This window comes from Curvibacter sp. CHRR-16 (assembly GCF_018474005.1).
Taxonomy (GTDB): Bacteria; Pseudomonadota; Gammaproteobacteria; order Burkholderiales; family Burkholderiaceae_C; genus Allorhodoferax.
On the sequence record NZ_JAHCSH010000003.1, the window covers coordinates 228,763 to 286,433 of the forward strand.

Here is a 57,671-nt window from a genome sequence, read left to right on the forward strand (position 1 = left end):
GGATGCCGGATCGAACACCACACCGGGCACGCCGTAGCTGGGGGCTTCGGCTAAACGCACGTTGCGCGGGATGATGGTGTCAAACACCTTGTCAGCAAAATGCGCCTTGAGCTGGTCACTCACCTGCATTTGCAGTGTGATGCGAGGATCAAACATCACACGCAACAAGCCGATTAGCTGCAAATCAGGATTGAGGTTGGCTTTGACCTGCTTGATGGTGTTGACCAAATCCGTCAACCCTTCCAGCGCAAAATATTCACACTGCATGGGCACCACCACGCCATGGGCTGAGCACAGGCCATTGAGGGTGAGCATCGAGAGGCTGGGAGGGCAATCGATCAACACAAAGTCGTATTGGTCATCCACCTTGGCGATAGCATTCTTGAGGCGGCGTTCACGGCGCTCCAAATCCACCAGCTCCACTTCCGCACCAGCCAAGTCGCGATTGGCACCGAGTACATCGTAGCCACAACCGGCTTCCACCAACTTGGGACCTTGAACGCGGGCCTCCTCAATGCTGGCCGACTCCAACAGCACGTCGTACACACTGAGCTCGAGCTTGCGCTTATCCACACCAGAACCCATGGTGGCATTGCCTTGTGGATCCAAGTCCACCATCAGCACGCGTTGGCCGATTTTTGCCAAGCCCGCGGCCAGATTGACTGTGGTGGTGGTTTTGCCGACTCCGCCCTTTTGGTTGGCCACGCAGAAAATTTTTGCCATGTTGATCCGTAGTTCTTATTGCCGTGCTGATGGGATATGGGGTGCTATTGTCGCCGCATCCAGACGATGCAACGCTCCGCTTGCAAAGCCGGCACCTGCAACTGTTCCACGTGAAACACATTCGCCCATGCGGGCAAGGACGCCATCTCATCTGCCGGGTGTCGCCCTTTCATGGCCATCCACACTCCTTCAGGGGCCAGCAACTCATGGGTCAAGGTCACAAAATCCTTCAGTGAAGCAAATGCGCGGGAGGTGATAAGCCCCCACTGCCGCCCCACCAAAGTTTCCACGCGGGCATGCAAGCCCGTCAAATTGGCCAAGCCCAACTGAGCGGCCACCTGTTGCACAAAGGCCGCTTTCTTGGCCACAGCATCGACACAGCTGACCTTGACGTGCGGCAACACAATGGCGAGCACCACGCCAGGCAAGCCTCCGCCAGAACCGACATCAAGCACGCCATCGGCCATATCTGGCTGTTGTCCCAAGTGACGCATAAGAGGCGGCACAGCCGCCAAACTATCCAGGACATGGTGGGTGAGCATGTCTTGTGCATCGCGTAAAGCGGTGAGGTTATAGACCTTGTTCCACTTTTGCAGCAACTGCAGGTATTGCTCTAGCAAGGCCAATTGGGCGGTGGTCAGATCCAAACCCAGCGTTTTAGCACCTTGTGCCAACGCGCTTTGCACGGTCTCAATGGGCATCAGCAGCCACCTTCACTTCTTCAAAACCCTTAAAACCACCGCGGCGCAAGTGGATGAGTAGCAGCGAAATCGCTGCAGGCGTAATGCCCGATAGGCGCGAGGCCAAGCCCAAAGTTTCGGGGCGGTATTTATTCAAACGCTGGCGCACCTCTATGCTCAATGCCTCCACCTGCATATAGTCCAACCCCTCAGGCAAGCGCAGGTTTTCGTAGTGGGCGGCACGCTCCACCTCCATTTTTTGACGGTCTATATACCCCGCGTACTTGATGCCAATCTCTACCTGCTCTAGCACGGTAGCCACAAACTCATCCTCCACCCCACCCTCACCAGACTCGCGGCGCTGCAAGGCTGCCACCGGCAAATCGGCACTCACAAAGCGATCACCATCCAAAGTCATCAGCTTGGTGTAATCCACCGTGGGGCGACGCAACAAATCAGCCAGCGCGTATTCGTGTTCAATGCTCTTGCCCAGCACCCGCACGGCCTCGCTTTCGGGCAGGTTGCGTGGATTCACCCAAGTCGACTTGAGGCGCTCTGTTTCACGTGAAACAGCATCGCGTTTGCGGCAGTACGCATCCCAACGGGCGTTGTCCACCAGACCCAAGGCACGGCCTGCGTCGGTTAATCGGGCATCGGCATTGTCTTCGCGCAACTGCAGGCGGAACTCGGCGCGGCTGGTGAACATGCGGTAGGGCTCGGTCACGCCCTTGGTGATAAGGTCGTCCACCAACACGCCCAAGTAGGCTTGATCACGACTGGGCAGCCAAGTGGCATCGGTGTAGCTGGCTGCACCCGCCGCACTGCGGCTGGCATCGCCCCCACCCATGGCACGCACTTGCAAGGCGGCATTGATGCCTGCAAACAGGCCTTGGGCAGCCGCCTCTTCGTAGCCCGTGGTGCCATTGATTTGCCCAGCGAAAAACAGCCCTCGAATCTGGCGCGTCTCGAAGTTGCTCTTGAGACCGCGAGGGTCAAAGTAGTCGTATTCGATGGCGTAGCCAGGGCGCAAGATATGGGCATTCTCCAAACCCGGCATGCTGCGCACTAAGGCGTACTGGATATCAAAGGGCAAGCTGGTGGAAATACCGTTGGGGTAGTACTCGTGCGTGGTCAGCCCTTCGGGCTCCAGAAAAATCTGGTGGCTGTCTTTGTCAGCAAAGCGGTTGATCTTGTCCTCCACGCTGGGGCAATAGCGGGGCCCCACGCCTTCGATCTTGCCGGTGAACATTGGGCTGCGGTCAAAACCGCTGCGGATGATGTCGTGCGTTTGGGCATTGGTATGGGTGATCCAGCACGAAATTTGACGAGGGTGCATGCTGCGCGAGCCCACAAAGCTGAAAACGGGCATGTGGGGCGACATACCACCGGGGACGCCATCACCGGGTTGTTCTTCCAACGGGGAAAAATCGATGCTTCGGCCATCGATACGTGGCGGTGTACCAGTTTTGAGGCGCCCTTGGGGCAACTGCAACTCCTTGAGGCGGCTGCTCAAACCCACAGCGGGCGGGTCACCCGCACGGCCTGCCGCGTAGTGGTTCAGCCCCACATGGATTTTTCCGTCCAAGAAAGTGCCCGCTGTCAGCACCACGGTGCGCGCGAGGAAACGAATGCCCACTTGCGTCACTGCGCCGACCACACGCTCACCTGTGCCGGTAGACTCGACCATCAAGTCCTCCACGGCTTGCTGGAACAACCACAGGTTGGGTTGGTTTTCCAGCATGTGGCGAATGGCGGCCTTGTACAAAATGCGATCCGCTTGAGCGCGCGTGGCACGCACTGCCGGGCCTTTGCTGGAGTTCAAGGTACGGAACTGGATACCTGCTTGGTCTGTGGCCAAGGCCATGGCCCCGCCCAATGCATCCACTTCTTTGACCAAATGGCCTTTGCCGATACCGCCAATGGAGGGGTTGCAGCTCATCTGGCCCAGGGTTTCAATATTGTGGGTCAGCAGCAAAGTGGCGCAGCCCATGCGGGCAGCGGCTAACGCAGCCTCGGTACCAGCATGACCGCCACCAACGACGATGACATCAAAAACTTGTGGATACAGCATGTGAGAGTAGGCCAAGTCAACGCGCTCGTCACAGAGCCTTGGCCGTTTGAAGAAGGTGGGAAAGACCCGCATTTTACTGAGGGGGCATGTTTGGAGTAAGCCCTCCAATTAATGGGCGTGCATTCCCGAGCATGAGCAGGGGATAAATGGCATTAGGCTTACGTCCATGCAAGAGTTTGATTTCATCGTAATTGGCGGGGGATCGGCTGGCTGCACATTGGCCAGCCGCTTATCAGAAGACCCCCATGTGTCTGTGTGCCTCCTCGAAGCTGGCGGAGCAGACAACAGCGCGCTCATCCATGCGCCACTGGGTTTTGCTTTCACGGCACCATTTGGTTTTTTCAATTGGAGCCATCAAACCATACCGCAAGCAGGTTTGGCTGGTCGGCGTGGCTATGTTCCACGTGGAAAGGTCATGGGGGGAAGCAGTTCGGTCAATGCCATGGTGTACACGCGTGGCAACCGCTACGACTACGACCAATGGGCTGCCGCAGGCAACAGCGACTGGGGTTACCAAGACGTACTGCCCTATTTCGTGCGCAGCGAAAACTCTCACTGCCTGCCCAACAGCCCCTTGCACGGTCATGATGGCCCCTTGCATGTGAGCTATTTGCGCAACCCCAGCCCACTCAATGAGGCCTTTTTGCAAGCCTGTGAAAACCAAGGCCTACCCCGCACTCCCGATTACAACGGGGAACAACAGTGGGGCTGTGCACCTGCACAAGTCACCCAGTGGCAAGGTGACCGTTGGAGCGCCGCCAAAGCCTACATTACCCCCCACTTGCAGCGCCCCAACTTGCACGTCATACGGCATGCACACGTGACCGAATTGGAATGGGAAACCTTGCCCACAGGGCAACTGCGCGCACGCGGCGTGCACTTTGTGCAAAAAGGCCTGCAACGCACTGTGAGGGCCCACCGCGAGGTGGCATTGTGTGCGGGAGCTATTCATTCGCCCAGCATTTTGTTGCGATCTGGCATTGGCCCTGCTGCCCATTTGCAGACCCTACAGATTCCGCTGCGCTTAGCCAGCAATGGTGTGGGTATGAATTTGCAAGACCACCTGAGCACGGTGCTCATCCACCGCACCCGCGTTTGGCAGGACACCTTGGGCTTCTCGCTGCGTGGTGGGCTATCACTGTTGCGTGCAGCGTGGCAGTGGAAACAAACCCGCCGTGGTTGGCTCACGTCCAACGTGGCAGAAACTCAAGCATTCATGTCCACGCGCCCAGATTTACCCGCACCCGATATCCAACTGGCACTGTGCATGGGCATCGTGGATGACCACACGCGCAAACCCCATTGGGGCCATGGCTACACCTTGCACGTAACACTGATGCGCCCACACAGTCGCGGCAAGCTGGAGTTGGCCAATCGCGACCCCATGCAACCACCATTGATCGATCCCAACTATCTGAGCGCAAACACCGATAGAGAAACATTGGTGCAAGCCACCTGCATGGCCTACGACATACTGCACAACCCTGCGCTGGACGCGTACCGAGGCCCGCTGCTCTACCCCTTCCCACGGCACGACAAGCACGGCGTTGAAGACTTTATCGCCCACAACTCCGACACCGAATACCACCCCGTAGGCACATGCAAAATGGGGCCTGATAGCGACCCTACGGCCGTGGTAGATGACAGACTGCGCGTCAAAGGGGTGCTCGGTTTGCGAGTGGTCGATGCGTCCATCATGCCCACCATCGTGACCGGCAACACCAACGCCCCCACCATCATGATTGCGGAAAAAGCGGCTGACTGGATAAAAAAAGCCCACGCATAAACGTGGGCCTGGCATTAGCGCAGATGCTGTGCTTAGGCCAAACGGAACTGGTGCACCACTTGGGACAAGACTACAGCCTGCTCGCGCAGTGATTCCGCTGCCGCAGCCGACTCTTCGACCAAGGCGGCATTTTGCTGCGTAGCTTGGTCAATATGGGCAACCACCGCATTCACATGCGCAATGCCGTTGGACTGCACCGCAGAAGCTTGGCTGATCTCTTCAATGATTTGACCCAACTGCTGGACGCCACCCACCATTTCTTGCATAGCCGCGCCCGCCTCTTCCACCAACTTAACGCCCCCATGCACGGTCTGCACACTGGTTTCGATCAAACCTTTGATCTCGCGCGCCGCATCGGCAGAGCGCTTGGCCAGGGCTCGCACCTCGGCAGCCACCACAGCAAAACCACGCCCTTGCTCGCCGGCGCGCGCTGCTTCCACAGCGGCATTGAGGGCCAAGATATTGGTTTGGAAAGCGATGGAGTCAATCAAACCCGTGATATCAGCAATCTTGGTGCTACTGGAAGCAATCGCATGCATACTGCCCACAGCCTCTGTCACCACTTGTCCACTGCGCCGAGCCAAGCTAGAGGCATTGTCTGAGAGTTGGTGTGCCGCAATGGTCGATTGCGAAGTTTGCTGAACACTGTGGGTCAACTCCGTCAAAGAGGAAACCGTCTTTTGCACACTACCGGCCGAACGTTCGGTGCGTGAAGACAAGTCTTGATTGCCTGCAGCAATCTCTTGACTCGTCATCGCAACCCGTTCACTGGCATCTCGCACACGGGCAACCAAAGAGCCCAAGCCGTCCAGCATCTCTTGCTGCGCGCGCTGCAATTGAGCCACCTCGTCATGGCCATCAACTACCAGCTTTTGTGACAAATCCCCACCAGCAATGGCTTGCGCAATGTGGCGCGCCTCTTCCAAGGGCTTGCAGATGGCTTGCATATTCAGAATAGTCAATGGCACCACGACCAGCACTGTCACCAGAAAAGCAAAACCAAACAGCCATTTAATGCTGGTTCCTGCTTGCTGCTGGCGCTGCAAAGCTTGTTCCAAAGCCTTGGCTTGATCGGGAGCCGTCACCGCCATTGCGCGCGCCGCATTTTGCATGACCTCTTCGCTCTGAGATTGCAGCTTGGCAACACCAAACAAACCACCCAAACCCAGCGCACCCAACAGAACCATAACGACCACGATAGCGCTGAGCATGCGAAAGCGGATGCTGAACATGCGCATCCAATGCAATGTGAACATGCGATGACTCCTTATCTTATGAATACCAACGAACACCTCTTTATAGAGGGGCAATGTATCTACATTTCGTCACAAAAAGCAAAGTCTTTATGAGAACCTCATATTGTTGACGGGGATCAAGAAATTGCCGTTCGTTATCGCCCCCACCGTTTGAGCAGCAAAGCATTGGTCATGACGCTGACCGAACTCAAGGCCATGGCGGCACCCGCCAACATGGGACTGAGGTAGCCCAACGCTGCCAGTGGAATGCCTGCAGTGTTGTAGACAAAGGCCCAAAACAGGTTTTGCCGAATCTTGCGCACCGTTTGGCGCGATATATCCAAAGCAGCCGCTATCAGCATGGGATCGCCCCGCATCAGGGTAATACCTGCCGTTTGCGACACCACGTCGGATACACCGCGCGCATTAGCCATGGCCAGGCCAATATCGGCCGCAGCCAACGCTGGCGCGTCGTTGATGCCATCGCCCACCATCGCCACAGCAACACTGGGGCCATGCTGCTGCACAGCCAAACTGCGCAGGCGTTCTATCTCGCGGGCCTTGTCTTGGGGCAGCACATGGGCCATCACCTCATCGGGCTGCAAACCCAAATGCTGGGCCATGGCCACAGCAGCTGCTTGGTTATCGCCAGAAATCATGCGCACCGCTATGCCCAGTTGGCGCAACTGGGCAATCGCCGCCTGCGCTGTGGGTTTGGCTTGGTCTGCAAATGCAAACCATGCGACCGCTTGGGCTTGCATGTCCCCCGTGCGCCGGGCCAAGCCAGACACCGTAGCGCCTTGGGCAGCCCATGCTGCCATGCGCTCTTGGCATGGCCCAGAGGCAGGTTCTGCACCCCACTGCTTGAGCCAACTGGCGCTGCCCAACACATAGTGGTACTCGCCGCAATCGGCTTCCACTCCACAGCCGGGCACAGCTTGCAAATGCTCCGGTTGCAGCAATTCCATCCCACGCTCTTGCGCCGCTTGCAGCAAGGCTTTAGCCAAGGGGTGTTCGCTGCCTTGCTGCAAGCTGGCTGCGCAACGCAAACCTTCGCTATCGGCGCTGGGCATACCAGAAGCATCCACGCTGAACCAATCCACCAACTGGGGTTGGCCCACGGTCAGGGTTCCCGTTTTATCCATGGCCACCACAACCACACTATGGGCCAGCTCTAAAGCCTGGGGATCACGTATCAAAATGCCATGGCGTGCCGCTACACCCGTACCAACCATGATGGCGGCAGGCGTTGCCAAACCCAGTGCACAAGGGCAAGCAATCACGAGCACCGCCACGGCATGGGTGATGGCTATTTCTGGACCCGCCCCCATCCACCACCAAGCCAATGCCGTCAATACAGCCAGCACCAGCACCACGGGGACAAATACCGCACTAACCTGATCGACCAAGCGCTGGATGGGTGCCTTGAACACCTGCGCATCCTCCACCAAACGGATAATGCGGGCCAAGGTCGATTCGGCCCCCACTGCATGCACTTGCACCGTTAGCAAGCCATCGCCATTGATGCTTCCACCCGTCACACGATGGCCCACCATTTTGGACACCGGCATGGCTTCGCCTGTGAGCAATGATTCATCTACTTGGCTCTGCCCAGCGGTGACCACCGCATCGGCGGGTACACGCTCGCCGGGTTTGATGCGCAAACTATCACCCACCAGCACTTCGGCAATGGGGACATCTTTTTCTCCTTCGCTGGTGAGCAAATGCGCCGTTTCCGGACGCAATGCCTGCAGGCCACGAATGGCATCGGTGGTTTGACGTTTGGCACGACCTTCCAGCCATTTACCCAGCAGCACCAGGGTAATGACCACCGACGAGGCTTCAAAGTACAAATGCACGGGTCCGGCATGTCCATGTGCTGTGGGCATGCTGGTACTGCGCCACCACAGCCACAGTGACAACAACCACCCTGCACTGGTGCCCAAGGCCACGAGGACATCCATATTGGGGCTACGCGCCTTGAGGGCATGCCATGCCCCTGCATAAAAACGAGCGCCCAACAGTAGCTGCACAGGTGTGGCCAAGGCACATTGCAGCCACGCTGGCAACATCCATTGGACTCCCCAAGGAGCCAATACCATGGGGGCCACGAGCGGCGCACTGAGCAACACCCCCCACAACACCGGCCAAGCGTCGTGCCAGCCGACAGGGGCTTGGTTGCTAGCGGCGTTGGCAGGGGTGGGCAAAGGCTCGTAACCCGCATTGCGAATAGCACGGCGCACGGCGGCCTCAAGCGCAGCATCTTGTACATAGACCCGGGCTGACTCGGTCGCCAAATTGACGGCGGCGCGCTGTACTCCTGGCACTTTGCCCACCGCCCGCTCGACACGCAGCACACACGAAGCGCAGGTCATGCCTGCTATTGGAATATCGAGCGCCACATCGTGCGCTATAGAAGGGGGGGTAGTCATAATTGCAAGGGTAGCGCCATCACCACATCCATAGGAATTTTGTATGCAAACATTTACCGTTACGGGCATGACTTGCGGCCACTGCGAACAAGCCGTGCGCAAGGCCCTCTTGGCTATTGATCCCCAAGCGCAGGTGACCATTGATCGTGCACAAAACCGCGTCACAGTGGAATCATCTGCCGACAAAGACAAGCTGGTTCACGCCATCGAAGAAGAAGGCTACACCGTACAAGGCACGTAAAACTTTACACAAGGCCATGTCATCCATGGCCAGCGCAGTGCGTTGAGGGATGGAGTTCTGCTTTCATCAGAACGTTCAAGGAACTGTATGCCAATGCTTACCCGCCGCACCTCGACTCTGCTGCTCTCCACCTTGCTGGCCAGCAGCACACTGCTCATTACTCCCGCTCAGGCCCATGACATGAATGATGTTTTGGCTGGTGGCGTGGGTGCCATCACGGGCGCAGTCATCGGTCAGGCCGTCGGCGGTAAAAACGGCACCGTTATTGGCGCGGCCATTGGTGGCGCAGTGGGTGTCACCGTGGCCCAGTCAGATCGACGTGTAGTACGCCAACAGCCGGTCACCATCGTCCAACCCATGCCTGCGCAACCAGTGCAGTATGTGTATGCACAACCCATGCCGCCCATGCCCCCGGCATATGGTCGCCCATGGTGCCCACCACGCCACGAATTTCGCCATGAAGAACCGCGCTTCCACCACCACGGTGGTGGCTGGCGCTACTAAGCTGCTACTGCAACAGCCAACCCCTCTCTGCGCAACTCACCATCAAGGATCTCCAGCAGGTCGGGGATGAGTTGCTGCAGTTCCCCTGTCAGCAAAGCAATGTCGGTGTCGAAGTTGTCGTCACCAGCAGCCGTTGTGGCTTGATTTTCAAACACCACATCGGTAAGCGTGATCTTTTTGAGTTGCAGGGTGTCGGTCAGCAGCAATGACACGCGATCACGCCACGTGAGCGCCAAGCGTGTGGGGCGTTTGCCTTGTTCAATGTGCTGCGCCACCTCATCACTCATAAGGCTATGGCGGGCGTAACGCACCACCGCTTTGGATTCGTCCGTGGCTTTGAGCTCGCACTCGTTGTCGATGCTGAAATAGTTGGGAGACTCTTGCGCTTGTAGCCATGCTGCCATGGCTGTAGCAGGCGCTGTGGTGGTCTCTAGCGCCATGCACGTAAAGCCGGGCAAGACATCGGACAAGCTGGTCAAAATTTCGTCCACCTTGCTTTGATTCACGCTCCCCAGCACCACGTAGCGGTTTTCTGGATCGAGCCAGATCCACACGGTGGTTTCTTTGGTGAACGCTTGGGGCAACAGAGTTTGGCGGATGGAATCCTGCAAATCACGCTTTTCCTTTTTGCCTGGCTTGCGTCCACTGTCTTGCTCGATTTTGCGCACCTGCTCGTCGAGCTTGCGCTTGACCACCGAACTGGGCACCGACTTGCTTTCGGTTTTGAACTTGAAAATCCACTGGCCAGCAACTGATTCGACCATGGCCCCATGGGCATGACCACGGGGCTCTAGCCAACCGGAAGATTTCTCCTGCGCAGGGCCACAAGGCACAAAGCGAGCACGGGAAATTGATTCAGAGCAATCCTCTAAGGATAAATCCAAGGCATTGTTGAGCCTGAAAATCGTGATGTTCTTAAACACGCAGTACCTGCAAAAAACGGAAAAATGAAATGTTTGGCTATACCGAAGAGCAAATTGCCAGCTTTGGGCTCACAGTAGGCGTTGGCGCCTTCATGCTCTATATGCTGTTCATCATTGGCCAACTGGCTTGGGAGTCTAAAGCAGGAAAGTTCGGTACTTTCGTACTCTTTCTCGGCTTGGCCTTTGGGATGGTGGGTTTTGTGGCCAAGCTGGTCATTCAGTGGTTTTTAAGCCGCTAGCACCCGATTTTTGCCTGCACGCTTGGCTAAATACATGGCTTTGTCAGCGCGCTTGATGGCTTCAAATGGCTCTTCATCCAACGCCACCTGCGCCACACCTGCACTGAAAGTGATCAGAACCTTTTCGGTTCCCGAAAGAAAAAAGCGCTTAGTCAACTCGCGCTGTAAGCGGGTCATCGCCTCTACAGCATTGTCTACTGCAGTGTCTGGCAGCAAGATGACAAACTCTTCACCGCCATAACGGGCCAAGGTATCTTGCGGGCGCATGCACTCGCATGCAACCGTAGCCAAGTGACTCAGTGCCATATCGCCTGTGGCGTGACCCAGGGTGTCATTGAGTTTTTTGAAGTTGTCGATATCGAGCAGCGCAACGCTTAGCACACTGTCTTTGCGCCGCATTTGGGAAATCTCGCGGTTGGCTGCTTCCTCCAGACCCTTGCGGTTGAGTGCGCCTGTCAGACTGTCATGACGCGCTTGTATGCTGACACGATCAAGTTCTTGATGCAGTTTGGCCAATTCGGCTTCTGTCTTTTGAGCCCGTTCTTGCAGCTGCTGCAATTCTGATTGCGAACCTTGACTTTGCGCTGCCATAGCACGGGTCGTACCTACCACTTCACGCAGCACAGGGGCAATTTCTTCCAGCGTTTTGGCTTGCTCTATTTGGCGTGCGCTCTCTTCCAACTTGTTTTGAAAGATCCCTGTGGATTGGGTCAGTTCTGATAAACGCTCAATGAAAGTAGCCAGCATCTGGCGCATTTCTTCTTGGGCTTGCACAGCACGGTCTTTGGCGTCTTTTTGCTTGAAGATCACATCCCGCAAGCGTCTCTCAACATCGTCCAAACGGCGCAAAGACAGTGGCGGAGCAGAGGCTTGTTTGAGTGCTTCCATTTGACCCTGTAACCATTGGTCATCAAGCGCAATGTCGGCTATGTTTTCAAATACCAGTTGGAGTAGTTTGAGCAAACCGGATTTGATTTCTGCCTGATCTTCAGCCACAAAAGAAAGGCGGTGGCTGAAATTGAGCAACTGGTTTTTGAGTTGCAACACATCTACTTCGCTGCTTTTCAGGGACGCAACCAATTCACTGAGTTGGACAGCAAAGCGCTCATCATCCTGACCCAATGCAGGTTGGCTGTATTCCAAAATGCGGGCAATCAAGGCTAAAAATTCTGGGGTAAGTGGAACAGCCGATGCACTACCCACTGTCACTGATCTGCCCGCAGCGCTGCTTGTTTCAGAGTCACTCACTGCTGGAACAAAACCACCATAAGCGACCAAGGCTGTTTTCACACCATCCCAATTCATGCGGTCAATCGCATACTCAAGCAAGCTTTTCTGTTTTTGCTGTCCTGGCGTTTTAGTAGGCAGCGCTTGTGCAATGTCACGCAATACATCACCCGGAAAATTTCCTACTGCAGGGATGCCTGCAATCTCGTTGTAGACAGATTGGTAGTTAGCAGGTGTTGGAACCAGTTTGCGCGCTGTGATCTGTTTAAGCGTTTCCCGCGCTATTTCAAAAGGCTTCTTATCGGCCATAAGCGTCACCACTGTGGTTGTATTTGAGGCATATTAGAACAAGCCTGTAGATAACTTTTTAACAACTGCTCACTTATCCACATGCCAATGCAGCTTGTCCAAGTTGTTCAGTTTGGCATAGCAAACATACACGGGTTGTTTGCACATAGCCATCAACATGCTAAGTATTTGAAAAAAAAACGTTTTTTTCTGTTGTTAACAGTTTTAGGCCCGCTCTACTACTACCACTATTTTGAATAAAACCATTGAAGTAAGATTCAGGACTTCATTGTTTTTCCTTCTTTTGCCTCTATGGGCTCCCAAAACACGTACTTTGAAATCAAAAGTTCTGAGTTTTCAGCCCTCACACTGATCCTTAAGACGGATGATCTGCAAGAAGCCATAGAACAGCTTCTTCACCAATACAAACCAGCAAGCCAAGAAAATCGTTTCTTTGACGATGATGCTGTCGTCATAGACTTCGGACAATTGAAGCAAGCACCGAATGCAAGATTGCTGCTTCAAACATTGCGAGATTGTGGATTGCGTCCAATTGGCTATGCCAATGCACAAGCAAACTGGGTTGAAGAACTCACCCGCAATGGACTCATAGAGATAACTGCTTATAAGCCTTCTGGAAAAATCACCCAAGCAGTGCCAGCTCCTGCAGTTAAAGAACTGGTAAAAGAAGTAATCCGTGAAATTCCTGGCCCTACTACGATGTTGGTAGACAAGCCTTTAAGATCGGGACAGAAGGTTTATGCACGCGGAGCAGATCTGGTAGTGACCGCCATCGTGAACCAAGGTGCTGAAATTGCAGCCGATGGAAATATCCATGTGTACGCACCTTTGCGTGGCAAAGCCATGGCTGGAGCCCGTGGCAATACGCAAGCCAGAATTTTTTCAACCTGTTTTGAACCAGAATTGGTTTCTATCGCTGGCGTGTACAGAACGAGCGAAAATCCATTCCCAGCTGATGTTCAAGGCAAAGCAGCACACATACGTCTCAGTGATGATGGACAAGAAAAGCTGATTTTTGAAGCAATCAAGTCTTGAACAACATACAAGGATCTAACATGACAAGAATCATCGTAGTAACTTCAGGTAAGGGTGGAGTAGGCAAAACAACCACCAGCGCAAGTTTTGCCACAGGATTGGCTTTGCGCGGCTTTAAAACCGCCGTAATCGACTTCGATGTGGGTTTGCGTAATCTGGACTTGATCATGGGTTGTGAACGCCGCGTGGTGTATGACCTGATCAACGTGATTCAAGGTGAAGCCAACCTCAATCAAGCCTTGATCAAAGATAAGCAATGCGAAAACTTGTACGTTTTGGCCGCTTCCCAAACGCGTGACAAGGACGCTCTGACCCAAGAAGGGGTCGAGAAGGTACTTAAAGACCTCTCCAACATGGGTTTTGAGTACATCGTGTGTGATTCCCCTGCTGGCATCGAAACAGGGGCCCTGATGGCTATGCACTTTGCCGATGAGGCTTTGGTGGTCACCAATCCAGAAGTTTCTTCTGTACGCGACTCCGATCGCATCTTGGGAATGCTTGCTAGCAAAACACGCCGTGCTACACAGGGTGGTGAGCCTATCAAAGAGCATTTGCTCATCACCCGTTACAACCCTTTGCGCGTGGATTCGGGACAAATGCTGTCGCTGGACGATATCCAAGACATTCTTCGCATCAAACTGCTTGGAGTGATTCCCGAGAGTGAATCTGTTTTGCAAGCATCCAACCAAGGCGTTCCCGCTATCCACTTGCAAGGAAGCGATGTGTCCGAAGCCTATAAGGATGTCATAGAGCGATTCTTGGGAGAGGACAAACCCATGCGTTTTACCGAAGCACCCAAGCAAGGCTTGCTCAAACGCATTTTTGGGAGCAAATAAGCCATGTCCCTGCTGTCATTGTTTATAGGCGAAAAGAAAAAAACAGCCAGCGTGGCCAAGGAACGCCTGCAAATTATCCTGGCCCATGAACGCAGCGGACGCAATCCCGGGCAACCTGACTATTTGCCCGCATTGCAGCGGGATTTGGTGGCGGTCATTAGCAAGTACATCCAAATCAACCAAGAAGACATCAAGGTTCACTTGGAAAAGCAAGACGATTTGGAAATTCTGGAAGTCAAAATTGAACTTCCCGATGCCAAATAAGGCTACTGACCTGCGTGGTGCAAGGGAAGATGGGTTTTTTCAATCACCTTGCGTAGCACAAAGCTAGAGTGCACACCGGTAACGCCCTCAATCCGTGTCAGCTTGTTAAGCAAAAGGGCTTGGAAATGGTCCATGTCTTTGACGATGATTTTGAGCTGGTAGTCGGCATCTTGGCCGGTGATGAGCAAACACTCCAGCACTTCGGGCAACAGGTTGACAGTGGCTTCGAAGTTTTCAAAGCGCTCGGGCGTGTGCCTGTCCATTGAAATGAACACCAAGGCCATTAGCGACAAACCCAGCTTTTTGGCATCCAATAGTGTGCGGTAGCCCACGATGAGACCTGCTTCTTCTAAGGCCCGAACACGGCGCAAACAGGGAGAGGGGGACAAACCAATGCGATCGGCCAACTCTTGGTTATTGATGCGCCCTTCGGCTTGGAGAATTTCCAAAATGCGCGTGTCGTAGCGATCCAATTGCATGCGTGGTGTACCGGGTTGTTACGGTGCTTCTACAAAATCCACCATGCGCTTGGCAAAAGCCAGCCCATCGTGGGACTGTTTGAGAGATTGCATGCTTGCTTGGTAATGGTCTTCACCTAAAGCGCCGCGGCGCTTTTCAAGCAAATAGGCGCTGTAATCAGGCACAAATTCAGGGTGCGGTTGAATGCACAGAATTTTTCCGTCTTGGCCAAATGCTGCAATCGGACAGTTTTCGCTACTAGCGAGCAATGTGGTTCCGCTGGGCAGTTCCAATACTTGGTCTTGGTGACTGGCTAGTAATGTCATGCTGCTGCCGTCTTGGGCAAAGTGGTAGCGATGTGCACCAGTAGACCAACCGTTAGGGGCGCGATCCACTTTGGCACCTAAGCAATAGGCAATCAGTTGGTGGCCAAAGCACACACCTAACAATTTGATAGGGGTATCGAGCAAACCTGTGACAACATGGCGCAATTTGACGACCCACGCATCGTTGCTAAAAGAGTCAGCTCTGCTGCCAGTGAGCAACACAGCATCGTAAATACTGAAATCGATCGGGTATTGGTCGCTGGGTGTGTGGAAAAAATCCATTTCCCAACTATCGGCACCAGCTTGTCGGAGTAATTGGGCCAGCATTTGCCCATAGCTGCCATACACGGGCGCTACTGCTGAGTCCAAAGTATCGTTATCAAGGATGCACAATTTCATAGCAATAAAAAATCAAAAACGGCGGCTCATGATACATTACAGGGTTTTATTTTGATTCGCTGCGCAGAGCTATGGCCAAAGAAGAATTGATTGAAATGATGGGTGTTGTGAACGAAGTGTTGCCTGACACCCGTTTTCGCGTCACCTTGGACAATGGGCACGAGTTAATTGCCTATTCTGCTGGCAAGATGCGCAAGAACCACATTCGTATTCTGGCTGGTGACCGCGTTTCTCTGGAACTCTCGCCTTACGACCTGAGCAAAGGCCGTATCAACTTCCGCCACATTGAAAACCGGGGCACATCTTCCGGTAGCCCTGCCGGCAACAACCGCCGCCGCTAAGCAAAGTTAGCAGCGCGATTGTTTTTCGCCACTTGGCGCTCTATTGCGCCAGTGTCAAAAAAGCTCCCTGCTGAGAATGTTTGTGTTCTGAATCTGCCAGCACAAACAAAGACACAACCTCCACCAATTCCGCAGCTTGGTTCTTCAAGCTGCTGGCAGCAGCGGCTATTTCTTCCACCAAAGCGGCATTTTGTTGTGTCGTGTGATCCATGTTGTTGATGGAATCGCCGATTGAGGACACATCCCCTGTTTGCGTGGTGCTTGCGGCACTGATGTCCCCAATGATGTGGGTAACACGTTCAATGCTGGTCACGACGTCCTCCATTGTTTTACCAGCGTCATCAACCAAACGACTACCTTGCTCAACACGTTCTACACTGGTGGCAATCAATCCCTTGATCTCTTTAGCCGCTTCGGCACTGCGACTGGCTAGCGTGCGCACTTCGGATGCAACAACTGCAAAACCGCGACCTTGTTCTCCAGCTCTTGCCGCTTCTACAGCGGCATTGAGCGCCAAAATATTGGTCTGGAATGCAATACCGTCAATCACACCAATGATGTTGGCAATTTTTTGGCTTGCGTCATCAATCCCACGCATGGTTTGAATCACATCATTGACCACTTTACCCCCATGCTTGGCAATGCCCGAGGCATGTTGAGCCAAATCGTTGGCCGTGCTGGCATTGTGTGCAGTAGTGCGTACCGTATCGCCGAGTGTGCTCATACTGGAGGTGGTCAATTGCAGCGCATTGGCCTGCTGTTCGGTGCGCATGCTCAGGTCTTGGTTGCCTTGGGCAATTTCTGCGCTGGCCGTAGCGACCGATTCACTTCCAGTGCGTACTTTGCTCACCACTTCACGCAAATGTGTTTGCATGCTGGCCAGAGCATGTTGCAGTTGACCTATCTCATTGCGACTATCGACAGCAATTTGTTGTGACAAGTCACCCTTTGCAATGCTGTTTGCAGTTTCCACCGCTGTATGAATGGGACGGGTAATGACCCGAATTAGCCAGAATGAAGAAATAAAAGCGATACCCACAGAGAGTGCCAATACCACCAGCATTGTGGCTCGTGCCGTGAAGAAACTGCTACTGGCCTGATCGGATGCGCGATTGGCACCAGAGCTGATCAAGTTACTCAAGGTGCCCATGCTGGTCATGAGTTTTTCAAAAGCTGGGCGCCCATCTTTGTCAAACATATTTTTTGCTGGCAATTTCTCCAAACCTTTTGACAGCTTGAGGGTCTCCTGGTGCACATTTTGGAAATTGACAAAGTCCTGTTTCACCGTCGCAAACAGTGCTTTTTCTTCATCTGTTTTCACCAATTTTTCAAAGTCTGCCTGCAGTTTTTGTGCTTTTTGCAGTGCTTCGACAGCCGCTTTATCGGCTGCCTCCATGAGGTTGTCTGCGTTGGTCATGGCATGCTGACCCACTTGTATGCGGTAGATAGCTGCTTGGGCTTTCCACTCCCCTTGGTTAATGGAGCGTGGCAACCAATTGCCAGAAATATCTTCCACATTGCTGTTCATCGAGCGCATTTGCAGCAATGCGACGGACACCACCACAACCAACAATGCAGTGAGTAGTCCAAATGCCAGCTTGAGCTGGGTTGACAGTTTCAAATCAGCCATCAATGTCTCCTCAGTGTTGTTATGTCTGGCAAGGGTAAATAAAAAAAGCGCTGCCTTCCAGTGAAATAGAAGGCAGCGCAGCAGTAATTACTGGCAAAAGAGCTTATTTTTTAGTGTGAATCGCGCGGCACAGGAGCTCCACTTCCTCCAACAAGGAAGTCCAAGTCAGCGCCCAAGTGCGCTTGCTGCACGTGTTCCACATACAGTTTGTACCAACCACGTTTGGGCTTTTCTGGCTCTTGCCATTGCGCAAGTCGGCGGGCAATTTCCTCGTCTGAGACGTCCAAATGCAGCTTGCGGGCAGCTACGTCCAGTTCGATGAAATCACCGTTTTGCACGATGGCTAAGGGGCCGCCAGCTGCGGCCTCTGGACTGGTGTGCAGTACCACGGTGCCGTACGCAGTGCCGCTCATGCGCGCATCGGAAATACGCACCATGTCGGTAATGCCCTTCTTGAGAACCTTGGGTGGAAGCGGCATATTGCCTACCTCGGCCATACCGGGGTAGCCACGTGGACCGCAGTTCTTGAGCACCATGACGCAGTTTTCGTCGATGTCCAGTGACTCATCGTCGATACGGGCGTGGAAGTCTTCAATGCTTTCAAACACCACTGCACGACCACGGTGTTTGAGCAAGTGTTGCGATGCAGCCGAAGGTTTGATCACCGCCCCATTGGGAGCCAAATTGCCCCGTACGATGGCAATACCGGCTTTGGGCATGAATGGCTCGTCCACGGTTTTGATTACTTCGCGGTTGTAGCAAGGGGCGTTCTCTACGTTTTGGCGCACGGTATTGCCGTTGACGGTGATGGCATCACCGTGCAGCAAGGGCAAAATTTCGCGCATCACGGCGGGCAACCCCCCGGCGTAGCAGAAGTCTTCCATCAGGTATTTGCCAGAGGGCTGCAGGTTCAGGATGTTGTTCACTTCCGAACCCAGCTTGTCCCAGTCTTCCAGTTTCAAATCCACCCCAATACGCCCTGCAATGGCCAACAAGTGGATCACGGCGTTGGTGGAGCCTCCAATGGCCGCATTGGTGCGGATCGCGTTCTCAAACGCTTTGCGGGTCAGGATTTGCGACATCTTGATGTCTTGCTTGACCATCTCCACGATGCGACGACCCGTTAGCTGTGCCAAGCGCTTACGGCGCGTGTCTGCTGCGGGAATGGCGGCGTTTTCGGGCAGTGACATGCCCAAGGCTTCCACCATGCTAGCCATGGTGGAGGCCGTTCCCATGGTCATGCAGGTGCCGCTGGAGCGGTGCATATCGCTTTCGCAGGAGGTGAACTCTTGCATCGTCATTTCACCGGCACGCACCATCTCGCTCATCTGCCACACACCGGTGCCTGAGCCCACGTCTTTGCCACGGAATTTGCCGTTAAGCATGGGGCCACCGGATAAGCCAATAGTAGGCAAGTCGCAACTGGCTGCACCCATCAGCAAGGACGGCGTGGTTTTGTCACAGCCCATCAGCAGCACCACCCCATCAATGGGGTTGCCACGGATGCTTTCTTCGACATCCATGGATGCTAGGTTGCGAAACAACATGGCGGTTGGGCGCAGTTGGGTTTCACCCAAAGACATGACGGGGAATTCCAGTGGAAAGCCGCCGGCTTCGTAGACGCCGCGTTTAACAAATTCAGCCAGTTCACGGAAGTGGCCGTTGCAGGGAGTCAGTTCGCTCCAAGTATTGCAAATACCAATGACTGGACGGCCATCGAGCAAGTCGTGTGGATAGCCTTGGTTTTTGATCCAGCTACGGTGAACAAAACCATCGCGGTCTTGGCGACCAAACCAAGCATGGCTGCGGCGAAATGGGGGTTTTTCAGAACTCATGGCTTGCCTCACGTATTGTTGTAGGAAAGAAAATGCCTCTCATGCAAGGCGGAACGGCATCCTAGCAATGCCTACCGATAAATAAAAATAGATTTCTTTGCTTTATTGATATTGTTTTTTATATTGTTCTCCGTACACCGTTGTGGCTACCGATTGCAGGGAACGCAGCACCACGTGGGCTGCTGGCGATAGCGCGGCATCGCGCAGAGTGATAAAGCCAAAGGGCTCCATCTCGCAGGGCAAGTCCAGTGGCAATATTGCCACCACACCATGCTCAGCGTAGTAACGCGCAGTGTCGCTGGCCATCAGGCAAATCAAATCCGTTTCTTTGAGAATCTTGGTGCTAAAAAGCAGTGAACTCGTTACAACCGAACTGGCGGGCATGGGAAGTTGAAGCTTTTGCAGCAAAAGATCAAAGTGGTGGCGCAAGATGGTGCCCGCTGGCGGAATGATCCAGCCATACGCCAGGGCTGTCTTTAAATCCAGCACAGCAGATTGCAGCAGCGGATGGTCAGGGCGCACCACAGCACACACAGGTTCATCGGCCACCATTTCATAGCGGAAGGCCGACTTGTCGTGCTGTTGCGAGAGCCGCCCAACAACAATATCCAACTGCGAGTGAAGCAGTGCATCAATGAGCACATTGCTGGGATCGACTTGCACCATGAGTTGCAAATCAGGGTGAGCTTGTTTCACGGCCGACAAAGTAGGCGGCAACAAAGCTACGCTCGGTGCCGTGATGCTGCCAATGCGCACTTGGCCAAGCTGCCCCAGCTTGGCGGCCATCAATTCTTCGTGCGCTTGGTTCAGGCTACTGAGGGCCGCGCGAGCATGGCGAATCATGGTGTCGCCATAGGCGGTGGGCTTCATACCCCGTGGCAAACGCTCAAATAGCTCCAAGCCCAGACTGTCTTCTAAGTCTTTGAGCAGTTTGGATGCCGCGGGTTGGGACAGGTTGAGCAATTCCGCTGCGCGGTGCATGTTGCCTTCTTCTGCAAGCGTTGCAAGCAAAAGCAAATGGCGTGTTTTGACGCGAGCGCGGATAAACCAATGCAAATTCAAGGACATACAAGCGAGCCAATCAACGGTGGATCAGGGGGTAGGAAAACACCGATACACGATAAGGCATCATTGCACCCACAATCAATATTGGAAACCCTGCCCTTCACGCCGTATCATGAAATTCTGCGCCTGAAATGGCAAAGGTCCTATCAGTAAACACCCATAGAGGAGACATACGTATGAACGCTCGCAGAACAACTCTGAAGACACTGGTGGCCAGCTTGGCCTTGGGTCTTTCCTTTGCCGGTACCGCTGTGCACGCACAAGACAAAGGCTTAGTTGGTATTGCTATGCCCACCAAGAGCTCGACCCGTTGGATCAGCGATGGCAACAGCATGGTCAAGGCTTTTGCAGAAAAGGGCTATAAGGCCGATCTGCAATACGCCGAGGACGACATTCCTACCCAGCTGTCCCAAATCGAGAACATGATCACCAAGGGTGTGAAAGTGCTGGTGATTGCTGCCATTGATGGCACCACCTTGGCCAATACCTTGCAAAAGGCAGCAGACAAAGGCATCAAGATCGTGTCTTATGACCGCTTGATCGTGGGCTCCAAAAACGTGGATTACTACACCACGTTTGACAACTTCCAAGTGGGTGTGTTGCAAGCCCAAACCATCGAGAACGCGCTGGGCCTGAAGTCTGGTAAGGGGCCTTTCAACATCGAATTGTTCGGTGGCTCTGCAGACGATAACAACGCTTTCTTCTTCTATGACGGCGCTATGTCCGTGCTCGATCCCTACATCAAGTCCGGCAAACTGGTGGTACAGAGCAAGCAAATGGGCATGCAAAAGGTGGCTACCCTGCGCTGGGATGGCCAAGTGGCCCAGTCCCGCATGGAAAACATCCTGAGCGCTTACTACTCCAACAAGCGCGTGGACGCTGTGTTGTCACCCTATGACGGCCTGAGCATCGGCATCATTTCTGCGCTCAAAGGAGTCGGCTACGGCTCGGCTTCGCAACCCATGCCCTACATCTCCGGACAAGATGCGGAAGTGCCTTCGGTCAAAGCCATCATCCGCAAGGAACAAGGCTCCACCATCTTCAAAGACACCCGCGAGCTGGCCAAGGTCACTGTGAACTTGGTCGATGCCGTGCTGTCGGGCAAGAAGCCTGAAATCAACGACACCAAGACCTACAACAACAAGGTCAAAGTGGTGCCTTCTTACTTGCTCAAGCCCGTGGCTGTTGACATCAACAACTACAAGCAAGTGCTGATTGGCAGCGGCTACATCAAGGAAGAGCAGCTCAAGTAATCGGCAAGCGCTGTTTCCACACGCTGACTGCTAGAGGCCCTGCCATGCATATGTCCAGGGCCTCTTTTTTGGTCACAGGTTTATTTCACTGAAGACACCATGGCCCAACCGATTCTTGAAATGCGTGGAATCCGTAAGACATTCCACGGCGTTGTCGCACTCAGCGACGTCAATTTGACCGTACAAGAAGGACACATCCATGCCATCGTTGGAGAAAACGGTGCGGGCAAGTCAACCCTGATGAAGGTACTCAGCGGTGTGTATCCGCATGGCGAGTACGAGGGGCAAATTTTCTTTCGCGGTAAAGAATGCCAATTCGGTGGGATTCGCGACAGCGAACACGAGGGCATCATCATCATCCACCAAGAGCTGGCGCTGGTGCCATTGCTCTCTATTACCGAAAACATCTTCTTGGGCAACGAACAAGCCCAAGCAGGCGTGATCGACTGGCACGACTCCTTCGTCAAGACCAAAGCCTTGCTGGGCAAGGTTGGCTTGCACGAGTCCCCTGACACCCTCATCACTAACATGGGCGTAGGTAAACAGCAGTTGGTCGAAATCGCCAAAGCCTTGTCCAAACAAGTGCGCCTGCTCATTTTGGACGAACCCACTGCCAGCTTGAACGAGAAGGACTCCGATGCCTTGCTTGAGCTACTGCTCGAACTCAAGCGCCAAGGTATTTCGTGCATTCTCATCTCGCACAAGCTCAACGAAATCTCCAAGGTGGCCGATGCCATCACCGTGCTGCGCGATGGCTCTACTGTGGCCAATTTGGACTGCACCCAGGGCCCTGTGAGTGAGGATGAAGTTATCCGCAACATGGTGGGCCGCGAAATGTCCGATCGCTATCCCAAGCGCACGCCACAGATTGGTGAGCGCGTGTTTGAGGTGCGCAATTGGACCGTGCACCACGCAGAGCACGCAGACCGTAAAGTCATCAAAGGCGTCAACCTGCACATCAACCGGGGCGAGATCGTCGGCATTGCCGGTCTCATGGGGGCCGGGCGCACTGAGTTGGCCATGAGTATTTTTGGCCGTACCTACGGCCAAAAAATCAGCGGTGAAGTGCTGCTGCATGGCAAACCCATAGACACCAGCACCGTGCGCAAAGCCGTGGACAACGGCATTGCCTACGTCACTGAAGACCGCAAGGGCTATGGCCTAGTGCTCAACGAAACCATTGTGTGGAATACCTCCTTGGCCAATCTGGAAACCGTATCGCAACGCGGCGTTATCCACGAAGGCAAGGAATACACCGTGGCGCAAGACTTTCGCAGCAAGCTCAACATCCGCAGCCCCAATGTGTTTGCCCGCACCGTCAACCTGTCGGGCGGCAACCAGCAAAAGGTGGTCTTGAGCAAATGGCTCTTTACCGAGCCAGATGTGCTGATCCTCGATGAGCCCACCCGCGGCATTGACGTCGGGGCCAAGTACGAGATCTACAGCATCATTGCCCAGCTGGCTGCAGAAGGTAAATGCGTGCTGATGATTTCCAGCGAAATGCCCGAACTGCTGGGCATGTGTGACCGCATTTGCGTGCTCAACGAAGGTGAATTTGTCGCAGAGTTTTCGGGCGCTGAAGCGACCCAAGAAAAGATCATGCGTTCGATCGTGACATCAGGAGCTAACTGACATGGCTACCCCCTCCCCAACCGTAGCAAAACCCGAGGGCAGCAATGCCTTTCTCAAAGACAACTTGCGCGAATACGGCCTATTGCTGGCGTTGGTCGTCATCATGGCCTTTTTCCAATGGAAAACAGAGGGCGCGCTGTTCCAGCCGCTCAACCTCACCAACCTGATCCTGCAAAACGGCTACATCATCGTCATGGCCTTGGGCATGCTGCTGGTCATTGTGTCGGGCCATATCGACTTGTCGGTAGGCTCGGTCTGCGGCTTCATTGGTGCTGTGGCGGCGGTGCTCATGGTCAACCATGGCTGGCACTATTCCACCGCCACCATTGCTTGCATTTTGTTGGGCGGCTTGATTGGTGCAGCCCAAGGCTATTGGGTGGCGTACTACAAGATACCGGCTTTCATCGTCACCCTGGCAGGCATGCTGGTGTTCAAAGGCTTGGCGCTGGCGGTGCTCGAAGGTGCCTCAGTGGGCCCTTTCCCACCCGAATTCCAGCTCATCAGCACTGGCTTTATTCCCGACTTCTTGGCTGGCGAAACCCTGCGCACAACCTCCTTGTTGGCCGGTGTGGTGATTGCGGTGTTGATGCTACTCATGGCGGCGCGTGAGCGCAGCCAGCGCAGCCAGCACGGCATGCGCACCGAGCCTTTGGCCTTCTTTGGCATCAAGAACTTGCTCTTTGCGGGCGTGATTGTGGGCTTTGCCTACATGCTCTCCCAGTACAAAGGCTTGCCCAACGTGCTGGTGGTGACCTTGGTGCTGATATTGCTGTTTAACTTCATCACCACCAAAACCACCATTGGTCGGCGCATTTATGCCATCGGCGGCAACGAAAAAGCAGCACGTTTGTCCGGTATTCGTACCGAACGTCTGACCTTCTACACCTTCATCAGCATGGGCATGTTGTCGGCCTTGGCGGGTCTTATATTTGCAGCCCGCCTGAACGTGGCCACGCCCAAAGCCGGGGTGGGTTTTGAGTTGGACGTGATCGCCGCGTGCTTCATCGGCGGCGCATCGGCTTCTGGCGGTGTGGGCAAAGTGTTGGGTGCGGTGGTTGGCGCTTTCATCATGGGTGTGATGAACAACGGCATGTCCATCATGGGCATTGGTATCGAGTACCAACAAGTCATCAAAGGCTTGGTGCTGCTGGCCGCCGTCTGGTTCGACGTCTACAACAAAAACAAATAAGTCCTTAATCCTCTTCATAGACCCACACCATGGCAAGCACTTACTCCGCCCGCAACGCCCGCTACCAAGGCGTCTTCCCCGTTGTGCCCACCACGTTTGATGCACGCGGCAACCTCGACTTGGCCAGCCAAAAACGCTGCGTCGATTTCATGATCGATGCAGGTTCCAACGGCCTGTGCATATTGGCCAACTTCTCGGAGCAATTCGTGCTCTCGGACATCGAGCGCGAGATCCTCACCAAGACCATCTTGGAGCACGTAGCGGGTCGGGTGCCGGTGATCGTTACTACCACCCACTTCAGCACCGAAGTCACCATCGCCCGCAGCGTGGTGGCCCAGCACTTGGGTGCTGCCATGGTCATGGTCATGCCGCCCTACCACGGTGCCACCATCCGCGTGGGTGAGGCGCAAATTTACGACTACTTTGCCCGCCTGTCGGACGCCTTGGACATCCCCATCATGATCCAAGACGCCCCTGTCAGTGGCACGGCCCTGTCGGCAGCCTTCTTGGCCCGCATGGCGCAAGAGATCGAAAACGTCAGCTACTTCAAGATCGAAACCGCAGGCGCTGCCTCCAAGCTGCGCGAGCTGATCCGCTTGGGTGGCGATGCCATCGAAGGCCCGTGGGATGGTGAAGAGGCCATCACCCTCATGCCCGACTTGGATGCTGGCGCCACCGGTGCCATGACAGGCGGCGCTTATCCCGACGGCATTCGCAAAATTGTGGACGCCTATGCCGCAGGCCGCCGCGATGAAGCGGCAGATCTGTACCAACAGTGGCTGCCGCTCATCAACTACGAAAACCGCCAAGGCTGGTTGCTTGCGGCCAAATCCCTCATGCAAGAGGGCGGCATCATCGCCTGCGAAGCCCCGCGCCATCCGCTGCCTAGCATGCACCCCGATACCCGCAAGGGCCTCATAGAGACAGCCCGTAAACTGGATCCTTTGGTATTGCGCTGGGGCCGCTAACCCGCGCATGGGCTTGCAGGTAGCCATCCGCCCACTCATCCTGCACTGGAGAGTTTTATGTCTGACCCCACGGTGATGCAACTGCTGGGTCGTCGCCTGCGCCTTGCGGTGGTGGGGGGCGGGCCCGGTTCCTTTATTGGTGCCATGCACCGCCAGGCCGCCCGGCTGGACGACCACTACCAGCTGGTGGCTGCCGCCCTGTCCTCTCGGCCTGACGCCGCGCTGCAAGCCGGGCAAAGCATTGGCCTGCCGCCTGAGCGTTGCTATGCCGATGGCGCAGCCCTCATCACCGCTGAAGCCCAGCGCGCCGATGGTGCCGAGGTGCTGGCCATCATGACACCCAACGACAGCCACGCCAGCTTGGCCTTGCTGGCTTTGCAGCACGGCATGGACGTCATTTGCGACAAACCCCTCTCCAACACTCTGGCCGAAGCGCAAGCCGTTCACGAAGCCGTGCAGCGCCATGGCCGCATCCTGTGCCTCACGCACAACTACAGCGGCTTTCCGCTCGTGCGCCAAGCCAAGGCCATGGTCATGCAGGGCGACTTGGGCGACATTCGCTTGGTGCAAGTGGAGTACGTGCAAGGGGGCCGTGCTGTGGCAGGCCCCAGCCGCCGCCCCTGGAAAGACGATCCCGTGCGCAGTGGCCCCTCGCTGGTGCTGGGGGACATCGGCACCCACGCCCACCAACTGCTGCGCTTTATCACCGGGTTGGAAGTGAGCGCCGTGGCCGCCGACGTGGGCACCATCGTTCCTAGTCGGCCTACGCATGATTTTGCGGGTGCTTTGCTGCAGCTCTCCAATGGCGCACGCGGTTGCTTGTGGGTTACCCAAGCGGCGGCGGGTATGGAAAACGGCTTGCGCATCCGCATCAGTGGTGCACTGGGCACACTGGAGTGGGCGCTGGAGCAACCCACGGTATTGCACTTCAAGCCACTGGGTGCGCCAGCCCAAATCCGCACCCCCAACGGACCGGGCACTTTGCCCTTGGCGGCACGCTCTAGCCGCATCGTGGCCGGGCACCCAGAAGGGTTTCATGAAGCATTTGCTAACCTGTATACCGATGTAGGCCTTACCATAGCGGCTGTGCGCAGTGGTCGGACAACTGACACGCTGTGGCAATATTTCCCCAACTCGTGGGACGGACTGCAGGGCTTGCGCTTTATCGAAGCTGTCTTGGCCTCCAGCCGCGACATGGGGCGGTGGACCCACCTACCAACCTGAGGACGCAACATGCAACACAACCATTTGATCAACGGCCAATGGGTGGCCGGTACAGGCTACAACCCCAATATCAACCCCTCCAACTTGTCTGACATCGTAGGGGAGTACGCCCTGGCCGACGCCGCTTTGCTGAACCAAGCGGTGGAAGCGGCACGCCAAGCTTTCCCCGCATGGTCCACCAGCAACATCCAAGCCCGTGCTGACGCACTGGACAAAATCGGCAGCGAAATCTTGGCCCGCCGCGAAGAGCTGGGCACCCTGCTGTCCCGCGAAGAAGGCAAAACCAAGCCCGAGGGTATTGGTGAAGTCGTTCGCGCTGGCAACATCTTCAAGTTCTTCGCTGGCGAGTGCCTGCGCTTGTCCGGCGACAGCGTGCCTTCCGTGCGCCCCAACATTGGCGTGGAAGTCACCCGCGAGCCGCTGGGTGTGATCGGCCTGATCACCCCTTGGAACTTTCCGATCGCCATTCCTGCTTGGAAAATCGCTCCTGCCTTGGCCTACGGCAACTGCGTGGTGATCAAGCCCGCTGACATCGTTCCTGGTTGCTCTTGGGCCATTGCAGACATCATCAACCGCAGCGGTATCCCTGCTGGCGTGTTCAACTTGGTGATGGGTTCTGGCCGCGTCATCGGCGAAGCCCTGACCAACCACCCCGACGTGGCAGCGATCAGCTTCACCGGCTCTGTGGGTGTGGGCCGCCGTTTGGCCGAAACCTGCGCCAAGAACATGAAGAAAGTGCAATTGGAAATGGGCGGCAAGAACCCCCAGATCATTCTGGACGACGCCGACCTCAAGACCGCTGTGGAACTGAGTGTGCAAAGCGCCTTCTTCTCCACTGGCCAGCGTTGCACAGCTTCTAGCCGCCTGATCGTGACCGAAGGCATCTACCCTGCCTTCATCCAAGCCATGAAAGAGCGCATGGCCACCCTGCGCATCGACGACGCGCTGGCCGCTGGCGTGGACATCGGCCCAGTCGCCTCCCAAGCCCAGTTCGAGCAAGACTTGTCCTACGTCGAAATCGGCAAGTCCGAAGGCGCTACTTTGCTGGCTGGCGGCGAGCGTTTGACCCGCGCTACCGAAGGCTTCTACATGTCGCCAGCTCTGTTTGTGGACTCCACACCCGAGATGCGCATCAACCGCGAAGAAATCTTCGGCCCCGTCGCCAGCGTCATCCGCGCCAAGAACTACGAAGAAGCGCTGGCCTTGGCCAACGACACCCCCTTCGGTCTGTCCGCCGGTATCGCCACCACCAGCCTGAAGTACGCCAGCCACTTCAAGCGCCACTCCCAAGCCGGTATGGTCATGGTCAACCTGCCAACCGCTGGTGTGGACTACCACGTGCCGTTTGGTGGCCGCAAAGGCTCCAGTTACGGCTCGCGTGAGCAAGGCAAGTACGCTGCCGAGTTCTTCACCACCGTCAAGACGGCCTACACCTTCGCAGGCTAAGGTTCAGCCAAGACCCGCGCAACGCCGCCAGCCCACAGGCTGGTTGCCTTGTGTGCCAGCAACCGCCCCGCTGCCAGCCAGTCGGGCGGTTTTTTCATGGGGGTGTGCCGCCAAAAGACTTGGGGTTATTCGTGCTATTGCCATACTGCTTGGTTACGCTACGCACACTAGCAACCGCGATTTAGGAGAAATACCCATGGCAATGGATGTGGTCGATTACGAAATTTTTGGCTCTGAAATGCAGTATGTGGAGGTCGAGCTCGACCCCGGCGAAGCCGCCGTGGGCGAAGCCGGCGCCATGATGTACATGCAAGAAGGCATCGCCATGGACACCGTGTTTGGCGACGGTTCGCAGCAAGGCGGCTTTTTTGGCAAGCTGCTGGGCGCTGGCAAGCGCTTGCTCACTGGCGAAGGGCTGTTCACCACCATCTTCCAAAACCAAGGCCAGGGCAAGCAGCGCGTGGCCTTTGCCGCGCCCTACCCCGGCAAGATCGTGCCCATGGACTTGTCCGCGCTGGGCGGCACCATCTTGTGCCAAAAAGACTCGTTCTTGTGCGCCGCCAAAGGCGTGTCGCTGGGCATTGCCTTCCAGCAAAAGCTGGGTGTGGGCCTGTTCGGTGGCGAAGGCTTCATCATGCAAAAGCTCGAAGGCGATGGCATGGCCTTTGTGCACGCAGGCGGCACCTTGATGGAGCGCACCCTAGCCCCCGGCGAAGTGCTGCGCATCGACACCGGCTGCGTGGTCGCCTTCCAGCCCACCGTGGACTTTGACATCCAGTACGTGGGCAAGATCAAGTCCGCCCTGTTCAGTGGCGAAGGCCTGTTTTTCGCCACCCTGCGCGGCCCCGGCAAGGTGTGGCTGCAAAGCCTGCCCCTGTCGCGCTTGGCCAACCGCATCGTCATGGCTTCCCCTGCGGCGGGTGGCCGCTCGGTCGACCAAGGTTCGCTGCTCGGCGGTGCCGCGCTGGGCAGCATCTTCGGTGGCGACGACGACTAAGCCATGGACAGCCACCCGTCTGACGCCACTGCGCCGCGCATCACCGGGCGCTTGTTTGCGCCCGGGCTGGACGGTGTGGGCGTGCCCGCCACTGCCTACTGGTGGGGTGGGCAGTTGCATGTGCAAGCCAATGGGAAAGCCAGTGGGCAAACCGATGCACAAGGCCAAACCTGGGTGGTGCAAGAGCCTGCCCGCGTGAGCGCTGGCGGCTTCAACGCGGCAGAACTGAGCATCGCTTGGCAGGACGGTGGCGGTGACCCAAGCACCCCAGCGCGCCTGCAGTTCTTTGTGGACGCCGGTGCCTCGCGCAGCGCCTTGGCCGCTGGCATGCCTGCGCACTGGGCGGGCGATCACGCCACCGCCCAGCGCCAAGCGCGTGGCGTGCAGCGGCGCTTTCGCATGGCGTGGTGGGTCATGGGCTTGGCCTCATTGCTGCCACTGGTACTGGTGCTGGCCTTGTTACTCAACGCGGGCAATCTGCTGAACTGGGCCATCAAGCACATACCGCCCGAGCACGAAGCCAAGCTGGGCGACATCGTGCTGGCGCAAACCAAGGCTCAAATGCGCGTCATCGACAGCGGCGCTGCTGTGGACGCTGTTAAATCCATCGGTGCCAAGCTCACCACAGGCTCGGCCTACACCTACCGCTGGCTGGTGGTCGATGAGCCCTCTATCAACGCCTTTGCCGCCCCCGGTGGCGTGGTGGTGGTGCACAGCGGCTTGCTCAAAGCCGCCGCCACCGCCGAAGAAGCCGCAGGCGTGCTGGCCCACGAAGTAGCCCATGCCGAGCTGCGCCACGGCCTGCAGGGCATGGTCAAAGGGCTGGGCCTTAAAGCCATCGCCAGCGTGGTGCTGGGCGACTGGAGCGGCTTGGCGGGCGACGCCGCCACCCAGCTACTGCACATGCAATTCAGCCGCCAAGCCGAAGAGGAGGCCGACGCCGAAGGCCTGCGCCGCCTTGTGGCCGCGCGCATAGACCCGCAGGGCATGGCCCGCTTCATGGACACGCTGGCCAAGCAGCAAGGCGTGGCCTTGCCCGCCCTGCTCTCCACCCACCCCGACAGCGCCGAACGTGCCCAGCGCCTGCGCACCCTGGCCGCCCAACACCCCGGCCCGTGGGAGCCACTGGCGGTGGATTGGAAAGCGGTGCAGGACAGCGTGCGTTAAGGCGGCGTACCCAGTCGCACCGCCTTGGCCAACAAAGCTACTTTCTCCGCCATCTGCTCCGCAGGCACTTGGGCGTAGCCCAGTACAAAGCCGCGCCAGGGTTGCATGCGCTGGCCTATGGTGTGTTCGCTCAGGGCGTGGGCTACCAGGCCGTGTTGGCGCAGCCAGTGGCTCATGGCCACGTCGTTGGCCTGTGGGTCGCGCAGGCGCAGGGCCAGATGCATGCCGGCTGAGCCGCCGTAGACATCCGCCACCGCTGCCTGCCCATCCGCGCCGCCTAGCTGGCGCTCTAGCTCGGCCACCAGTGCGTCGCGCCGCTGGCGGTACAGGCGGCGCATGCGCCGCAGGTGCAGGCTGAACTGGCCGCTGTGCATGAAATCGGCCAGCGCCCACTGCTCCGCCACCCGCCCCCGTGGGGCGCTGCGCGAGAGCAACTGGCGCAGCGGTGCCACCAGACCAGCAGGCACCACCATGAAGCCGATGCGCAAGGCCGGAAACAGCGTTTTGCTGAAGGTGCCGAGGTAAATCACCGGGGCGTCGGGTGCCAAGCCCTGCATGCACGACAGGGGTGGCCCGTCGTGGCGAAATTCGCTGTCGTAGTCATCCTCGATGAGCAGGCTACCGGCCGCCCGCGCTTGCGCGATGAGGGCCAAGCGGCGCTCCAGACTCAGCACCGTGCCGGTAGGGAACTGGTGCGAGGGCGTCACGTACACCAAGCGCGGGCGGTGGCGCTGCCAGTCGGCGGCGCTGGGGGCGATGCCCTGCGCGTCCACCACCATGCCCAAGGGCTTGAGCTGCGCGCCCTTGAACGCGGCCAGCGCCCCTAGGTAGCCGGGGCTTTCTATCCACATCTTGTCGCCCGCATCGGCAAAGGCGTGCGCCACGATGTCCAGGCTGTGCTGCGTGCCGTCGGTGATGAACACCTGGCTGCTGTCCAGCAGCGCACCGCGTGCCACGCGCAAATGGTTGGCAATGGCCTCGCGCAGCGGCGCTTCGCCTTGCGGGTCGGCGTAGTTGAGCTGGGCTTTGCGCATGGTGCGCCACGCCCGCTCCAGCAGGCGACGCCACAGCGTGAGCGGAAAGTCTTGCAGGGCTGGCACGCCGGGGGTGAACGCGGTGGCGGCGTCCACACTGCCTTGCTCGTAGATGGGCACAGACAGTGCACGCCGTGACAGGTGGGCGCGCAGATGGGGGTTGGGTTCGGGGGTGCTGAGGGCATTGCGGGAGGCTGTGGCGCGCCGCGTGGTCTGGGTGGGCGCGCCCAGTGCTGGGGCCACCACGGTGCCGCGTTGGTCTGGCCGCACGAAGCCTTCGGTGGCCAGTTGGTTGTAGGCGTACAGCACGGTGTTGCGTGACACCCCCAGCTCCTGCGCCAGCGTGCGGCTGGCCGGTAGCCGCGCCCCACTGCCCAGCGTGCCTTGGCGGATGGCGTGGCGCAAGCACTCGTGCAGTTGTCGCTGGCGGGGCCAGCGGGTGTGGGCAGCGTTGGCCGTGAATTGCGAAAACAGCAGTTGGTAGTCCATGCGGTACTGTGGTTGGGTGGTTCTAAAAAATAGGCAATAAGTGGATCTTAATTTGGGGCCACGTAAGCCCTACAGTGCGCGGCATGAGCACCACCACCACTTCCTCCTCCTCCCCCGCCCTGCCTCCATCGGATCGCACACGCATCCGCCGCGTGGCAGAAAACGCCTGCTATGACCGCGACACGCTCTACGCCATCGTGGACGCCGCCTATGTGTGCCACGTGGCCTTTGCCGATGACAAAGGCACACACTGCATCCCCACCGCCTGCTGGCGCGAGGGCGATCACCTGTACATCCACGGCTCCAATGGTGGCCGCCTCATCAAGCTGCTGGGCAAGGGCGTGCAAGCGTGCGTGACCATCACCCACATAGACGGCTTGGTGCTGGCCCGCTCGGCCTTTAACCACAGCATGAACTACCGCTCGGCCATGGTCTATGGCCGCTTTGAAGCGGTGGCAGAAGAGGGCAAGGCCCCAGCGCTGGACGCCTTCATGCACCACATCGCTCCGGGGCGCGAACACCACGCCCGCCCCGGCAACGCCAAAGAGCTGGCGGCTACCACCGTCATGCGCATCAGCCTGAACGAAGCCGCCTGCAAGGTGCGCAGCGGCGGCCCGAATGACGATGAAGAGGACATGCACCTGAGCGTGTGGGCGGGTGTGCTGCCGCTGGTGCAGCAACACGGTGCGCCTGTGCCGGATGTGCACAATCCACAGCCAGCCCCCGACTACGTGCAGCAGTGGAGCACTGCGCACAGTGCCCCTTAGCAACGAAAGGACGACCATGGCCGACTCCAAACCCCACACCCACACCGCCGAAGTGATTTGGGAACGCGGCGAGCAGCCGTTCAGTGACAGGCGCTACAGCCGCAAACACACCCTGCGTTTTGACGGTGGGGTGGAGGTGGCAGGCTCCTCATCGCCGCATGTGGTGCCAGTGCCCATGTCTGACCCGCAGGCGGTAGACCCGGAGGAGGGCTTTATCGCCGCCATCGCCAGCTGCCACATGCTGTGGTTTTTGGACATTGCGGCGCGGCAGGGCTATGTGGTGGACAGCTACCACGACAGCGCGCTGGGCGTGATGGGGGCCAATGCCGACAAAAAGCTCTGGGTCGCGTCCGTCACGCTGCAGCCGCAGGTGCGCTTTGCAGGCCCCAAGCAGCCCACCGCCAGCGAGCTAGAAGCCCTGCACCACACCGCGCATGCGGAGTGCTTTATTGCCAACTCGGTGAAGACCGATATACAGGTGCAGCCACGTTAGAGCCTCTTAACCCCCGGCAGCACGCACAGCATTTCGTAGAGCAAATTGGCCGCCAGTTGGGCGGTGTTGCCACTCAGGTCATAGGGGGGTGATACCTCCACCAAGTCACCACCCACCAACTGCAGGCCTGCGCAGCCGCGCACTATTTCCAAGGCTTGGATGCTGGTGAGCCCGCCCACTTCGGGCGTGCCGGTGCCCGGTGCCCAAGCGGGGTCTATGCCGTCGATGTCAAAGCTCAGATACACCGGGCCTGCCCCTATGTGCTGGCGCACTTCGTCCATCAGTGGAGCCAAAGATTGGTGCCAGCACTGCTCGGCCGTGTAGAGCCTGAAGCCCTGGTCCACGCCCCACTGGAAGTCGCCGCTGCTGTAGCCCTGCGCGCGTTGGCCTATCTGCACCACGCGGTGGCAGTCGATCAGCCCTTCCTCCACCGCCCGGCGAAAGGTGGTGCCATGGGCAATTTTTTCGCCAAACATGGCGTCGTTGGTGTCGGTGTGGGCGTCCACATGCACCAAGCCCACCGGGCCGTGTTTGCGGGCGATGGCGCGCAAAATGGGCAGGGTGATGGTGTGGTCACCCCCCAGCGTGAGCGGCACGATGGGGTGCTGCAGCAGTGCGTCGTAATGCGCCTCGATGATGCGCACCGACTCCAGCAGGTTGTAGGTGTTGAGCGGCACGTCGCCCAAGTCGGCCACTTGCAGCGACTCAAAGGGCGCAGCGCCTGTGGCCATGTTGTAGGGGCGAATCATGACCGACTCGTTGCGGATACTGCGCGGCCCAAAACGGGTGCCCGCCCGCAACGAGGTGCCAATGTCCAGCGGCACGCCAATAAAGCCCACATCCACCCCTTGCGGGCTGTCCGCAGAGGGCAGGCGCATCATGGTGCCGCGCCCGGCAAAGCGCGGCATCTCGTTGCCGCCTTGGGGTTGGTTAAAGGCAAAAGAAGGTGTGTTGGCGTTCATCCCAACTATTCTGGTCAGTCCCTTTGGAGTAACAAATGGGCAAAATGAAAAAATCACTTCAGAAAAATCTGAACCATGAACACCACCCCCGACATCAAGCTGCTGCGCATCTTTGCCACCGTGGCGCGCCACCAAGGCTTTGCCAAAGCGCAGCAAGAGCTCAACCTCACCTTGCCCGCCATCAGCACCTACATGGGCCAGCTAGAAGAGCAGCTGGGCTTCAAACTGTGCGAGCGCGGGCGCGGTGGCTTTGCCCTCACGCCCAAGGGCGAACTGATACTGGCCGAGGCGCTGCACCTGCTGGGCGCGGTGGACGGGTTTGGCGCGTATGCCGCATCGGTCAACGGAGATTTGTCTGGCTCACTCAAGCTGGGTGTGCTCGATGCCACCGTGACCGACCACAGCCTGCCGCTGCGCGATGCCATTGGCGAGTTTTGCCAGCGCTACCCGGCTGTGCACCTGAGCCTGTTGGTGCGCAACCCGTTTGAACTGCAAGAAGGCGTGCTGCACAGCGAGCTGGACATGGCCGTGGGCTTTTTCCCCAGCCGCACGCCGGGGCTGGTGTTCCAACCGCTGCACCGCGAGCAGCAGTGGCTGTACTGCAGCGACCGCCACCCGCTGTTCAACGCCCGGCACATCACCGAGCCGCTGGTGCGCAGCCTCAGCGTGGTGCGCCGCAGCTACTGGAGTCAAAGCGAGCTGAGCAAACACGGCTTTGCCCGCAGCGCCGCCACCGTGGACAGCATGGAGGCGCAGCTCATCCTCATTTTGTCGGGCGGCTACGTGGGCTATTTGCCAGAGCACTACGCCCAGCCCTGGGTGGACAAAGGCCAGTTGCGCGTGCTGCTGCCCGCCGCGTTTGGCTACCAGTCGCCCTTTGCGCTGGCCACGCGCCGGGGCCGCAACCGCGAGCTGCCCATCCAAGCCATGCGCAGCCTGCTGCTGGGCCAGCTAGGGGTGAAAAAAGGCTGAACGCCCTTGCCCTTGGCTTACTTGGCCCGGCGGGCGCGCACTGCGGCGGCCAGTTGCTCCAGCACGGGCACGGTTTGCGGCATGCTGATGCAGGCGTCGGTCACGCTCACGCCGTACTGCAGGGCTTGGCCGGGCACGATGTCTTGGCGGCCTTCGCACAGGTGGCTCTCAATCATCATGCCGGTGATGCGCTTGTCACCCGCCGCGATCTGGCTCGCCACGTCTTGCGCCACGGTGATTTGGCGTGCGTGCTGCTTGCTGCTGTTGGCATGGCTCACGTCGATCATCACCTGCTCGCGCAGGCCCGCAGCCTTGAGCAGCGCGCAGGCAGCGTCCACGTGGGCCGCGCTGTAATTGGGCTCTTTGCCACCGCGCAGGATGACGTGGCAGTCTTGGTTGCCACGGGTTTCAAAAATAGCGGCTTGGCCCATCTTGGTCATGCCCATGAAAGCGTGCTTGCCTTGTGCGGCCAAGATGGCGTCGGTCGCTACTTTGATGCCGCCATCGGTTCCGTTCTTGAAACCCACCGGGCACGACAGGCCACTGGCCAACTGGCGGTGGCTTTGGCTCTCGGTGGTGCGTGCGCCAATGGCGCCCCAACTCACCAGCTCGCTGATGAACTGCGGGCTGAGCAAATCCAAAAACTCGGTCGCTGCGGGCAGGCCCACGTCCAGAATGTCCAGCAGCAAGCGGCGCGCCATTTCCACGCCCTCGTTGATGGCAAAGCTGCCGTCCATGTGCGGGTCGTTGATATAGCCCTTCCAGCCCACGGTGGTGCGGGGCTTCTCGAAGTACACGCGCATCACCACCAGCAGGTCTTGCGCCAGTGCATCGGCCTGCACTTTCAGTTGGCGCGCATAGTCCAGCGCCAAGTCGTGGTCGTGGATGGAGCAGGGCCCCACGATCACCAGCAAGCGGTCGTCTTGCCCGTTCAACACCTTGGAAATGGCCTTGCGGCTGCTCTCCACCAGCGCCTGCGCAGCCTCACCCACGGGCAGCTTTTCTTCCAGCAGCGCAGGGGTGATGAGCGGGCGCACGCTGCCAATGCGCAGATCGTCGATGCGGGTGGTGTCGTGGGTGGTCAGGTGGGCGGTGGCTGTAGTTGTCATGCTATGGATTTGATAGCTGCTTGAGCAGGTTGGGTAAGCGCTAGAGGGCGGATGTTAGGGGGTATTTTAGGTGCACTATGCACGGTCTCTTTCCGATGTGCTTAACGACCTGGTAAGCTTCGTATCTATTCAAGCAATTAGTAGTTTTTCTGGCAGTGGTGCGCGCGTCTTGTCAGAGCCAATATTCATGAGTTACAAGGTAATTGATCTTTTCGCCGGCCCGGGCGGACTAGGCGAAGGGTTCGCATCGCTCAACAATGGGCAGGCCTTTAACGCTGTGGTCTCAGCAGAGATGGAGGCGAGTGCACACAAAACACTGATCTTGCGCAGTTATTTCCGGCATGCAAAAAAAGCCCAAGACAGTAAGCCGCTGGATGCTTACTACGATTACTGTCATTCAGCATCTGCCCGTCATCCCAAGGATGCAATCCCCAAGCTGTGGGAAAAAGCCAGCAAAGAAGCTCGCCAAATAATTTTAGGTAGTGAAGCTGGTAACCAAGAGCTCGATCAAATCATCGCCAATGCCAAGCTCAACGCAGACGAAACCATAGTCATTGGTGGCCCCCCATGCCAAGCCTACTCATTGGTTGGTAGAGCTAGAAATTTGGGCAAAGCAGATTACGTTGCAGAAAATGACCATCGGCATTTTTTGTACAGAGAGTATTTGCGCATATTGCAAAAGGTGTCCCCAGCCATCTTCGTCATGGAGAACGTGAAAGGAATTCTTTCATCCAAAGTCAACGAACGGTTGGTCTTTCACGACATATTGCGCGACCTCTCTAACCCCAGTAAGGCGACTAACTTAGGGGATGGCCCTGAATACGTTATCCACTCTTTGGTGACCGATACACAGTTTTCTCACGGAATGGATCCTGAGGACATTGATCCCAGAGACTTCATCATTCATGCCGAGAGGTTTGGTATCCCACAAGCACGTCATAGAGTGATCTTGTTGGGCATACGCAAGGATGCTGTTCCTCCAAATGGTTTTCGCAAGTTGACCCTTGCCGCGAACACCATTGATGTTAGGCAAGCGTTTCAAGGACTTCCCCATCTGCGCAGCAAATTGAGCAAAAGCGATGATCCGAAAGCTTGGGCTGATACGGTCAGCGCGTTGGCAAAGCAATTGGCTAAAGAAGCGCATAAGACAAAGTGGGGTGAAATTGAAACGAAGTTGCTTAATGTGCCCGCTGGTATTCGTGATGACCTAAGCACTGGTGCTGTGCGAATTCCGCACCCAGTAGGTGAAGAGCTAGCGCACGGAGGAAATAGACGTCTATTCCATGCATGGGTGAGGGACGAAAGACTTGCAGTATGGCTAAACCATGAGACCCGTTCGCATATGACGAGTGACCTTGGGCGCTATCTTTTTGCATCGTCATATGCAGATCTTTTTGATAAGTCACCTAAAGGCCATGAAGACTTTGCGTTGCCCAGTTTGGCCCCAGCCCATGCAAATTGGCAGACAGGTAAGTTTGCTGATCGATTTAAGGTACAGGTATACGAACGCCCGAGTACGACCATCACCAGTCACATTGCAAAAGACGGACACTATTTCATCCACCCAGATCCATTGCAGTGCCGGAGCTTTACTGTGCGTGAGGCCGCAAGATTGCAGACATTCCCAGACAACTATTTCTTTGAAGGTAATCGCACCCAACAATTTCACCAAGTGGGGAACGCGGTTCCATCACTGTTGGCAAATCAAATAGCGAGGATTTGCTGGAATTTGTTGGAGAGGATGTGAGTTATCTTGCCTTAAGATTTTTGGGAAACTTATGAGTCGTCCAAGTGCAGTCTTTAATTTTGTATTTCGTTTGGGTCAGGAAACTAATAAAGGAAAATGAGCCACAAAGGGAAGATTAATGCATGGAGACTCAATGCAAAGAAATATTGCTAACCAGTGCTGACCAAGCCAATCAGGCAATCGAAGAGATTCCCCCGAGGGCATCGGCAATGATCGAGGCGATGCGCGACATCGGCTACTCGCTGGAGTCGGCGGTCGCGGACATCATCGACAACAGCATCACTGCCCGCGCGAGTGCCGTCGATGTGCGTTTCGGTTGGCATGACGCGGGAGCGTGGATCGGCATCATCGACGATGGGGAAGGCATGTCGCCCTCAGTTCTCAAGGAGGCGATGCGGCCTGGCACGCGAAATCCGCTCGAGTCGCGAAGCAAGGATGACCTCGGGCGCTTCGGTCTCGGCTTGAAGACTGCATCGTTCTCCCAGTGCCGCCGGCTGACCGTACTGACCCGCCACGACGGCATCGAATCAGCGGCGAGGTGGGACCTTGATTACGTCGCGGAGACCGACAAGTGGACGCTCCAGCGCCCGGCCGCCGCTGAACTGGCGCTGATGCCGTGCTTCAACGAACTGGGTCCGCAAGGCACTCTGGTGATGTGGGAGAACATCGACCGGCTTGAGTTCGATGGTCGCGACGAGCGGGGCCACCAGCAGCTCAACGAACAGATGGCCGAGGTCAGGGAGCACGTTGCCCGCATCTTCCACCGCTTCATTGGCGGAGAGCGCGGGTATGCCAAGCTGGCGATGCGCCTGAACATGGCCGACATCCCGGCGTTCGATCCCTTCAACGAAAGGAGTGCAGCGACGCAGGTACTCCAGGAAGAGCGCGTAGTTACCAAAGCCGGCGACGTGCGGTTGCAAGCCTATGTGCTGCCGCATCATTCCAAAGTGACCCAAGCCGAGTACCAGCGCTTGGCTGGCACCGAGGGCTACCTCCGGAATCAGGGGTTCTATGTCTACCGAAACCGCAGGCTCATCGTCTGGGGGACGTGGTTCCGCTTGGCGCCGCAGGAGGAGTTGACCAAGCTCGCGCGGGTCAAGGTCGACATCCCGAACACCCAAGATGCGAGTTGGGCCATCGACGTCAGGAAGTCGCGTGCGCGGCCTCCAGCCGCCGTCCGTGCGCGCATGAAACAGATCGTCGAGCGCATCCGTTCCTCGGCCAAGCGGCCGTATACGCACCGGGGCACGCCTGTGTCGGCCGGACCGACTGCCGCCGTTTGGCAGAGGCGCGCGTTCAATGACGCCGTCAGATATGAGGTCAACCCCGAGCACCCCCTCGTCGCCGACCTTCGTGCGGATCTGGACAGCGATAGCCGGACCCGGCTCGACGCTGTGCTGCGCATGGTGGGGGAAGCCTTTCCCGCGGCGATCTTCTTCAGCGACTACGCGACAAATCCGCGCGCACTAGAGCCCGCTACCTGCGACGTGGGCGCATTGGTGACCCTTGCGCGTCTCATCGCCGCGGCAAACCCAGGCATTGACCAGAAGGGGTTGACGGAGCTCCTGCGCGACATCGAGCCGTTCGCCGCTTGGCCCAAGGAACTCGACAAGGTGGCGCGCGACGCGCTGTAGAGCAGAACATGAAGGGAGACAACGATGACCTTGAATGACCTCGAGAACAACGCCATAGGCGTCCTGGCCACCATGCCGGAGCGCACGCCCGAGTCCGTCCGGATGGTGCTGACGACGCTGCTGATGCTCAGCACGGACCTCAAGGCGCAGACATCCGCAGACCAACTAGAACTCTGCGCGCAGCGCATCGAGACCAAGTTGTTCGTACGTGTCAACGATGCGTCCTCCATCAAGTTCGACGGCGAATTCAAGCCCTGGCTACCGCAGCGCCGGGCGGAGGTCGAAGGTCATTTCTACTACCCGCGCTACCGCCGGTGGCTGAGCCAGAAGGGATTCGTCTCGACAGTTCTGGGTGTCCTGGACAAGGACACCGACAAGATCGTAGGGTTGCTGGGTGACCCTCTTTTGGCCAAGCCCTGGTCTCGACGGGGTCTGGTCGTCGGACACGTCCAGTCCGGCAAGACCGCGAACTATTCGGGCGTCATCAGCAAGGCCGCAGACTACGGCTACAAGTTCATCGTCATCCTCGCCGGCATGCAAGAAGACCTGCGCGCGCAGACACAGGAGCGCATCGAAGAGGGCTTCATCGGCAGCAACTCCGACAAGGAGGCGAAGGACCCCATCATTGGTGTCGGTCGGCTCGGGCTAGACCGGAGGCCGTCGACGCTGACCAGCCGCGCGGACGACTTCAAGGTCATGCACGCTAGGCTGACCATGCCGATCCAGTCGTTGAAGGAGCCGCTCATCCTCGTAATGAAGAAGAACGCCAAGGTGCTCGGCAACTTGGTCGAATGGCTGAAGACGAAGAACAAGGACCCTTCGGGCCGCATCTCTGGCACCCCGATGCTGCTTATCGACGACGAAGCTGACAACGCATCGGTCAACACCTCGGCAAACGCCGACAGCCCCACCAGCATCAACGGGCGCATCCGCGAGCTCTTGTCGCTGTTCGACAAAAACGTCTATCTGGGATACACGGCCACCCCGTTCGCCAACATCTTCATCGACCCGGAATCGACGGACGCGATGGCGCGGGAGGACCTGTTCCCTCGCGACTTCATCGTGTCGCTGGACGCTCCAACGAACTATGTCAGCGCAGCGCGTCTGTTCGGCGCCGACGGGGACCTCGGCGACTCTCTCATTGCGGTCGAGGATCACGAAGCCAATCTGCCTGAGAAGCACAAGATCAGCTGGAAGGTTCCCGCGCTTCCTCCTTCGCTAAAGGAGGCAGTCGCCACCTTCCTGCTGGCCAGAGCTATCCGCTGCTGCCGTGGAAACGGCACCAACCACTCGTCGATGCTCATCAACGTCTCGCGTTTCAATGACGTTCAGACGCAAGTCACGGGCTTGGTGAAGAGCGAATTGGTCAGGTATCTCGAGGCATGCCAGGGGCATGCGGCCCTACCCGAGGCACAGGCACTGCGTGACCCGGCGCTCGCTGAACTGCGACGTGTATGGGACGACCAGTTCGCGGGAAGCGTGACGGAGACTTGGTTCGACGTTCAGCAGCGACTTCGCGAGGCGGTTGGGCCGGTAGAGGTGCGGAAGATCAACGGGAAGTCACCCGACACGCTGGACTACAAGCGCAACGAGGAGACTGGGCTTCACGTCATCGCTGTTGGAGGTTTTGTGCTGTCGCGAGGGTTCACGTTGGAGGGACTCTCCGTGAGCTACTTCCTCCGCAGCTCGATGATGTACGACACGCTGCTGCAAATGGGGCGGTGGTTCGGATACCGGGACGGATACGCGGATGTCTGCCGCGTCTACATGACCGACGACGCCATTGGCTGGTACTCGCACATCTCCGAGGCCATCGACGAATTGCGCGACGAATTCAAGCGCATGGAACGCGCCAACCGAACGCCGTTGCAGTTCGGTCTGCGGGTGCGATCCGACCCTGAGTCGCTCATCATCACTGCGCGCAACAAGATGCGGACGGGCAAGCCCGTCCCGCACAGCATCTCGCTCGGCGGCACGCTGATCGAAACCACTTCCCTTCGGAAGGACGCTCTCGACCAGAACCGCAAGCTGGCGGAGGAGTTCGTTGCCTCGCTGGACCGGCAGCACGGAGCCAAGCTCGTGGACGCGGGATGGCTGTGGTCTGGCGTGAGCGCCGCAGAAGTGCGCGATTTTGTTGGCCGATTCCGCAACTACGACGACCTCTGCATCAAGACTCAGGCTGGGCCCGTGAACGCCTACATCCAGGCGCGGGAACTCGACGAGATGCCCGAGTGGGATGTTTGCCTCTTCAGCCCCGCCAAGGCCGACGCCGGCCCCTTCACGCTCGGGGATAGAACCGTGCAGTTGCAGGAGCGAAGCTCAAGTTGGGACACGGCCGATGACGGCATCGGGTACTTCCGTATTAATGGCAAGTCTTCCCGCGTCGCTTCGCGTGGGCAGGAGCGGGTAGGGCTCACCGACGAAGAGGTGCAGACGGCCCGTGGCGACTTCTTTGAAATCCCTGGTAACGAAGGCAAGAGCATCTCAGACAAGGCCTATCGGCTGGCGCGGACGCGGCCTCTGCTGATGCTTCATCTGCTCCTCTTGCGAGAGAGCAGTCCACCGCAGGACCAGCAGGCCCGGGAAGAGCGGGGCGCGCTTGCCTGGGGCATTAGCTTCAAGGCAACTGGCCGTCCCGAGCAGCAGGTCGAATACGTGGTCAACACGACCTGGTGGAAGAGCAACTTCCAGGAGGACCTGGAGGAGGCGGCCGAAGAGTCGGAGCAGGCCGATGCGTGAAAGCCCTTGGAAAAGCCTGCCTCCCGGTACGCCAGGGACCCTATCGGTCCTTCGGGTTCCAGGCTTGACGAGGATTGAGGCATTCTGGGGACGGAAACCCGACGGCCGGCTGGCGCTTCTTATAGCTCTTCAACGGGTCGAGGATGTCCCGGCGGAACTGCCGACAGTAAGGGGTGTCGAGCTTCTGGTTGTTGCCGAGGATCGTCGACTTCAGCTTGTGCTTGAGCCCGCCGGCGACTGGGAGATGTTCCATGCCCTGTGCTTGGATCTGCTGTCTGCGGCAGACGGCGGCAGCGATGAAGTCACGGGGTTGCAGCTTCTCGTGTCGAGGCTGTTGCGATGGCAGAAGTTTCTGAGCAAGGGAACCGGCAAGCTGCTTGACGAGCGGGAGGTTCGAGGCCTCATCGGCGAACTGCTGTTCCTTCGGGACTACTTGGTGTCGATGATCGGCACGGCGGCAGTCGAGTGCTGGCAGGGGCCGTTGGGTCTTCCGCAGGACTTCGTATTCGATGGGCGGCTGGTGGAGGTGAAGACGTTTGCCGCCGGCTCGGACCCTTCCGTGCGCATCACGTCGGCCGAGCAGCTGACGTCTGGCGATGTGCCCCTCTTCCTGCATCTTGTCTGCCTTGTCCGTCAGGATGACGGCCTGACGCTGCCCGACCTCGTGGATGATCTGCGGCGACTCCTCATTGCAAGCCACGCTGCGACGGAGTCTTTCGAGGACAGGCTGTTGACCATGAGCTATGTCGACCTGCCGCAATATCGCGCGATGTCGTACGCGGTGACTTCGGTTGCCGACTACATGGTGCGGGATGGATTCCCTCGGCTTGCGACCGAGCAGATTCCTGCGGGCGTCAAGGACGTCGCGTACTCAATCCGCCTCGCAGACATGCGGCCGTTTGCCGTCCCAGCGGGCGCCGTCACGGGCACGATGGGAGCTCAGACATGACGGACGAAGAGTTCCACGTCGAACTGATGCAAATGGTGGCAGCTCGCGGGGCGGCCACGGCGGACTTCTCGGTGGCAGCGTTCACGGAGCTTGTCGCCGAGGCCCTAGTCGATTCTGGTTCCATTCAGGAATTCGTGCCGCTACCGTTCAAGAGCCCCAACGGCAGCATCCGCATCGAGGGCTACGGATTCGCGGACGAAGGCCTGACCCTCGACCTACTCGTCGCCGAGTTCGATGGCGGAGAAGAGGTCCAGACGCTGACTAGGACGGCCATGGAGCCGTGCTTCCGCCGGGTCGAGAAGTTCTTGCTCCAGGCGCCAAGGCCTGCTTTCCGCGACACCATCGACGTCAGTCATCCGGCGTGGGGGTTTGCGCGCCAACTTGCGGACCAACTGCCGGGCGTGAGCCGAGTTCGCTTCCATCTGCTCACCGATGAGGTGCTATCCAGCGCTGTCAAGGAGATTCCTTCCGAGCAGGACGACGGTCGCGAGCTGACGTATCGCGTGTGGGACCTTCGGGCCATCCAACGGCTCATGGCCTCCGCCGAACCGGAGGAAATCGAAATCGACTTGGTGGAGATGTTCGGCGAGTCACTGCCTTGTCTCGCTGCCAATGCGGGAGGCGAGGGCAGTGACTCCTACCTGACGGTCATCCCTGGTGCCTGGCTCGCGGCGATCTACGACCGTTGGTCCGGGCGGCTTCTCGAACAAAACGTGCGGACCTTCCTGCAGGCGAAGGGCAAGGTCAACAAGGGCATCCGCAAGACCATCCTCGACGAGCCAGACCTGTTCTTCGCCTTCAACAATGGCATCTCGGCGACTGCGAGCGAGGCCGGGTTCGTCGAACAAGATGGCGCTCTTCGGCTGACAAAGCTGCGGCATCTGCAGATCGTCAATGGTGGCCAGACTACCGCCTCGATCTTCAACGTGATGAAGAAGGACAAAGGCGTCAACCTGGACCGCATCCGCGTCCAGATGAAGCTGTCGGTTATCAAGCCGGAGTTGGTCGATCAGATGGTGCCCCGCATTTCGCAGTACGCCAACAGCCAAAACAAGGTCAGCGACGCCGACTTCTTCTCCAACCACCCGTTCCACGTACGCATTGAGGGCATCTCCCGCAGGCTCTGGGCCCCGGCACCCGAAGGCGTGCTGACGCAGACGCACTGGTTCTACGAGCGAGCCAGAGGCCAGTATGCAAACGCCTGTGCGTGGCTGACTCCTGCGAAGAGACGGGAGTTTGACCTCCAGAATCCGCGTGGGCAGGTTATGACCAAGACTGATTTGGCTAGGGTGGTCATGACGTTCCGAGGTCAGCCGCACACAGTTTGTCATGGCTCGCAGAAGAACTTCATGCAATTTGCTGAATTCGTAGCTGACTCGTGGAAGGATGAAGGGATCGATTTTGGAGATGCATGGTTCCGCACCTCGGTGGCAGAAACCATCATTTTCCGCTCGTTAGAAAAGGCAGTACAGAAGGCCGATTGGTATTCGCAGGGTTACAGGGCGCAAATAGTTACCTATTCCATTGCACTGATGCAATATCACCTTGGAAGGATAGGTCAGGTGCTTGATTTTGAAAGAATTTGGCAGAGGCAGTCCCCATCTCCCGAACTTGTAAGAGCCCTTTTAGACATTGGTGAGAGAGTTAACCGACGTATCGTAGAGGCTGCTGCTGCCTACGGAATAGCCAATGTGACCGAATGGTGCAAGCGGGAACGGTGCTGGGAGGACTTGAAATCCAAGATAGACACGTCAGTGTGTGGAGAATTGGACATAGATTTGGTCTCAACGAATATCGCTTCTTCAGGGCTGCGGAATGCGCGCAAGGAGCAGAAGGTTACCAACGAGATTGAAGCTCAAGCCGATGTAGTACGAAGAGGAGCGGCATATTGGCAATTGCTACTGAAGTGGTCCGAAAGTGGTACGTTGATGACTCCTTCAGAGTTAGATGTGCTCCGCGTTGCATCACGCATGCCCAAGATGATTCCTACCGGGCATCAGTCCATAAGACTGCTGCAAGTTGTTACGAAGGCAATTGATGAAGGTTGGTCTGCCTGATCTGTGTTGGATAGCGTATGGTTGTTGCCTGCCTAGTTTTATAAAGTCGAACGGTTTTCACGTCACCATTTACAGTATTCAGGGTTGGTAGTTTTCCGTGTGCAATAAGACGGTGGTACTCAAATCCAAGCATCCCGCATCACCTCCCGCCAAGCCTCTAGCTTGCGCTCAAAACTCCAGCTGGCGTTGGCCGGGCTGGTGCTGGGGAGTTGGTAGACGGGCAGGCCCAGGGTGCGGGTGTGGCGGGCGTGTTTGAAGCTTTCGCCGCCGTTGTGGGCGATGGCTTGTAGCTGCGGCAGTTGGCTGCGTTGCAGGGTGGCTATGTCGTTGGGCGTGGCGTTGCGGATGGCGCTGTCCAGGCTGCCTTGGCGCTCGCAGTGGGCGTACACATCCCACAGGCCCAAGCCGCGCTCCAATAGCCATTTGCTACGAATTTCATAGCTGCTGCAGCTTATCCCATGCGCTGTAGAGGCCGATTTGTCATAAAAGCCCGCTGGCACGGTATCGGGCCACAGGGCCGCCAGCAAGCGCCAAAACTGGTTTTGCGGGTGGGCGTAGTACTGCTGCTGTTGCAGCGAGCGCACGCCCGGAAAGCTGCCCAATATCAGCACCCGCGTGTGCGGCCCCACCAAGGGCGGCAGGCCGTGGAGCACGGTGCTGCTCACCGCTTACAGCGCGGCGGTGGCCACCACTTCAATGCGCCATGCGGGGTTGGCCAGCAGGGCTTGCACGGTGGCGCGTGGTGGGGTGTGGTTGGCGGGAATCCAGGCGTCCCACACCTCGTTCATGGCGGTGATGTCGGTGATGTCGCGCAGGAAGATTTGCACCATCAAGAGCTTGCTCTTGTCGGTGCCAGCGCGCTCCAGCAGCGCGTCGATGCAGGCCAGCACTTGGCGGGTTTGGCCGTGCATGTCTTGGCTGGCGTCTTCGGGAATCTGCCCGGCCAAATACACCGTGCCGTTGTGGATGGCCATCTCGGACAAGCGGGGGCCGACGTCAAATCGTTGCACCATAAAAAATTCCTTGTTAGCGGTTGGGAAACACATGCACCGGGCCGCGCAGGCCCAAGCGCACCACGTGGCCGGGGCGCAGGCCCAGCAGGCTGGGCGCGTGCACGTTCAGGCGCAGGGTGGGGTCGCTCTCTAAACCCAGCTCTAGCACGCAGGTGCTGCCGCCAAAGTCCACGGCCAGCACCTGGGCGCTAGCACCTTCTTCTTGCAGCACGATTTGCTCGGGCCGCAGCAGCAGGTTAGCGGGGCCGTTGCTGGGTTGGCCATGCACGCCGTCGGTACGCAGACCCACCCAGCCCAGCGCGCACTCGGCTGCGTCGCCCAGCACGCGGGCGGGCAGCACGGTGGCATCGCCCAAGAAGGCGGCGGTATCGGCATCCACCGGTTGGTGGTACAGGGTGTGTGGGTCGCCCACCTGCACCAAGCGGCCTTGGCGCATCACGGCCACGGTGTCGGCAAAGGACAGCGCCTCGGCTTGGTCGTGCGTCACCAGCACGGTGGTAATGCCAGCCTGTTGCATCAGCGTGGCTACGGCTTTGCGGGTGGCGGCGCGCAGGCCGGTGTCCAGGGCGGAGAAGGGTTCGTCCAGCAGCATCAGGCTGGGCTGCAGGGCCATGGCGCGGGCCAAGGCCACGCGCTGCTGCTGTCCCCCGCTGAGCTGGTGCGGGCGGCGCGCCAGCATGCTGGCGTCCAGTTGCACCATGTCCAGCAGTTCGCGGATGCGGGCCTCGCGTCCGGGCGCGTTGCGTGGCAGGCCAAAGCCGATGTTGTCGGCCACGCTCAGGTGGGGGAATAGCGCGCCATCTTGCGGCACGTAGCCAATGCCGCGCTGGTGGGCCGGTACGTTCAGGGCACTGTGGCCATCGTGTTGGGCCAGTACCCGCTCGCCCAACTGCAGCAGACCGCTGTCGGGTTGTTCAAACCCGGCCATGATGCGCAGCAGCGTGGTTTTGCCCGAGCCGGACGCCCCCACCACTGCCAGACGCGCGCCGCTGGGCACATCCAGCGAGATGGATTGCAGTGCGGCAACCGCACCGAAGGATTTGCTGATGGCTTGCAACTGCAGGCGCGACATGGGTTTACCTCATACCCCAGCACTGCGCCGGGACTCTACATACAGCAGCCACGTCAGTGGCAGGGAGAGCAGCACCATCAGCACCGCATAGGGTGCCGCGGCGGCATAGTCGATTTCGCTGGTCAGGGCCCAGAACTGGGTGGCCAGCGTGTTGGTGCCGGTGGGCGAGAGTAGCAGCGTGGCGGTCAGTTCGGTGGCACAGGCCAAAAACACCATGCTGATGCTGCTGGCCACACCGGGGGCTGCCAGCCGCAGGGTGATTTGCCACAGCGCTTGCATTGGCGTGCGGCCCAGGCTGCGGGCGGCTTGCTCCAGCTCCTCGGGCGCTTGGGCCAGGCCTGCGCGCAGGTTGACCAGCGCACGCGGCAAAAACAGCATGGCGTAGGCCAGCACCAGCGTGAACGCGGTTTGGTACAGCGGGCGCAGCGTTTGCACGGTGACGGTGACCAAGGCCAGCGCCACCACAATGCCCGGCAGCGCGCCCACCACGTAGTGGCAGCCCTCTAGCCAGCGGGCCCAGCGCCGCCACAGGCCGGGGCGGCGTACCGTGAGCCACGCCACAGGCAAGGCCAGCACGGTGGTGAGCACAGCCCCGCACAGTGACCACAGCAGCGTTTGACCGACCGAGGGCAGCAACTCGGCCCAGCGCCAGACGTCCAGCCCGCCAGCCACCAGCCAGCGACCCAGTGTCCACAGTGGTACACCGATGGACAGTGCGCTGGTGGCTGCGCACAGCAGCAGCGCGGGCAGTAGCCACCAGCCCAGAGCGTGCACAGTGCGCACACGCGCGCTGCCACTGCCCAAGCGCGCATAGCGCTCTTGGCCACGGGTGCTGCCTTCGAGCAGCAGCAAAAACAGGCAGCACAGCACCAGCACGCCCGCCATCATGTGGGCACCCGCTCCGTTGAAGGTGGTTTGGAATTGGTCCACGATAGCGGTGGTAAAGGTGTCGTAGCGCACCATCACAAACAGTCCGTACTCGGCCAGCAGGTGCAAGCCCACCAGCAGCGCGCCGCCCCACAGAGGCAGGCGCAGCTGGGGCAGCACCACTTTGTAAAACACCGCCCACGGGCCGTAGCCCAAGGCGCTGGCTACGTCTTCCAGCGCAGGGTCTAGTCGGCGCAGGCTGGCCGCTACTGGCAGGTAAATAAACGGGAAATACGCCAGCACAGAGGTCAAGGTAGCGCCCCACAGACCGCCAATGCTGGGGATGGCGCTCACCCATGCGTAGCTGTGCACAAAAGCCGGTATGGCCAAGGGGGCTGCCGCCAGCCAGGACCACCAGCGTGCACCGGGCAAGTTGGTACGTTCGGTCAGCCACGCCAGTGCCAGTGCCAGTGCGGTGCAGGTGGGTACTGCGGTGAGCAACAGCAGGGCGGTGTTGCGCAGCAGCTCGCCAATGCGTGGGCGCACTACCAACTCCAGCACCTGCTGCCAGCCGGCATGCACGGCGGCCCACACCACAAAGCCCAGTGGCAGCAAAGCCAGGGCAGCCACAGCCATAGCCAAAAAACCCACCGCCGTGTGGAACGGGGGTGGGTTCATGGCGTGACCGTATGAACTGTGTCGATCGATAGTAGGCAAAACTAGAGCAAGTCCAATAAAACCCGCTATTAAAGCAAACCGGCTTGCATCATCAGTTCAGTGACCTTGCGGCTGTTGAGTTTGGCCGGCTCTACCTTGGGGGCTTGCAGGTCGTTCAAGGGCACCAAGCGCTTGTTGGAATCGGCACCGTTGCCCACAGCGTATTCAAACGAATCGCCATCGCGCAGCACGGTTTGGCCGCCTTTGCCCACGATCCACTTCACAAAGGCTTGGGCTTCGGCCTTGCGCTTGCTCGATGCCAGCACGCCACCACCGGAGATGCTGACGAATGCACCAGGGTCTTGGTTGCGGAAGTAGTGCAGGGCGACGTTGTTGCTGTTCTCGCCCGTCTTGGCTTGGTCACCGAAGTAGTAGTAGTGGTAAATCAGGGCCGAATCCACTTGGCCGGCGTTCACCGCTTTCATGGCCACGCTGTTGCCTTTGTAGGCGGTGAAGTTTTCTTTCATGCCCTTGAGCCATTCGAGCGTAGCGGCTTCGCCCTTGAGCTCCAGCAGCGCGCTCACGATGGCTTGGAAGTCCGCGCCAGAGGGCGAGGCAGACCAGCGGCCTTTCCACTCGGGTTTGGCCAAGTCGAGCATGGACTTGGGCAGGGTGTCTTTGGTGAACTTGGTTTTGCGATAAGCCAGCACGGTGCTGCGGGCGGCAATGCCAATCCAGCGGCCATGGTCGGGGCGGTATTGGTTGGGCACCAAAGCCAGCGTGGCCGCATCCAGCGGGGCAAACAGGTTGGCGTTGTCCACCAGCGCCATGGCGGGGGAGTTTTCGGTCAAAAACACGTCGGCAGGAGATGCAGCGCCTTCTTGCAGCAGTTGGTGTGCCAGCTCCATGTCGCCACCTTGGCGCATGGTGACCTTGATGCCAGTTTCTTTGGTGAAGGCCTCAATCCATTCTTTGGTCAAAGAAGCGTGTTGGGCGTTGTACACCACGATGCCTTCGCTGCTTTGTGCCAGTGCGGCGGGGGCCATGGTGCTCAGGCCAAGGCTCAAACCCAAGGTGCCCAGAGCGGTTACCAAGCGACGACGTTGAATTGCAGACATGCTTTCTCCTACTTTTCCTAGATGGGGAGCAGGCATTCTAAATAAAAATAATTCTTATTGAGCTTGATTCGGAGCAATAACCTTAAATCCGTGCGAGGTGATAGAGCAACGCACTTTCGGCCAGCATGCGGGGCAGGGGCCAGCCCACCGCCTGCAACCAGCCGCCGTGTGCTTGGGGTAACGCGGTAGTTTCTGTGGCCAGTGCAGCGTCGTTCAGCGGGGAGCTGGTCCACTCCGGCGGTGTGGGGTCTAGGCGCTCGATGCGGTACTGGGCATTGGCATCGAGCATGGGCAGGCGCAGGGCGGGGGTGTAGCGGTGGGTGGTTTGCTCGGTGCGGTACACCAGCACCAGCAGTTCGTCGGCGCTGCCGTGGGCTTGCCACACCACGCCGTCGCCCGCTTCGCCCAGCCACACCGTGCCGCCGTGCAGCAGGTGGCGCCAGTCTTTGTAGCGCTGCACCCAGGCGCGCAGTTGCTCCAGTTCGGCGGTGGGCAGGTGGCGCACGTCCAGTTCCAGGCCCAGATGACCGCTGAGCGCCACCCCGGCGCGGTAGTGCAGGCTTTGGCTGCGACCGGTGGTGTGCGCGGGGGCGGGGCCGATGTGGCAGCCCAGTATTTCGGGCGGCAGCCATTGCAGTGCGCCGCGCTGGATGCGCACGCGGCTGGCGGCGTCGTTGCAGTCGCTGGTCCACACGCGGTGGGTGCGGCCCACTGCCGCGTAGTCCAGCCGGGCACCGCCCGATGCGCAGCTTTCTATCTCCACCAGCGGGAAGGCGTTGCGCAAACGATCAACCAGCGCGTACCACGCCAACACGTAGCCCCGGTAGGCGGCGCGACCCAGGGCGTTGCCAGCGGTGGTCAGGTCACGGTTCATGTCCCACTTCAGGTAGGCAATGGGCAGGGTGCGCAGCAGTTCGCTCAGGCGTTCAAACAGGTAGTCGGCCACCTCGGGGCGGGCCATGTCCAGCACCAGTTGGTTGCGCATGGTCAGCAGCGGGCGGCCGGCCAGTTGCAGCGCCCAGTCGGGGTGCTGGCGGAACAGCGCGCTGTCGGGGCTGACCATTTCGGGCTCGACCCACAACCCCAGCTCCATGCCCAGCGACTGCACCAGCGCAGCCAGCGGTTGCAGACCGTGGGGGTATTTGCCCTCGTCAGGCCACCAGTCGCCCAGCGCGGCGCGGTCGCTGTGGCGGCGGTGGAACCAGCCATCGTCCAGCACAAAGCGCTCCACGCCCACGGCGGCGGCGGCGCGGGCCAGTGCCTCCACGCCTTCGGGTGTGTGGTCAAAGTACAGGGCCTCCCAAGTGTTCAGGTGTACCGGGCGGGGGCGCATGCGCTGGCCGGGCCAGCTTTGCAGTTGGCGCACCTGGCGGTGCATGCGCTGCATCAGGCCGTTGTGGCCATCGACCGCGCAGCAGGCATACACCGTGGGGGTGGTGATGGATTCGCCCGCGACCAGCAGCACTTCGCCGGGGGCCAGCCATTCGCCCAGTTGCCACTGGTACTGGCCGTCGGGCAGCCATTCGATGCACTGGCGGTGGTTGCCCGACCAAGCCAAGTGCGCGCCATAGACCACGCCGCTATCGCTGGTTGCGCCGGGCAGTGTGACCACGGCGGCGGGAAAGCTGTCGTGCGAAGTGCGGCCACGGCGGTTTTCTCGCACCCATAGGGCAGTGCCATGGCCACCGGGCTGCTGGGCCGGGCCCAGTAGGTCGCTGTGCGGCCAGAATTCGTTGGCCCACTGGCCGCTGCTGTAGTGCACTTGCTGCGCCGTGCCGGGCAGGGGCAGGGTGGCAGCGGCCAGCCACTGCACATCGAGCGCACCCAGCGCGTTGTCACCCCGGTTGTGCAAGGTGCTGTGCAGGCTCAGTACATCGTCGGCAGACAGGTGCAGGCCGATGTCCAACTGCAGCTGCGCTACCTCGTCGTGCAGGTGGATGGTCAGGCTGTTGGGGCTGGGGTGTTTCAGCACGCAGCGTGTCCACTGCTGGGCAAATTGTTGGCCCGTGCGGTGCGCCAGCAGGGCGCTTTGGTGGTACCAGCCCACGCCCAAAGTGGGGGTCACGCTCAGGGGCTGGTCGAACTCCATGCTGCTGGGCGGGATGGCGCGGCCATCGCGCAGCGGGGCCAGCGGGGTGCAGCCATCGGGCAGGCGCGGGCCCCAGTAGCGCCACAGCGGTGCCTCGTGCGCACGGCACTCCAGCACCACGCTGGTGTGCTGGCTGTGCAGGACGAGGTAGCTGGCAGGCGTATCCGGGGCGTGGGTGGACATGGTGGGGCAGGCTTAGCAGGGTTTAACGGCAGTAAATGCGCTGCCCATTTTTGTCGAACAGCAAGGCTTTGTTGGCCTCAAAGCGGGCATTCAGCACATCACCAGCGCGCAGGGTGCGGCCATTTTTGCTTTCCATCACCAGCATCGCGTTGCTGGACGAGCGGGCGTAGACAAAAGTTTCACCGCCCAAGTGCTCCAGCATGTCCACCGTGACGGGCAGTGTGGCATCTCCGCCCTCGTGGAAGTGCTCGGGGCGCAGACCCACGGTGACTTGCGTGCCTATTGCGGGAAGATGCTGGCCATCCAGTGGCAGGCTGACCACGCTGTCCGCAAACGCGTGCAGGCGAACTTGGCACAGGTTCGGGCCTTGATGCAGGCTTGTGCTCGGTTGGTGGGCCACCACGGTGCCGTCCAAAAAGTTCATGCTGGGTGAGCCGATAAAGCCCGCTACAAACTGGTTGGCGGGGTTGTCGTAGAGCTCCAGCGGGGCACCCACTTGCTCCACTTGGCCTGCGCGCAGCACGACGATTTTGTCGGCCAGCGTCATGGCTTCCACCTGGTCGTGTGTGACGTAGATGATGGTGCTGCCCAGTTCGCGGTGCAGGCGAGCGATTTCGATGCGCATGTGCACGCGCAGCTCGGCGTCGAGGTTGGAGAGCGGTTCGTCGAACAAAAACACCTGCGGGTCGCGCACGATGGCGCGGCCAATGGCCACGCGCTGGCGCTGCCCGCCCGAGAGGTCTTTGGGCTTGCGCTCCATGAGCGGATCGAGGCCCAAAATTGTGGCCGCCGAGGCCACTTTTTGCGCCACCACGTCTTTGGCCACGCCTGCGTGCTTGAGCGCAAAGCCCATGTTCTCGCGCACGGTCATGTGGGGGTAGAGGGCGTAGCTCTGGAACACCATGGCAATGCCACGGCGCGATGGATCCACGTGGTTCATGCGCTGGCCGCCGATCAGCAAGTCGCCGCTGGTGATTTCCTCCAAGCCCGAGATGGCGCGCAGCAAGGTGGACTTGCCGCAGCCCGAGGGGCCGACAAAAACCACGAATTCGCCGTGCTGGATGTCCAAGTCAATGCCGCGCAGGATTTCGGTGTTGCCAAAAGATTTGCGCACGCCGCGCAGTTGTACGTCTGCCATGGGTGTCTCTCTCGTTGTGTTCTACGGTTACAAGGCCTGCAAGTGCAGCACCTGCTCGCCCAAGCGGCGTGTGCGGATGCGCACGCTGATGGGGCCTGTTTCGCCCGTGGTTTCGAGCCAAAAGCCGGTCATGCCGCCTTTGATAGGCAGCAACTCGGGGCCGAGCACCTTGGCCGGGCCGCTCACACTCAGGTGCACCACATCGTCCAAGAAAGGCATCAGACGGTGCTCCTGGTCCAACGCCCGCAGCACGATGCGGGTGGCGTCTTTCTCGTCAGCGCGCAGTTGCACATCGTCGGCTTGGACCTGCAAGGTGGTGGGCACGGGGCTACCGCTCAGGCGCACTTGCTGCACGGCTTGTCCATTGACGTAGCCAGTGACCACGCCATCGCGCCACAACATGCCCCAAGCGCCCAAGTCGTTCATGTTGATGTGGCGGCCATCGAACACCACTGGGGCGTGGGGCAGGTGGGGGTAGAGGTCGCGGTCAGGGTAGGCGCGTTTGGGCTCAAAGTCGCCTACCTTCAGTTCCACGTAGTCGCAGTTGGTCAGCACCCACAGAGGCAGCACTTCGCAGCGGTCTTTTTCGCCGCGTGCCCAGTAGGTGACGGGCTGCAGTACCACCTGCTCGGACGGCTCGCACTGGCTGGAGTAAGCGAAGGCGGCGAACTTGGGTTCGCGCAGGATGTCCATCACGCCGTGGTGGCAGATGCGGTCGCCCGCGCCGAAGTCTTTGTGCGTGTTGTAGTCGTACATGCACCAGCCGATAGCGCCTGCAATGCCGGGGTTGCCATAGGCTTTGTTGAGCACGTCTAGGTGGCGCTTCACATGCTCGATCTGGCGCTCTTCGGGGTCAATGCGCTTGGTGGGGAACATGTGGCCGTTGAACTCGGTCACGAGGTAGGGCACATCGTGCGCCAGACCCGTCACTTGGCGGGGCTCGCGCAGGGGGGTGGGCGCTATGCCGCGCATCCACTCGGGCGTGGCGGCGTGGCAGAAGTCGTTGACGGTGTAGACGTCCTCCAGCAGTTCGCTGTTTTCGAGGTAGCGCACGCCACCGGTCTGGCGGGTGCTGTCCAGCTCGCGCGCCAAGGCGTTGGTGCGGGTGTAGAAGTCGTGGTTGTCTTGTGATTCGTTGATGCGCACGCCCCAGATGACGATGCTGGGGTGGTTCCAGTCACGCTCGATCATGCGGCGCACGTTGCGCACCGACTCGTCCTGCCAGGCCAGATTGCCGATGTGCTGCCAGCCGGGGATTTCTTCGAACACCAAGAGGCCGATTTCGTCGCAGCGGTCGAGGAAGTAGCTGGACTGTGGGTAGTGCGAGGTGCGTGCCAGATTGCAGTGCAGCTCGTGCTTGAGGATGTCGGCATCGCGCGCTTGGGCCCGCTGGCCCATGGCGTAGCCCACGTAGGGGAAGCTCTGGTGGCGGTTCAGGCCGCGAATCTTGAGCAGCTTGCCGTTGAGGAAAAAGCCCTCGGTGGTGAAGCGCGCCGTGCGAAAGCCAAAGCGGGTACTCAGTTGGTCGTGGTGTTTGTACTGCTGCTGCTCGCCAGAGCTGCAGTGCAACTCTACCTGCACTTGGTACAGGGTGGGGCTGTCCAAGTCCCACAGTTCCAAGCCCGCCAGTTGGTTCAGGGGGGCGCTGAATTGCTCGCCTTGCACGGCCACTTCGGTTTGGTATAGCACGTGGCCGTCTAGCTTGCACAGGCGTACACGGGCCGTGCCATCTACCGCCTGCCCAGTGGGGTTGTGCAGCCAGCCGCGCACGGTCACGCGCTTGTGGCTGGCCAGTTCATCGGCGGTTTCTACCTTGATGCGGGCGATGGAGACGGGATCGCAGACCTTGAGCCACACATCGCGGTAAATGCCCGCATACGTCAGGTAGTCGATCTGGCCACCAAAGGGCGGTATGTTGGGGTTCTCGCTGCCATCGACCTTGACGGTGATGAGGTTGTCTCCCTCTTGCAGCAGGCCGGTCAGGCGGGCGCTGAAAGGGGTGTAACCATCCAAGTGGTGGGCCACTGGCTGGCCGTTGACCCAGACCTCGGTGTTGGCCATGGCAGCGTCAAATTCCAGACTCACTTCACGGTCCGCCCATGCGCTGTCCCAGCGCAGCACGCGCTGGTAGGCAAAGGGCTTTTGGTAGCTGCGCTCGTCAAAGTAGTTCAGCTCCAGATCCACCGCGTTGTGCGGCAGGCGCACGCTAGTGCCCGCTTGCAGTTGCTGGATGTGGCTGGGAGAGAAGTGGTCGTGAAAAATCCACTCGGTATGGAGTTTGGTAACGCTGCGCATAGAAGTAGAGCCTTATTTGACGGAACCCAGCATGCCTTGGACGAATTGGCGTTGCATGGCAAAGAACACCACCAAGGTGGGCAATGTGGCGATCACAGCGGTGACCATGATGGCGCCGTATTCAGGGAAGTAGGCTGAGCCCAGCGAGGACAGCACCAGGGTGATGGTCTTGAGCTCGGGCGACTGCAGCACGATGAGAGGCCACAGGAAACTGTTCCATGCCGCCATGAAAGTGATGACAAAGGCTGCTGCGTAGGTGGAACGCATGACGGGCACGTAGACGAAGAGGAAGATCTGCCATTCCTTCAAACCATCGATGCGGGCCGCTTCACGCAGTTCCGAGGGAAAGGCCTTGGTGCTTTGGCGGAAGTAAAACACGATGTAGGCCGATGCCACGGTGGGCAGCACGATGGCCAAGTGGGTGTCGAGCAAGTCCATTTGCGCCATGAGGGTGAAGAGCGGAATCATGAGCGCCGCAAACGGAATCATCATGGACAGCAGCAAGGCTTGGTAGACGCGTTCGCGCACTTTGCTGCTGAACACTTCAAAGCCATAACCCGCCAGCGAAGACACCACCAGTGTGGCCAGTGTGCCCAGCAAGGTGACTTTGGTGGAGTTCCACAGTACTTGCTGCAGGTCAAACAGGTTGGTGAGCTTGTGGATGTTGTCCCACAAGGCACCGCCAATAGTCATCTGGCCTTTGGTGATGTCGGTGGAGGTGTTGGTGGTGCCAATGAGCATCCACGCAAAGGGGAACAGCGACAGCGCAGACACCACCGTCAGGAACAGGTAGACGCCTGCCATGCGCAGGGGGTTGGCAATTCGGTCCAGCATGTTTATTTGTCCTTTGCGGCCAAGAACTGCAGGTAGGCCAGCACCGCCACGATGGCGACGATGACGTAGGACACCGTGGCCGCGTAGCCGAAGTTGGGCACGAACTTGAACGAGAGGTTGTAGATGTACATCGACAAGGTCAGCGTGGCGTTGGCGGGGTTGCCATTGCTGTTGAGCCCGCTGGTGATGTTCATGGGCTCGTCAAACAACTGCAGCGTGCCGATGGTGGAGGTGACGGTGGTGAACAAAATCACCGGCTTGAGCATGGGAATGGTGATGGACACAAAGCGGCGGTAGGCCGAAATGCCATCGATGCGGGCTGCCTCGTAAATCGACTTGTCGATGTTTTGCATGGCAGCCAGATAAAAAATCATGTTGTAGCCTGTCCAGCGCCAAGTGATGGCCGAAATGATGACCACTTTGGCCCAGAACGGGTCGTTGAGCCAGGCAATGGGTTCGCTGATGATGTGCAAGGCCAGCAAGCCGTGGTTGATGACACCGTCGTACGAAAACATGCTCTTGAACAGCACCGAGTAGGCCACCAAGGAGGTGACGCAGGGCAGGAACACGATGGTGCGCCACAGCCCGCGTAGGCGCAGTTGGGGCATGTTCAGGCACGATGCCAGCACCAGTGCCAATACCAGCATGATGGGCACTTGGACCACCAGAAAAATGCAGGTATTGGTGAGCGCCTGCAAGAACACCGGGTCTTTGGACAAGCGCACCACGTTGCCCCACCCCACAAACTCGACCAGCATGCCGGGCCCTGCGTGCAAGGACATCCAGAGTGACTTCACGATGGGGTAGACCATGAAGCCCGCCATCAAGGCCAGCGTGGCTGACACAAACAGCCAGCCATTGATGTCGTAAAAACGCCGATAGCTGCTGGGCGATTGGGGAATGGGGGTTGCCATGGTTTATTGCGGAATTTGCGATGCCACTTGGTTCTGGATTGCGTCCAGTGCTTTTTCTACTGGCAGGCCTTGGGCCAAGGCGGGTAGCTGGGCGGACACGGCG

Annotated in this window: 49 protein-coding genes and 1 pseudogene (2 of these 50 only partly in view); 24 read left to right on the forward strand and 26 right to left on the reverse strand. The window is 58.7% G+C overall.

The features are described from left to right. The 3 genes in view from KIK84_RS07975 to mnmG are tightly spaced (at most 44 nt apart) and all read right to left on the reverse strand, a layout consistent with a single transcriptional unit that may run on beyond the window. A protein-coding gene (locus KIK84_RS07975) for a ParA family protein (RefSeq protein ID WP_214122538.1) crosses the window boundary here: on the reverse strand, nucleotides 1-723 show its 5' portion. 63 nt of this gene lie to the left of the window's left edge; the window shows 723 of its 786 coding nt (coding positions 1-723); it begins with the start codon at nucleotides 721-723; the stop codon falls past the left edge of the window. Nucleotides 724-767: 44 nt separating this feature from the next. Then, entirely contained in the window at nucleotides 768-1,424 is a 657-nt protein-coding gene (gene rsmG / locus KIK84_RS07980) for a 16S rRNA (guanine(527)-N(7))-methyltransferase RsmG (protein ID WP_214122539.1), read from the reverse strand. Beyond that, nucleotides 1,414-3,474 (reverse strand): tRNA uridine-5-carboxymethylaminomethyl(34) synthesis enzyme MnmG, encoded by a 2,061-nt coding sequence (gene mnmG, locus KIK84_RS07985; protein WP_214122540.1) that lies wholly within the window; start codon nucleotides 3,472-3,474, stop codon nucleotides 1,414-1,416. The genes rsmG and mnmG overlap by 11 nt, the downstream gene beginning before the upstream one ends. 166 nt (nucleotides 3,475-3,640) lie before the next feature. Here mnmG and KIK84_RS07990 point away from each other — a divergent pair, with 166 nt between their 5' ends. Continuing rightward, entirely contained in the window at nucleotides 3,641-5,260 is a 1,620-nt protein-coding gene (locus KIK84_RS07990) for a GMC family oxidoreductase (protein WP_214122541.1), read from the forward strand. 32 nt (nucleotides 5,261-5,292) lie between these two features. Here KIK84_RS07990 and KIK84_RS07995 read toward each other — a convergent pair. Together KIK84_RS07995 and KIK84_RS08000 are read right to left on the reverse strand one after the other, a co-directional pair. Next, nucleotides 5,293-6,399: pseudogene (locus KIK84_RS07995) on the reverse strand (methyl-accepting chemotaxis protein); the annotation flags it as partial. 251 nt (nucleotides 6,400-6,650) lie between these two features. Beyond that, complete coding sequence (locus tag KIK84_RS08000) at nucleotides 6,651-8,927, reverse strand: heavy metal translocating P-type ATPase (RefSeq protein ID WP_250207854.1); 2,277 nt, start codon at nucleotides 8,925-8,927, stop codon at nucleotides 6,651-6,653. Between the two features lie 43 nt (nucleotides 8,928-8,970). On the opposite strand from KIK84_RS08000, the gene KIK84_RS08005 reads away from it, so the two are divergent. Together KIK84_RS08005 and KIK84_RS08010 are read left to right on the forward strand one after the other, a co-directional pair. Beyond that, a complete protein-coding gene (locus tag KIK84_RS08005) occupies nucleotides 8,971-9,168 on the forward strand; it encodes a heavy-metal-associated domain-containing protein (protein ID WP_214122544.1) in 198 nt (65 codons plus the stop codon). Nucleotides 9,169-9,255: 87 nt separating this feature from the next. Continuing rightward, entirely contained in the window at nucleotides 9,256-9,672 is a 417-nt protein-coding gene (locus tag KIK84_RS08010) for a YMGG-like glycine zipper-containing protein (protein WP_214122545.1), read from the forward strand. Here the strand turns inward: KIK84_RS08010 and KIK84_RS08015 are convergent. After that, nucleotides 9,669-10,595, reverse strand: a complete 927-nt coding sequence (locus KIK84_RS08015; protein ID WP_214122546.1) for a recombination-associated protein RdgC — start codon at nucleotides 10,593-10,595, stop codon at nucleotides 9,669-9,671. The genes KIK84_RS08010 and KIK84_RS08015 overlap by 4 nt on opposite strands. Before the next feature lie 29 nt (nucleotides 10,596-10,624). On the opposite strand from KIK84_RS08015, the gene KIK84_RS08020 reads away from it, so the two are divergent. Next, entirely contained in the window at nucleotides 10,625-10,834 is a 210-nt protein-coding gene (locus tag KIK84_RS08020) for a DUF2788 domain-containing protein (RefSeq protein ID WP_214122547.1), read from the forward strand. Here KIK84_RS08020 and KIK84_RS08025 read toward each other — a convergent pair. Continuing rightward, nucleotides 10,823-12,370, reverse strand: a complete 1,548-nt coding sequence (locus tag KIK84_RS08025) for a GGDEF domain-containing protein (protein WP_214122548.1) — start codon at nucleotides 12,368-12,370, stop codon at nucleotides 10,823-10,825. The two genes, KIK84_RS08020 and KIK84_RS08025, sit on opposite strands and share 12 nt — an antisense overlap. A 291-nt stretch (nucleotides 12,371-12,661) precedes the next feature. Here KIK84_RS08025 and minC point away from each other — a divergent pair, with 291 nt between their 5' ends. From minC to minE, 3 genes are read left to right on the forward strand one after another with little or no spacing between them, the layout of a single operon-like run. Beyond that, a complete protein-coding gene (minC, locus tag KIK84_RS08030) occupies nucleotides 12,662-13,405 on the forward strand; it encodes a septum site-determining protein MinC (protein ID WP_214122549.1) in 744 nt (247 codons plus the stop codon). A gap of 20 nt (nucleotides 13,406-13,425) precedes the next feature. Beyond that, the gene (minD, locus tag KIK84_RS08035; protein WP_214122550.1) at nucleotides 13,426-14,241 is read left to right on the forward strand and encodes a septum site-determining protein MinD; all 816 of its coding nucleotides are present in this window, start codon (nucleotides 13,426-13,428) and stop codon (nucleotides 14,239-14,241) included. A gap of 3 nt (nucleotides 14,242-14,244) precedes the next feature. Further along, entirely contained in the window at nucleotides 14,245-14,505 is a 261-nt protein-coding gene (gene minE, locus KIK84_RS08040; RefSeq protein WP_214122551.1) for a cell division topological specificity factor MinE, read from the forward strand. A 2-nt stretch (nucleotides 14,506-14,507) separates the two neighbouring features. On the opposite strand, the gene KIK84_RS08045 is transcribed toward minE, so the two are convergent. Continuing rightward, a complete protein-coding gene (locus KIK84_RS08045; protein ID WP_214122552.1) occupies nucleotides 14,508-14,984 on the reverse strand; it encodes an Lrp/AsnC family transcriptional regulator in 477 nt (158 codons plus the stop codon). A gap of 18 nt (nucleotides 14,985-15,002) precedes the next feature. After that, nucleotides 15,003-15,689 (reverse strand): glutamine amidotransferase-related protein, encoded by a 687-nt coding sequence (locus KIK84_RS08050; RefSeq protein ID WP_214122553.1) that lies wholly within the window; start codon nucleotides 15,687-15,689, stop codon nucleotides 15,003-15,005. A 71-nt stretch (nucleotides 15,690-15,760) separates the two neighbouring features. Between KIK84_RS08050 and infA the strand changes: the two genes are divergently transcribed. Next, a complete protein-coding gene (gene infA, locus KIK84_RS08055; protein ID WP_214122554.1) occupies nucleotides 15,761-16,030 on the forward strand; it encodes a translation initiation factor IF-1 in 270 nt (89 codons plus the stop codon). Nucleotides 16,031-16,070: 40 nt separating this feature from the next. On the opposite strand, the gene KIK84_RS08060 is transcribed toward infA, so the two are convergent. The 3 genes from KIK84_RS08060 to KIK84_RS08070 all read right to left on the reverse strand — a co-directional run bounded on the left by KIK84_RS08060 (nucleotide 16,071) and on the right by KIK84_RS08070 (nucleotide 20,563). Then, a complete protein-coding gene (locus KIK84_RS08060) occupies nucleotides 16,071-17,660 on the reverse strand; it encodes a methyl-accepting chemotaxis protein (protein ID WP_214122555.1) in 1,590 nt (529 codons plus the stop codon). A gap of 110 nt (nucleotides 17,661-17,770) precedes the next feature. Next, nucleotides 17,771-19,495 carry an IlvD/Edd family dehydratase gene (locus KIK84_RS08065; RefSeq protein WP_214122556.1) on the reverse strand — a complete coding sequence of 575 codons (1,725 nt, stop codon included), beginning with the start codon at nucleotides 19,493-19,495 and terminating at the stop codon, nucleotides 17,771-17,773. Between the two features lie 102 nt (nucleotides 19,496-19,597). After that, entirely contained in the window at nucleotides 19,598-20,563 is a 966-nt protein-coding gene (locus KIK84_RS08070; protein WP_214122557.1) for a LysR substrate-binding domain-containing protein, read from the reverse strand. A 173-nt stretch (nucleotides 20,564-20,736) separates the two neighbouring features. Between KIK84_RS08070 and chvE the strand changes: the two genes are divergently transcribed. From chvE to KIK84_RS08110, 8 genes are all read left to right on the forward strand, one after another. Continuing rightward, a complete protein-coding gene (gene chvE, locus KIK84_RS08075; protein ID WP_214122558.1) occupies nucleotides 20,737-21,813 on the forward strand; it encodes a multiple monosaccharide ABC transporter substrate-binding protein in 1,077 nt (358 codons plus the stop codon). Between the two features lie 99 nt (nucleotides 21,814-21,912). Continuing rightward, nucleotides 21,913-23,445 carry a multiple monosaccharide ABC transporter ATP-binding protein gene (gene mmsA, locus KIK84_RS08080; protein WP_214122559.1) on the forward strand — a complete coding sequence of 511 codons (1,533 nt, stop codon included), beginning with the start codon at nucleotides 21,913-21,915 and terminating at the stop codon, nucleotides 23,443-23,445. 1 nt (nucleotide 23,446) lies between these two features. Continuing rightward, nucleotides 23,447-24,634 (forward strand): multiple monosaccharide ABC transporter permease, encoded by a 1,188-nt coding sequence (gene mmsB / locus KIK84_RS08085; protein ID WP_214122560.1) that lies wholly within the window; start codon nucleotides 23,447-23,449, stop codon nucleotides 24,632-24,634. 29 nt (nucleotides 24,635-24,663) lie between these two features. After that, the gene (locus KIK84_RS08090; RefSeq protein WP_214122561.1) at nucleotides 24,664-25,602 is read left to right on the forward strand and encodes a dihydrodipicolinate synthase family protein; all 939 of its coding nucleotides are present in this window, start codon (nucleotides 24,664-24,666) and stop codon (nucleotides 25,600-25,602) included. A gap of 57 nt (nucleotides 25,603-25,659) precedes the next feature. After that, nucleotides 25,660-26,826, forward strand: coding sequence for a Gfo/Idh/MocA family protein (locus KIK84_RS08095; protein WP_214122562.1), 1,167 nt, complete (start codon nucleotides 25,660-25,662; stop codon nucleotides 26,824-26,826). Nucleotides 26,827-26,835: 9 nt separating this feature from the next. After that, on the forward strand, nucleotides 26,836-28,272 hold the full coding sequence (locus KIK84_RS08100) for an aldehyde dehydrogenase family protein (RefSeq protein ID WP_214122563.1): 1,437 nt from the start codon (nucleotides 26,836-26,838) through the stop codon (nucleotides 28,270-28,272). Nucleotides 28,273-28,468: 196 nt separating this feature from the next. Beyond that, complete coding sequence (locus KIK84_RS08105) at nucleotides 28,469-29,269, forward strand: TIGR00266 family protein (protein WP_214122564.1); 801 nt, start codon at nucleotides 28,469-28,471, stop codon at nucleotides 29,267-29,269. Nucleotides 29,270-29,272: 3 nt separating this feature from the next. Next, the gene (locus tag KIK84_RS08110) at nucleotides 29,273-30,436 is read left to right on the forward strand and encodes a M48 family metallopeptidase (RefSeq protein WP_214122565.1); all 1,164 of its coding nucleotides are present in this window, start codon (nucleotides 29,273-29,275) and stop codon (nucleotides 30,434-30,436) included. Here the strand turns inward: KIK84_RS08110 and pdxR are convergent. Next, nucleotides 30,433-31,959, reverse strand: coding sequence for a MocR-like pyridoxine biosynthesis transcription factor PdxR (gene pdxR / locus KIK84_RS08115; protein ID WP_214122566.1), 1,527 nt, complete (start codon nucleotides 31,957-31,959; stop codon nucleotides 30,433-30,435). The two genes, KIK84_RS08110 and pdxR, sit on opposite strands and share 4 nt — an antisense overlap. A gap of 83 nt (nucleotides 31,960-32,042) precedes the next feature. Between pdxR and KIK84_RS08120 the strand changes: the two genes are divergently transcribed. Next, the gene (locus tag KIK84_RS08120; RefSeq protein WP_214122567.1) at nucleotides 32,043-32,726 is read left to right on the forward strand and encodes a pyridoxamine 5'-phosphate oxidase family protein; all 684 of its coding nucleotides are present in this window, start codon (nucleotides 32,043-32,045) and stop codon (nucleotides 32,724-32,726) included. Nucleotides 32,727-32,742: 16 nt separating this feature from the next. Beyond that, the gene (locus KIK84_RS08125) at nucleotides 32,743-33,219 is read left to right on the forward strand and encodes an OsmC family protein (RefSeq protein WP_214122568.1); all 477 of its coding nucleotides are present in this window, start codon (nucleotides 32,743-32,745) and stop codon (nucleotides 33,217-33,219) included. Here the strand turns inward: KIK84_RS08125 and speB are convergent. Next, on the reverse strand, nucleotides 33,216-34,181 hold the full coding sequence (speB, locus tag KIK84_RS08130) for an agmatinase (protein WP_214122569.1): 966 nt from the start codon (nucleotides 34,179-34,181) through the stop codon (nucleotides 33,216-33,218). The genes KIK84_RS08125 and speB overlap by 4 nt on opposite strands. Nucleotides 34,182-34,256: 75 nt before the next feature. Between speB and KIK84_RS08135 the strand changes: the two genes are divergently transcribed. Next, entirely contained in the window at nucleotides 34,257-35,153 is an 897-nt protein-coding gene (locus tag KIK84_RS08135) for a LysR family transcriptional regulator (protein ID WP_214122570.1), read from the forward strand. 17 nt (nucleotides 35,154-35,170) lie between these two features. Here the strand turns inward: KIK84_RS08135 and KIK84_RS08140 are convergent, their stop codons facing one another. Then, complete coding sequence (locus KIK84_RS08140; RefSeq protein WP_214122571.1) at nucleotides 35,171-36,262, reverse strand: 3-deoxy-7-phosphoheptulonate synthase; 1,092 nt, start codon at nucleotides 36,260-36,262, stop codon at nucleotides 35,171-35,173. Between the two features lie 97 nt (nucleotides 36,263-36,359). Here KIK84_RS08140 and KIK84_RS08145 point away from each other — a divergent pair, with 97 nt between their 5' ends. From KIK84_RS08145 to KIK84_RS08165, 5 genes are all read left to right on the forward strand, one after another. Beyond that, nucleotides 36,360-38,009, forward strand: a complete 1,650-nt coding sequence (locus tag KIK84_RS08145) for a DNA cytosine methyltransferase (protein ID WP_349815915.1) — start codon at nucleotides 36,360-36,362, stop codon at nucleotides 38,007-38,009. A gap of 209 nt (nucleotides 38,010-38,218) precedes the next feature. Further along, nucleotides 38,219-39,643 carry an ATP-binding protein gene (locus tag KIK84_RS08150; protein WP_214122572.1) on the forward strand — a complete coding sequence of 475 codons (1,425 nt, stop codon included), beginning with the start codon at nucleotides 38,219-38,221 and terminating at the stop codon, nucleotides 39,641-39,643. Nucleotides 39,644-39,667: 24 nt separating this feature from the next. Further along, nucleotides 39,668-42,382, forward strand: coding sequence for a Z1 domain-containing protein (locus KIK84_RS08155; protein WP_214122573.1), 2,715 nt, complete (start codon nucleotides 39,668-39,670; stop codon nucleotides 42,380-42,382). Further along, nucleotides 42,375-43,331: a PD-(D/E)XK motif protein gene (locus tag KIK84_RS08160; protein ID WP_214122574.1), complete on the forward strand. Its 957-nt coding sequence runs from the start codon at nucleotides 42,375-42,377 to the stop codon at nucleotides 43,329-43,331. Before KIK84_RS08155 ends, KIK84_RS08160 begins: the two co-directional genes overlap by 8 nt. Beyond that, a complete protein-coding gene (locus tag KIK84_RS08165) occupies nucleotides 43,328-45,388 on the forward strand; it encodes an AIPR family protein (RefSeq protein WP_214122575.1) in 2,061 nt (686 codons plus the stop codon). The genes KIK84_RS08160 and KIK84_RS08165 overlap by 4 nt, the downstream gene beginning before the upstream one ends. A gap of 119 nt (nucleotides 45,389-45,507) precedes the next feature. Here KIK84_RS08165 and KIK84_RS08170 read toward each other — a convergent pair whose 3' ends face one another. From KIK84_RS08170 to KIK84_RS08220, 11 genes are all read right to left on the reverse strand, one after another. Then, nucleotides 45,508-46,053: a DNA-deoxyinosine glycosylase gene (locus KIK84_RS08170; protein WP_349815916.1), complete on the reverse strand. Its 546-nt coding sequence runs from the start codon at nucleotides 46,051-46,053 to the stop codon at nucleotides 45,508-45,510. 3 nt (nucleotides 46,054-46,056) lie between these two features. Next, complete coding sequence (locus tag KIK84_RS08175) at nucleotides 46,057-46,401, reverse strand: RidA family protein (protein ID WP_214122576.1); 345 nt, start codon at nucleotides 46,399-46,401, stop codon at nucleotides 46,057-46,059. 13 nt (nucleotides 46,402-46,414) lie between these two features. Further along, the gene (locus tag KIK84_RS08180; protein WP_214122577.1) at nucleotides 46,415-47,473 is read right to left on the reverse strand and encodes an ABC transporter ATP-binding protein; all 1,059 of its coding nucleotides are present in this window, start codon (nucleotides 47,471-47,473) and stop codon (nucleotides 46,415-46,417) included. 9 nt (nucleotides 47,474-47,482) lie between these two features. Further along, on the reverse strand, nucleotides 47,483-49,018 hold the full coding sequence (locus KIK84_RS08185) for an ABC transporter permease (protein WP_214122578.1): 1,536 nt from the start codon (nucleotides 49,016-49,018) through the stop codon (nucleotides 47,483-47,485). 68 nt (nucleotides 49,019-49,086) lie between these two features. After that, the gene (locus tag KIK84_RS08190) at nucleotides 49,087-50,115 is read right to left on the reverse strand and encodes an iron ABC transporter substrate-binding protein (protein ID WP_250207855.1); all 1,029 of its coding nucleotides are present in this window, start codon (nucleotides 50,113-50,115) and stop codon (nucleotides 49,087-49,089) included. Between the two features lie 82 nt (nucleotides 50,116-50,197). Continuing rightward, nucleotides 50,198-52,387 carry an alpha-galactosidase gene (locus KIK84_RS08195; protein ID WP_214122579.1) on the reverse strand — a complete coding sequence of 730 codons (2,190 nt, stop codon included), beginning with the start codon at nucleotides 52,385-52,387 and terminating at the stop codon, nucleotides 50,198-50,200. 22 nt (nucleotides 52,388-52,409) lie between these two features. Further along, nucleotides 52,410-53,525: an ABC transporter ATP-binding protein gene (locus KIK84_RS08200; protein ID WP_214122580.1), complete on the reverse strand. Its 1,116-nt coding sequence runs from the start codon at nucleotides 53,523-53,525 to the stop codon at nucleotides 52,410-52,412. Nucleotides 53,526-53,552: 27 nt separating this feature from the next. Next, nucleotides 53,553-55,820 (reverse strand): glycoside hydrolase family 2 protein, encoded by a 2,268-nt coding sequence (locus KIK84_RS08205; protein ID WP_214122581.1) that lies wholly within the window; start codon nucleotides 55,818-55,820, stop codon nucleotides 53,553-53,555. A gap of 12 nt (nucleotides 55,821-55,832) precedes the next feature. Continuing rightward, nucleotides 55,833-56,654, reverse strand: coding sequence for a carbohydrate ABC transporter permease (locus tag KIK84_RS08210; RefSeq protein WP_214122582.1), 822 nt, complete (start codon nucleotides 56,652-56,654; stop codon nucleotides 55,833-55,835). A gap of 2 nt (nucleotides 56,655-56,656) precedes the next feature. Beyond that, nucleotides 56,657-57,568 carry a carbohydrate ABC transporter permease gene (locus KIK84_RS08215; RefSeq protein ID WP_214122583.1) on the reverse strand — a complete coding sequence of 304 codons (912 nt, stop codon included), beginning with the start codon at nucleotides 57,566-57,568 and terminating at the stop codon, nucleotides 56,657-56,659. 3 nt (nucleotides 57,569-57,571) lie between these two features. Continuing rightward, nucleotides 57,572-57,671: the end of an ABC transporter substrate-binding protein gene (locus KIK84_RS08220; protein ID WP_214122584.1), read on the reverse strand. The gene runs 1,178 nt beyond the window's last position; 100 of the gene's 1,278 nt are visible here — the last part of the coding sequence; its start codon lies beyond the right edge, outside the window; the stop codon is at nucleotides 57,572-57,574.

Bases quoted from the DNA above. Each gene is read 5' to 3' on its own strand.
- rsmG (WP_214122539.1), bottom strand. From the start codon at position 1,424: ATGCCCATTGAGACCGTGCAAAGCGCGTTGGCACAAGGTGCTAAAACG.
- mnmG (WP_214122540.1), bottom strand. From the start codon at position 3,474: ATGCTGTATCCACAAGTTTTTGATGTCATCGTCGTTGGTGGCGGTCAT.
- KIK84_RS07990 (WP_214122541.1), top strand. From the start codon at position 3,641: ATGCAAGAGTTTGATTTCATCGTAATTGGCGGGGGATCGGCTGGCTGC.
- KIK84_RS08000 (WP_250207854.1), bottom strand. From the start codon at position 8,927: ATGACTACCCCCCCTTCTATAGCGCACGATGTGGCGCTCGATATTCCA.
- KIK84_RS08005 (WP_214122544.1), top strand. From the start codon at position 8,971: ATGCAAACATTTACCGTTACGGGCATGACTTGCGGCCACTGCGAACAA.
- KIK84_RS08010 (WP_214122545.1), top strand. From the start codon at position 9,256: ATGCCAATGCTTACCCGCCGCACCTCGACTCTGCTGCTCTCCACCTTG.
- KIK84_RS08020 (WP_214122547.1), top strand. From the start codon at position 10,625: ATGTTTGGCTATACCGAAGAGCAAATTGCCAGCTTTGGGCTCACAGTA.
- KIK84_RS08025 (WP_214122548.1), bottom strand. From the start codon at position 12,370: ATGGCCGATAAGAAGCCTTTTGAAATAGCGCGGGAAACGCTTAAACAG.
- minC (WP_214122549.1), top strand. From the start codon at position 12,662: ATGGGCTCCCAAAACACGTACTTTGAAATCAAAAGTTCTGAGTTTTCA.
- minD (WP_214122550.1), top strand. From the start codon at position 13,426: ATGACAAGAATCATCGTAGTAACTTCAGGTAAGGGTGGAGTAGGCAAA.
- minE (WP_214122551.1), top strand. From the start codon at position 14,245: ATGTCCCTGCTGTCATTGTTTATAGGCGAAAAGAAAAAAACAGCCAGC.
- KIK84_RS08045 (WP_214122552.1), bottom strand. From the start codon at position 14,984: ATGCAATTGGATCGCTACGACACGCGCATTTTGGAAATTCTCCAAGCC.
- KIK84_RS08050 (WP_214122553.1), bottom strand. From the start codon at position 15,689: ATGAAATTGTGCATCCTTGATAACGATACTTTGGACTCAGCAGTAGCG.
- infA (WP_214122554.1), top strand. From the start codon at position 15,761: ATGGCCAAAGAAGAATTGATTGAAATGATGGGTGTTGTGAACGAAGTG.
- KIK84_RS08060 (WP_214122555.1), bottom strand. From the start codon at position 17,660: ATGGCTGATTTGAAACTGTCAACCCAGCTCAAGCTGGCATTTGGACTA.
- KIK84_RS08065 (WP_214122556.1), bottom strand. From the start codon at position 19,495: ATGAGTTCTGAAAAACCCCCATTTCGCCGCAGCCATGCTTGGTTTGGT.
- KIK84_RS08070 (WP_214122557.1), bottom strand. From the start codon at position 20,563: ATGTCCTTGAATTTGCATTGGTTTATCCGCGCTCGCGTCAAAACACGC.
- chvE (WP_214122558.1), top strand. From the start codon at position 20,737: ATGAACGCTCGCAGAACAACTCTGAAGACACTGGTGGCCAGCTTGGCC.
- mmsA (WP_214122559.1), top strand. From the start codon at position 21,913: ATGGCCCAACCGATTCTTGAAATGCGTGGAATCCGTAAGACATTCCAC.
- mmsB (WP_214122560.1), top strand. From the start codon at position 23,447: ATGGCTACCCCCTCCCCAACCGTAGCAAAACCCGAGGGCAGCAATGCC.
- KIK84_RS08090 (WP_214122561.1), top strand. From the start codon at position 24,664: ATGGCAAGCACTTACTCCGCCCGCAACGCCCGCTACCAAGGCGTCTTC.
- KIK84_RS08095 (WP_214122562.1), top strand. From the start codon at position 25,660: ATGTCTGACCCCACGGTGATGCAACTGCTGGGTCGTCGCCTGCGCCTT.
- KIK84_RS08100 (WP_214122563.1), top strand. From the start codon at position 26,836: ATGCAACACAACCATTTGATCAACGGCCAATGGGTGGCCGGTACAGGC.
- KIK84_RS08105 (WP_214122564.1), top strand. From the start codon at position 28,469: ATGGCAATGGATGTGGTCGATTACGAAATTTTTGGCTCTGAAATGCAG.
- KIK84_RS08110 (WP_214122565.1), top strand. From the start codon at position 29,273: ATGGACAGCCACCCGTCTGACGCCACTGCGCCGCGCATCACCGGGCGC.
- pdxR (WP_214122566.1), bottom strand. From the start codon at position 31,959: ATGGACTACCAACTGCTGTTTTCGCAATTCACGGCCAACGCTGCCCAC.
- KIK84_RS08120 (WP_214122567.1), top strand. From the start codon at position 32,043: ATGAGCACCACCACCACTTCCTCCTCCTCCCCCGCCCTGCCTCCATCG.
- KIK84_RS08125 (WP_214122568.1), top strand. From the start codon at position 32,743: ATGGCCGACTCCAAACCCCACACCCACACCGCCGAAGTGATTTGGGAA.
- speB (WP_214122569.1), bottom strand. From the start codon at position 34,181: ATGAACGCCAACACACCTTCTTTTGCCTTTAACCAACCCCAAGGCGGC.
- KIK84_RS08135 (WP_214122570.1), top strand. From the start codon at position 34,257: ATGAACACCACCCCCGACATCAAGCTGCTGCGCATCTTTGCCACCGTG.
- KIK84_RS08140 (WP_214122571.1), bottom strand. From the start codon at position 36,262: ATGACAACTACAGCCACCGCCCACCTGACCACCCACGACACCACCCGC.
- KIK84_RS08150 (WP_214122572.1), top strand. From the start codon at position 38,219: ATGATCGAGGCGATGCGCGACATCGGCTACTCGCTGGAGTCGGCGGTC.
- KIK84_RS08155 (WP_214122573.1), top strand. From the start codon at position 39,668: ATGACCTTGAATGACCTCGAGAACAACGCCATAGGCGTCCTGGCCACC.
- KIK84_RS08160 (WP_214122574.1), top strand. From the start codon at position 42,375: ATGCGTGAAAGCCCTTGGAAAAGCCTGCCTCCCGGTACGCCAGGGACC.
- KIK84_RS08165 (WP_214122575.1), top strand. From the start codon at position 43,328: ATGACGGACGAAGAGTTCCACGTCGAACTGATGCAAATGGTGGCAGCT.
- KIK84_RS08175 (WP_214122576.1), bottom strand. From the start codon at position 46,401: ATGGTGCAACGATTTGACGTCGGCCCCCGCTTGTCCGAGATGGCCATC.
- KIK84_RS08180 (WP_214122577.1), bottom strand. From the start codon at position 47,473: ATGTCGCGCCTGCAGTTGCAAGCCATCAGCAAATCCTTCGGTGCGGTT.
- KIK84_RS08185 (WP_214122578.1), bottom strand. From the start codon at position 49,018: ATGAACCCACCCCCGTTCCACACGGCGGTGGGTTTTTTGGCTATGGCT.
- KIK84_RS08190 (WP_250207855.1), bottom strand. From the start codon at position 50,115: ATGTCTGCAATTCAACGTCGTCGCTTGGTAACCGCTCTGGGCACCTTG.
- KIK84_RS08195 (WP_214122579.1), bottom strand. From the start codon at position 52,387: ATGTCCACCCACGCCCCGGATACGCCTGCCAGCTACCTCGTCCTGCAC.
- KIK84_RS08200 (WP_214122580.1), bottom strand. From the start codon at position 53,525: ATGGCAGACGTACAACTGCGCGGCGTGCGCAAATCTTTTGGCAACACC.
- KIK84_RS08205 (WP_214122581.1), bottom strand. From the start codon at position 55,820: ATGCGCAGCGTTACCAAACTCCATACCGAGTGGATTTTTCACGACCAC.
- KIK84_RS08210 (WP_214122582.1), bottom strand. From the start codon at position 56,654: ATGCTGGACCGAATTGCCAACCCCCTGCGCATGGCAGGCGTCTACCTG.
- KIK84_RS08215 (WP_214122583.1), bottom strand. From the start codon at position 57,568: ATGGCAACCCCCATTCCCCAATCGCCCAGCAGCTATCGGCGTTTTTAC.